Here is a 44,772-nt window from a genome sequence, read left to right on the forward strand (position 1 = left end):
TCCCATAATTCATCCGGCAAGCGCCATCCGTCGTCCTGCTTGACCATGCCCATGATGTCCTCCATCAAAAACACTGGCTTGGACAAGCATTACTTCAATTCTTATCCCTACTGGAATAGGCTCTAAGAGGCACTCCCAGTTTAGTGCTTCGATCAAATGAAAATACGTGCTCACGCGGGTTTTCCTCGCAGCGCCCGACAATCCTTCTTGGAAATTCTGGCTCCCCTTTGTCCAGTTTCACCATCCACCCACAGATTGGACACTTCGTGGAGTAGCGATTGACATGGATAGTGCCTGGCACATCCGGATTATTTGATCGATTTATTTCGATAGTCGCCCCAGTCTCTTTCCAGGCAATTGTCCAGTCCGGTGCAACAATAATTCGATCATCGAATAGTTTCCATACTGCTGCGCCGTGCCTGTAGGCCAGACCGGAAACAAAAAAGCCCATTATCAGCATCACTAGCTCTTGACCACCGAGCGGCCCTTTTTTGTTCCAAAGGACCAGCAATATTGCCGCGATATAAATTAACACCATCGTGAGATAAACCAGTTGCCACGTTATAAAGCTGTAACGTTTGGCTGCAGTCCACCTCATCCCCTCCTGGAAGAATAACCGTCCTGCAAAAGACAACTGGAGCGCGAGATCCTTTGTATAAGTGATCGCCTCCGGCGTCGAATCCATTTCCGATTCAAATGGCGTGATCGCGGACTCTTCCTTGGATATTTCCTCTGCCTCTATCCAATAGAAAGCTGGCTTCCCTTCCATTTTTCTTAATATAGGGTAGACGTTCAGCCCTGCATCCCTGCAACGTGCGATTACATTTTCTTTGATGGCCGGATACCACTTTTCCTCTATCTCTTTCCATAGCGGACTTACCCACGCTGATGCGTCGCGGTTGGGATTTGTACCAACATCCAAATGGATCTGCTTCGTGGGTATTTTGGGGCCAGCCCGATCCTCCGAGGCTCCCGCGATTGTCTTTTCTGCAAGGTAGGCCATCACCTTAAAGGCATTTTGCTGCTTCTTGTCGGGTGGTATGGAGTCAAGGAGGATGCGGGCAACCGCCGCCATCTCATCTGCTTTCTCATTACCGTTCACAGCTTCCCGATCCGCGGTTTGTACGTTTGACTCGACCATCATTTGACCCTCAACTGCTCCTCAACTGACTACTGAGACACCGGCCGCAAGCCTAACTTGGCGCCATCCCCCAACCGGAGCCAAGAAATGTCCCAAAAGAAACAACCTGAGCATGGTATTCGATTCGCATTGCATCTTCCAACGCAAAGGATGGTGAGCCCAGCCGAAGTTAAAAAAGGCCTGACCTGCGATTGTGTCTGTGTCGCCTGTGGGTCACGCCTAGTGGCGCGAAAGGGTGAAATACGCATCGCTCACTTCGCCCATCATCAAGATTCCAACTGTCCTCATGCAGTTGAAGCGGCGATTCACTGGATGGCAAAACAAATTATTGCTGAAAGAGGGAGCATTTTTGTCCCGCACCGCGTCCGAACAAAATTGGTTCACGGTAAGCGCAATGTATGGGAGGAAGCGATCTCCGTTGAGGTACAGCAGGAGGGCGTGGTCGAGGTCGAAGATTGCCGAGTCGAGAAAAACGTGGTCGGAAACTCACCTGCAGACCGCTTTCGTCGACCTGACTTGATCGCAAAACTGAACGGCATTCCGCTCGCCATAGAGATATGGAATACACATGCTGTTGATTTCGAAAAGGAGAAATGGCTTGAGCAGCATGGCTTTTCCGTTCTCGAGATCAATGTCAGCGATCTTGCAGATCTGTCCACTGACGCCTACAGGGCAGCGCTGGAACAACGCTTATTTTCCCAATCGGGGAAGGCTAAGTGGCTTGTGCACATGGGGGATAAAGAAGCCGGAGAGCGACTGAATGTCCGCGAACAGGAATTACGTATTGAGAAACAACCAGAGGAAGAGCGTTTGCTTGCCCTATTGGAAGCACGAGAGGCCTCCAGAAAACGCCAGGAGGAAGAATGGGCAAAGGAAGTAAAGGAACGCGAGGAAGCCCAAAAAAGAGAAGCGGAGCTGCGAGAACAGGAGCGCGACATCGAGGAATTCAATTTCCCTATAAGCAATTGTGTCGTTCGTATAGGGAGAAATGATTCGCGTGTGACGCTGAAAGCGCATGGCTACCCAACAAAAAACGTCTGCCTTCGCATTTCAGCGTTGGCAAAGAAACATGGCGGAAGATATCTACGGAATATATGCCGCTGGGATTTTTATGGATGCAAGGAGACTAAGACCTCATTCGACACGCTCCATATGCATGTACTTGGGCTGACTAAGCCGGATTTTTATGTCATCTTGAAGCTTGCCGCTTCACAGATAATTAAAGCCCCCATCCCCATTCGACCAGCGGCCTCGGTAATGTTGCCCGTTGCACCGGCTTTGCCACAATACTTTGACGATCCGGCATTACAGGAACTCTTTGACGAGCGGGCGGGCATGCTTGAGTTCGAGAGCGGAGTAACCCGAGAGGAAGCGGAGCGGCAGTCTCTCGAATATGTGCGGTCTATCGCACAATCAAGAACAGGCACATCGCGTGGAGAAGTGCTGCATGCCGTACAGCAGCAGATCGCGCCGCCGAGTGTTGCGAAATGCTGCGACATAGCCGTAGCGGAAACAAACGACGATGCGGTTATTCAAGAACCCGTTGTCTGCGACTTTGCGTTTGCGTGACTCGGCCAGTGTATTGCATTCTTGGCGATGCCGACTATATTATGGCTTCGATATAATTTTTATAACAGTATGGCGACGGCGCATTTCGTCCATGGCGCAGCCTCCACCTAAATCGGCAAAGACATGGACACTCTCGGATCTCACCCACGCCGCCCCTTTCTTCTCGGTGCTTACCTGATTTACGCGCCGCATATCTTTGCGGCGCGTAAGGCGCACGAAATCCTTACCGCCGCTCCACCGCACAGTCCCTCCGGTTCGTTAAGGCTCGATTCCGGCGAAACGGTGGAATGGGTCTATCTGAACAGTCCTCCTACAGCCTAAATCGTTCGCCATTCAAGCGTGCCGACACCGGCATTTGCCTTCAGTTTCCCTGTGCGCCATTTCCACTCATCCGGCGAACGTGACTTCTCACGATGGCCATCTTGTTCTCAAGGAGATGGAAATGACTCAAGCAGCACACAAGGCATCGATGCGGCACCTGTACCTGTACACCTACCTGCTTCTTGACGAGGTCAAGCGGGCGGGCAGACCGATCCGCATCGAGTGGGGCAACCTCACGACCGCTTCCATCGGTCCCGATCCGTTAAACGACAAGGGACTGGTGATGAAGCTCAGTAACATGGCAGCCACCGGCACGGAGGAGGATGCAATCCTGCTGCGCGCGCTGGTGGCCCATGAAATCCTCTGCCACGGTAACAACACGGACTTCGACGTGAAGCTGCCTGCGGGTCTTGCCGGAAGACTGGCGAACCCGCTGGAAGACGCACGCGGTGAACTGTTGGCCGCAAAGTCGTATGGCGGCTCGAAGAAGGTCATCCGGGAAGGCATCGAGATCCTCACGCAACGAGGCATCTTTACCGGCCCAGGCGACGATCCGTCGGCGCTGCATCCTGCGGAAATCCTCTTTAGCTGGCTGGTCACGGAGCTTCGTTCGGAGCTGCTTGGCCAGAACTGCCTGGAGGAGTTTTCAGTGGCGTACCGCGAGTTGGCGATCAAGACTTTCGGCACCAAGCTGACCGCGCGGGTGAAAGCCGAAGCGTTGAACGCCGCCTACGCGGCTGATACGCAAGGTGCCGCGGATGCGGCGCAGCGCATCGTCGAACTGCTGGAACTGACCGCCAAGGAGCCGCCCCCGCCGCCACCGCAACCCGGTGATGGACAGGACGACCCCGACGATCAGGACAGCAACCCGTCGCCAGACGAACCGGGCAACCAAGGAGATCACGATCAAGCCGATAGTCAGGGGAATCCCGACGATCAACGAGACGATGACCAACAAGGGGATACGGACGATCCAAGCGGTCAAGGCAACCAGGGAAATACGGACGACCAAGGCAGCCAGGACGATCAAGGAAGCGCAAGCAACCATGACGACCAGGATGACCGAGACGCGTCTGGCAGTTCAGGCGGCCAAGGTCATTCCGACGATGGGGATGCTGCAGGAGGGGACGCTACAGGCGGCAACGCAGGTGGACAAGGTACCGATGACTCCGCCGGCGCCACTGGCACCGATGGAGACACTGCGGGATCTGGCGCAGCAGGCTTCGAGCCGTCTTACGACGACTTGCAGCAGGCGATCGCTGATGTCCTCGCTTCTACCGATTCCGACGCCGGCAATTATGGCAAGGGGCTGGAAGAAGTTCTGTGCGAAGGCAACGAGGCCATGCAACATGCCTCGGGTGGCAGCCATACCAGTGAAATGCGGGAAGTCGAGCCGCCAAGCATCACCAGGCCTCCGGAGCATCGGGCCCAGTTGCGCAGCGGTGCACGATCGACCGCGGCCACGCTGGCGCTGAAGATGGAGGAGCTGCTCGAATCGCATTCCATGGTGGCGCGATCCACGTCTACCGAAGGGCGGCTGCGGCCGAACAAGGTGGCGCGAGTGGCAACCGGCGACTTGCGGGTATTCCAAAAGAAGACCCGCAGCGAGGAGCTCGATACGTGTCTGTACTTCCTCAACGACGAATCCGCAAGCATGGGAGAGACGTTCGGGGATATCACGCGACGGGAAGCCGCTGGCCGGGTGGCTGTCGCAGCCGGCGAGGTATGCGATAACGCCAACATCCCGTTCGGGCTGGCCAGCTATAGCACCTCGGTGCGGGAATGGCAGGAAATGGACGGCGACTGGGCGAAAACCCTGAACCAGTTCGTTCCTTCTTCCCGGGATTGCACCAATACCCACCTGGCAGTGGTCTGGGCGCTCAAGCGCCTCATGGAACGTAAGGAAAGCCGGAAAATCCTCTGTGTCACCACAGATGGCGATCCGGGCGACCTGCAAGTCCTCGAGGCGGCAATCCAGGAAGCGAAACGGTTCGGCGTGGAAGTGCGCTTTGTCTTGATCGACAGAGAGTACGAACGTCACTACCGAGGCCTATCCGCCGCTTTTGGCGTGGCAAGTAATCCGCGCCAGTTGGCCGAAGCAGTTTTCGGCGCACTGGAAGCGGCATTTGCTTAACTTGCAACTCACCCTCTCATCTTCAAGATGAGGGGGTTTTTCTTTGGAAGAAGGCAAAAAGTGATGAGTCGCGAACGCTACGCAGTTACCGGCAACTTCAATTTGCACCATTGAGAAGTTTCTGAGAAGAATGCAACAATGGCGAAATTAGCAACAGGAGAAGACGAATGACTTGGATGGGGCCGACTTACGGCATGTGGGCAGACAGCGTGGACTCGATGAAGGAGTTTGCCCAGGCAGCGCGGGAGAACAAAGAGTCTGCCGAGCAGTGGCGCGAGTACGCCAAGAACTTGGAAGCGGCACTAAATGAAGTAGGTAATAAGTTTTTGCGTACAAAGGACATGTATATCGAGGCGGCTGGAAGAGAAAAGGCACAGGCAGTCCTCAAGGAAGCCGCACTGAAAGAAATTGAACGGTTAGATCCGTCCAACAAGCTCCTTGACCCGACTTTCCGCAAGACGATCTTCGATAGGGAGAAAGAAGAACTCGTAAAAGAGCTGAAGCAAGAACGCTAATCGCACGCACTGGCGCCTACCTGTGCGCGGCAATGCACCGATCTGCATCAGGTCGCGGACCGGTGCCGAGGCGTGTAATATCAAGCAGCCCGAGGGACCGATTAGCACCATGCGTTGAAGTAGTGGCTGTTCCTACCCCATGTGGCCTACGAAAGCACATGGAAATGGGAAACGATGCGGCGACGCCTCCTTCTCTAAAAAAGCCTACGTACAAGAGATTAAAATGGACTACATACTTCTTTCCGTAGTGGCCGTTATAGGAATTGGTGGCGGGTTGATTCTGCTGTACCAAGTAAGAAAAGGCCGTCATAAAAATTAAACGCGGTTGTCCCTGACCCGCACGGAATCTCGAATCGTACAGACCCACCCGGAACTTTCGCCGGGTGGGTTTTTTTATCGTCGTTGCCCCTTTCCTCTCCACTCCTGCGCACGCAAGCAGTCAATTTCAGCCTTCCACGCCTTCTAGCCGCATGCGCCATGCAGTAGGGGATGCCTTACTTGCAACCTTTCCTTTCCAGTGAAGGGCTTTGCCCCTATCACCGCTTCGGCCGCATCCCAGTATTCCAGTCCCCTCCCTGTGTATTCGAACACACATGCCGCATCTTGCCTAAAAATATTTATACATACGCTTTGTATTACAGGTATATGTAAGGTATGATGCGAGCCATCCAATAATATTGCTCGGCAGAAATGAACTCCTTCTTCAGAAAGACCACCGCATCTCTCCTGGTAGCAGCCACTCTCGGCGGTTGTTCGACGTTTCCGCGGCAACCGATGGAGCCGTCCGTTCCCACCAAGGACACGGCAAAACTGAAGACCGTCGTGGACCAGGACGACACGAACACGATGGATCTGGAGGCGGGATTCAATTCTGAGGATGTGTTCATGCTGCGCCCGGTGGAAGAGGAGGGCGTGGTACCGAATCGTCAGGTCAAGTCGGTGCACGTCACCGAGTCGGGCGTCTACGATGCGCTGATGCTCATCGCCCGGGATGCCGGTCTGTCGCTGAATATCGAGGGCGGCCCGAAAACCGCTGAGCGCTTTGGCGCTGCCGCCGTTTACGACTTGAAGGGCTCGCTGAAGGATGTGCTGGAGTCGCTGTCCGAGTCGATGGGCATCTTCTACAGCGTGCGCAACAACACGTTGTTCCTGCAACAGGAGCAGCAATACATCGTTGAATTGCCGCCGGCACTGTCCGAAGACAATGCGGCCGGTCTGGCGAACACGCTGCAGCACCTCGGCGCGCGCGACCCCTATATCGACCGCCTGAATCGTTCGCTGGTCTTCCGCACGAACCGCAAGTCGCTGGCCCGCATCGAAAGCTATCTGCAAAAGGTCCGCGACAACCGTGCGCTGATCGTCTATTCCATCGACATTTTTCAGGTGGACCTGAAAGACAACAGCAACGTCGGCATTTCGTGGAACAAGCTGGCCTACAACAGCAAAGGCCTGCCGACGTATTCGACGTCCCAGAACGGCGGGAACGCTGCCACCACACTCGGCAGCACGAGCACTGGCACGGGCAATGGCACCGGAACCAGTTCCGCTGTGAGCACCGCATCGGCCGCGGTAGGCACCACGGTGGCGGCGACGGCGAACGCCTTGGGCATGAACCTGATCCTGTCCTCCAGCCGCCTGACCGTCGACAGCCTGATCGACTTCCTGCAGACCCAAGGCAACGTGAAGGCGATCTCCCGTCCGCGCCTCTCGGTCATTACCGGGACCAAGGGCTCGTTGCGCGTCGGCCAATCCACGACCATCGTCAGCAAGGTCGGCACGAACTATTCGACCAACGTTGCGCAGGCCACGACCGAAACCCGCGACATCCGTACGGGCCTCGATCTCGCCGTCCATGCCGACTACAGCGACAACACCGTCTATACCAACCTGAAGATGAGCCTGTCCGAGATCGTCCGGTACAACAAGTTCACGGCGCTTGGGATTGACCTGGTGCTGCCGGATGCGGCCGACCGGGACATCGAAAACGTCATCCGCTCGCGTCCCGGCGACCTGGTCCTGTTGGGCGGCATCACGACCGAACACGAAACCCGCGATGACGTGCGCGGCATCTCGCAGAACACCACCGGCAAGGAAGTGATCCGCTCCGAGCTCGTTCTCGCGCTGCGCACCAAAGTTGTGTTCTTCAAAGGGAAGAAGGACTCAGCAAGCCGCCCACTGGCGATGAACACCTCCGTCCAGCAACCCATCGCCGGCGGCCAGTGAGCAGGCGCTGCATTCGCTACCAGAAAGAAAAGAACATGAATTTCGCAACGAAACATCGCGTCTCAGCGGCGCTTTCGCTCCTGGCCGGTCTGACCGTGCTGGGCATGGCTGCCCCGAGCTACGCGCAAGTACAGATTCCGAATCCCCTGATGCGGCCGCAGCCGCCCAAGCTGACTCCGGTCAGCGATCCGCACAATCTCAACAGCCCCTTGCCGCAAGGGTCGGCTCCGGCGCCCGCGCCGACTGCCTCCTCCCCCGCGAACGTCCCGCCGCCGGTCAGCTCGTCCGACTTCCTGCGCACGGCGCCGGCGAGCAGCGGCGAGAGCAAGCCGGATGCGACGGTCACCGAACTGCGCCAGCGCTTTGATGGCTATTACGTTTCTGCGACGGTCGGCGATCAGGCCGTACTGCGCCGCGCCGCCACCGTCGCCGCTGCCGCGCCGCAAGCCAGCGCCGCTCCCAGCATCAGTGCGATGCCGCCACGCCCAAGCCAGTCAGCCCTCGGCACGGTCGGCAGGGCGGAAAGCATGGTCGTCCGGGACGGCGAACCCATCGAATTCCTCGGCTCTTCCGTCACGCTGGTGCCAAAGGTAAATGGCGGCCGCGTCTCGCTCTACTACTACAGCGACGCCGCGACGAATAAGAAAAAGCGCTCCCCGTCGGCCCAGGTGGTCTTCCTCGGCCAAGTGGAATCGCAAGCGCCCGCCACGACGGCGCAGATCGTCCTCGAAAAGCCCGATCCCGGCTTCAAGGCATCGATTTCTCCGGAAATCAAAGGCATGACAAACGGTAGCACCACGAACGGCTCCCTTAGCCCGGCGATGAACGGCGTGCCGGGCCCGATCGCAATGCCCGCTTACTAGGACACGGCCATGAACCATTCTGAACAGCTCATGTTGGCCCGGCGCGGGATCGGCGAAGCGTCGGTGCGCGGACAGGCCCTGATCGACGCCGGACTCATCTCGCCGTCGCAACTGGATATCTGCCTGCGCCAGCAAGCGTACTGGAGCGAGCAGGGGCGCACGCTCTTCATCGAAGAAATCCTGGTGCGCAACCGGTTCGTGTCCAAGAACGCGATCGTGAAAGTCAACGCCGACACCGATGGCGGCGCGACGAGCAGCCTGTTCCAGAAGATTCTTCCTGTTCAGGTATGCAAGCAGTATCAGATCTATCCGCTTCGGGTCACGAACGAGACGCTGGAAATGCGCTCGGCGACCCCGCTGACGGAGCGCCAGATCGCCTCCATCCTGCAAGCATGCGAAGTCAAGGTCAGCGGCGTCAAAATCATCCCGACCGACCGTTTCGACGTCTACGAGACGCTCAACCGGCTCTCGAGCGGCGAACACTCATTCCCGACGATGCTGGCTCGCCTGAAGGTCGAAGCGATCAACGGCGTACTGCTGCGCCAGGCCTACCAGTCCATGCTGATCGAAGCGATCGACATGCGCGCCTCCGACATCCATCTGGACCGCAAGCCCGATCCGGAAGCATGGATCAGCCACCGCATCGACGGCACGCTGGAGCAGACCCATCTGGTGCCGGCGTCGCTCATGTCGGCGCTGTTCATGCGCCTAAAGACCGAGGCGAACATGGACGCCTCCGACGACCGCCGCGCGCAGGATGGCCGGCTCAGCATTGAGGTGCGCGGACGCCTCATCGATTTCCGCGTCGCCACCCAGCCGGTTGTCGGCGGCGAGACCATGACGCTGCGCGTGCTGGACCCGGATGCGCTGATCACGCTGGACGAACTGTTCCCGAACCAGCCGGACATGGCGCAGCTCTTCCGCAACATCTCTCGTGTCGAAGGCAAGAGCGGCGGCCTGATCCTGTTCTCCGGCCCCACCGGCTCGGGAAAGACGACCTCGCTTTACGCGCTGGCGCAGGAATTCCCGCGTGACGAGGCCAATATCCTCACCGTCGAGCAGCCGGTTGAATATGTGCTGCCGTTCACGCGCCAGATCCAGCTCAATGCGCATCTGAAGGAACAGGCACTCGATGTGGAGCGTTCGATGCTCCGCCAGGACCCGGACGTGCTGATTCTGGGCGAGATCCGCGACAGCGACACGATGATGGCCGCGTTGCAGTTCGCCCAATCCGGCCACCTGGTGCTGGCCACCATCCACGCCAATAACCCGGCTGAGACGTTCGAGCGCGTCACCAATTTCGCCGAAGGCTCTTCCAAGGCCAGCGCGCTGTACATGCTGGCCAACAACCTGCGCGTCGTGGTGAGCCAGCATCTCGTGAAAACCCTGTGCACCTGCGCCAGCGCGGTGGACGCGGCCGACGACATCGCCGATATCGCGAGCAAAGCGGCATACCGGCAGGTTCACTTGCGCCAGACGAATCTGCTGCGCCGTGCAAAGGGTTGCCCGCGCTGCCGCCATACCGGCTATTACGGCCGCGTCGCGTCCCACGAAACTCTGATCATCGCGACCGATTCGCAGACCCGCGCCGACCTGACCGCGCTGGTTTTCGACTCCGGCAAGGCGTATTCCCGCCTCAAGGAAATCTCGGGCGTCACGATCAAGTCCCGCGAAGAGTCGCTCGCCCGCCTGCAGGAAACCGGCGTCATCGATCTGGCGACCACGCTCAAAGGCGCGGCCAAGGAGCTGCTCTGATGTTCAATTCGCTGCGCAGCTATCACGTCGACTATCTGCTGAAGTCGAAAGCGGATGCCAACGCGGTGGAGGACCGCATGGCGCCGGGCCATTTCCGTCATCGTGCGCTGATCGTCGGCGAGAGCGAGGAAGAAGTGGTTTCCGTGGTGCGCCGGCAGGGCGGGATTCCGGTCAATGTGGAAATGGTGCGCAACCGCTTCAAGTTCTTCAAGCGTGTCTCCGCAGAGTACAAGAAGCAGTTCCTGATGGCGATCCATTTCAACTGCGCGTCCATGTCGGCGGCGCGCGCACTGGAAGCCGTCATTGAATCGGATACGTCCAGCACCCGCGCCCAGTTGAACAGCGCGCTGGCGATCATCAAGCGCGGCGGCGGCTTCATCGAGGCACTGGTCAGCCTGAACTTCTTCAATGAATCGACCCTCGCGATCCTGGAAGCGGGAGAGCGGACCGGCACGCTCACCGAGGCGCTGCACACCGCAGTGGAACACCTTGACGCCCGCGCCGTGAACAACAAGCTGATGACCGGCATGGCGTCGATGGCTGGCCTCGAGATCTTCATGGCGATGAGCACCGTGGTCAGTAATCGGTACGTGATGCTGCCGATGATGCTGGACAACATGCCGGTGGACGCCACGCCGGCGAAGACCCAGGAAATTCTGGACGCCATCCACAGCGCGATGCTCTTCAGCGACGTGATGATGTGGGGAACGCTCGGCCTGTTCTTTGTCGTCATCATGGCCGTTTACGCCTATTTCGACCGGGATCAGGCGTTCCGCACATGGGTCGACGACAAGGTGATGAGCGTGCCGGTGCTGAGCCAGGCCATCCTGCATTCCGCCGTCGCCAATTCCTTCCGGGTCGCGGCCTCGCTGGTCAAGGGCGGCGTCCACCTGAATGCCGCGATCGCCATCGCCGAGAAGAGCACGCGGGTGCCGGGCGTCATGCGCTACTGGGCACAGGCGCGGGTGCGTTCGGAGAACGGCGACTCGGTGGCCGCGATGCTTTCGCAGTCGATGCTCGACAACTCCGACCGGCTGCTGGTCGGGGCGCATACCGACCGCGCGCAGCTGGCGACATCGTTCGCAACCATTGCGGAGCGCCGCAGCTACATGGCGAGCAAGGCCTCCAAGCGCTTCGGCATGGTGTCGTTCTTCGCCACCGCCGTCTATCTGACCGTGGCCGTTCTCGGCTCGATTTATGTGATCTGGATTCAGAACGAATCGCTTCTGTCTGGACTGAAAGGCTAACCATGATCAACCCGACTTCCCTGGCGCCGGTCTACTCGGCCATGATTGCCGGCCGCGTCGTGAACCATTCCGGCGATGTCGACAAGTCGATTTTCTTCATTGCCCGCGAGGTGCTCCATACTGACAAGATTCACACCCTTGTTTCGGTCGATGCGAAAGCCAATCAGGCTTACTACTTTGCGGTGCCTTCTACGGCGCTGTCGCAGACCGGTTCCTTCGAGACCCCGCTGGCGGCCGCGTTCCCGGCGCATCCCGAGCATGCGGGCGACGGTGCCTACTATCTGGAGCGGGAAACGTTCGCCTGCGCCGTCATCAAGGATGGCGAGTCGTTCCAGTGTCTCACCAACAAAAGTGATGTGCTGCTGAACCACCTGCGCGACCTGGACCTGTCCATTCACCGGGTCGATGGCGCCGCGCCGTGGCGACTGGAATCCGCGGTAGGGCGCTACCGTCGCTTCGCCGACGGCTTTTCGGAAAAGACGATCAAGCTGGCGGCCTCGGTGACTGCCGTCGCGGCGGTTGTCGGATTCGCAGCCATGCTGGCGCACAGCGTCATGTCCTCCCACCTGAAAAACACCAGCGCCAAGGCGACCGAGCAGCTCAACGCCATCGTCATGCGCATCGAGCACGCGTCCCCCCTGTCGCAGCAACTGGCGCAGTTCCAGAAGGTTTCCTCGACGGTCGTGCGCGCCGGCGGCTGGATCGATGCCTACCAGTTGAAGGGCAACGCCGAGACGTTTTCGGTCAGCCTGCCCGAATGGGTCACGCAGGACTACATCAAGGCGCTCGGCCAAGGCACCCGAGCCGACAAGGATGCGAAGAACAACGTCATACGGGTAGAAAAATGAACAACTCACTGCTGAAGTGGAAATCGCTCGCCACGAAGCTTTCCTCGTCCGCTCGCTACGTCAGCGTCGCGACCCCGAGCGTCGTTGCCGTCGCGCTGCTTTCCTCGTGGTTTGCGTTCCACCAGGTGCAGCAGGTGCTGGACGACACGTCGAAGACGGTTGCGGCCAGAAACGATATCGCTGCCACCCAGGCCGCGACGGTAAAGAAGATGCCGCTGACAGCAGCTGGCTATGAGGAGGCACGCCGCCTAGTGGGAGAAGGCAATCCGGGCGTCGTAGTCAGCCTGAACAAGGACAAGTCCGCGCTCACCGTCTCGGTGTCCGATCCCGCGCTGATGCCGGAGTGGCTTTACCTCATCTCCACCATGCAGGCGTACCAGCCCGGCCTGATGTGGCAAGCCGAAACCATTTGCCTGAAGAAGTGCGAGGGCGGGGAAGCCGCCTTCGCCGAGCTGAAGGCATACACCCAACAGGTCGTGATCCAGTAACCCAACAGCACCCATCATGAAACTCACGAGGAAAATCATTTTTGGCGTCGCGGCCGTCGCGATCGCCGGTACCGTCGGCGCGGCCTACAGCGTTTCGCTGGCCGGTTCGCCCGCCAACAGCGCCAGCGGCGCAGGCAACCCGCTTGCCACCGTCAACGGCCGCATCGTCAGCGAGTCGACACTGCTGCCGCTGCTGCAAAACGGTCTGGACCGCACCAATGCGCTGGACCGCCGCATCACCGTGGAGGTCGTGGCGCAGACAGCGGAGAAGAATTTCCCGAGCGAGGCGCGTGCCGCCCTGGACGCGGCGCGCGGCGACCTCCTGTTCCAGCTTTACGCCGCAAAGCGTACCGCTACATTGCGCGCCGCCGTCACCGAGCGCGATATCGCCGACGTGTACGAAACGAAGATCACGGCCGAGGATTCGCGCCAGCTCAAAGTGCGGACCTTCGTGGCCTCGGATGCGAAAGACGCCCAGACGGCTTATGAATCCGTGGCGAGCCGGCGCAACAGCCCCGAAGGCAAGGAAGCTATCGGCAAGTTCGCCTACCTGAAAAAGGATGGCGATCACTTCGTCGCCACCGCTGAGATTCCCTACAACCTCGGCCAGATGATGAAAAAGCTGAAGGCAGGCGACGTGCTGCCGCCGACAGTCATCCGCGAAGGCGTGCTGGTCGCCTACATCGAGGAGGTCAAGGACGTACCCAAGCCTTCTCTTGAAAAGGTTAAGGAAGACATCCGGACCTACCTGGTCAACGATCGGCTCTCCAAGGAGATCCAGGCATTGCGGAAGGAGGCCAAGATCGAATTGAGAGGGTGAATTTTTCAAGCAGCAGTTTCTTTGTAAGTCGGCAGTTCCACTAATAATCAATCGGGAGTTTTAAGAAATGAAGAAGGTTTTCAAACACAAGAAGAAGCAGAGCGGTTTCGTCGGTCCCCTGTTTGTGGCGATCCTGCTGATCGCGGTCGTGATGGGCGCAATGGCCAAGATGAGCCGCAACAGCACCACCGGCGTCACCGATCAGGGCGCGAAGACGAACGCTGCGGTGCTGATGAAGCAGTCGAGCGATTTCAAGGCCGGTTTCGACCGCCTGCTGACCACCGGCACGGTGACCGCCAACCAGATCACGTTCGACACCAACGCCACGACGGGCCTGTTCAACCCGACGCCTGGCGCACAGTACGCCGTGCTGCATACGCCGCCTGCCGGCGTGGCGCAGAGCGGCACCCCGGCCTACACCTATAACCCGAACATCAAGCTGCCGAGCATTGGCTCGAACAGTGCGGCAGACGGTGTGGTCGTGGTCGGCAACATCTCCCTCGCCGTGTGCAACCAGATCAATACCCAGCTCTACAACGATGCGGCGACCAACACCCCGGCCACCTCGACCGGTTCGTCCGCCTCCTGGATGGGTACGGCAGCAATCGACGATAGCGGCCTGACCACCAATGGCAACTTCTACAACGGCCGCCCGGAAGGCTGTGTGAAGACCAGCGACGGCCAGTACGTCTACTACAAGGCGCTGAACGAGGTTTAATCCGCTCCCTCAGTCAGGGCCGTCCGTGGGGATGGCCCTTTTCCTTCGCTCCTTTCATCGCGCATCATGAAAAACAGACAATCAGGAATCGTCGTCGCTTATCTGCTCGTCGCCATCAGCTTGCTGTCGGTAGTGACGCTGGCCTATTCGAAAATCGCCCGTTCCAGTTCCCTGAGCCAATGGAACCAGGACACGAAAACGGCGCTGCTCGATCAGGTTTCCCTGATTCGCGGCAGGATCATTGCGTGCGCGACGATGTACCCGAGCGGAGATTCGGTGAACCATGTCCGGTTTCCGACTACCCCAACGGTCGCCCTCGTATCCGACCTGACCTGTCCAGGCAGTCCGTCTACCAACACCAATCTGTGGTCAGGCACTGGTGGATTGCCGTTGCCCGCCATGCCGTCGCGTTTCCGCCCCTGGACTTACACATATGTCTCCGGCGGCACCATGAGCATCACCACCACCGCGGCCCTTGGGACTTCAGATAGCGCCGCCATGGGCGTGCTCGACGCCGTGGCCAGCCGTATCGGCAGCAGCGCCACCCGCTCCGCCGATCAGCTTGTCATCAAGCTGATGAACTGACATGCATCCTGAACATCGCAACATGGCTACTTCTCCTGCATTTTCCTTGACCCGCCGGGTCGTTCTCGCCGCGTTCACCATCGGCGCCACTGTGCTTGCACCCCTCGCATCCGCCGCTTCTGCCAACGAAGTGCTGGGCGTGGCCGATATGACGAGGTCCGCGACGCAGAAGATAGCCGTCCAGCAGGCGATCATCGCGCTGGCCTCGGAGAGCAGCGACAGCGACGCGGATGGTTTCATCGAGCCGCCCGCGATGGACACGACTGCTGGCGGCCCGGCTGGTGGCGGGTTCATCCCGTCCACCAGCGCAGCGCCGAAAACCGATTCCTATGGCATGAAGTTAGGCTATTGCGCATGGGACAACGGATCGACAAACACCAGTACCGGCAGGATCTCCGGCAGCACCAGTTCTCCAGGCGCACCCGTTCTCGCCATCATCTCCGCTGGCATCGACAACACGTTCAATACGACCTGCGCGTCCCTCGCGGCTGGTGGCGGTGCGGCCGGCGACGATTTTGTGATTGCCTATAACTCGATCCAGATCCAGCAAGGCAACTCGGGCACCCTGTTCTTTGGCGACCCGGTTGCCTCATTGTCGGTGCTGCAGGGACTGAGTGCGGCCACCCTGAAGGATGGCCAGCTGCGCCTGACCAAGGATACGAACGCGCTGTACCGCTGGAATGCCGGCACATCCGTCTGGACGCCGGTCGGTGGAACTGGCTCGAGCATGCCGTGGCTCACCGATAACAACAATAACTATTACTCGAACAACCAGATTTCGATTGGCACGAAGTCGCCCCTCGCCATGTTCCAGGTCCATGCCGGCGCGTTGGGCACTTCCGCGGGTAATACGCTGGACATTTCAATGGCCAGCCACACCAATGGCAACTACACGATGCTGCGCACGTTGGCCTACCGGTTTGCCAATGGCGGAGGATGGGATACAGCGTCCACCCGCCTGCAAATGAAGGTCGATAGCACCGACATGGGCTATATCGAATTCAATCCCGCTGGTGCACAGGGAGGCATTGTGTTCGGAACCGGCATGTCGACGAATGGACCAGGCGCAATTCCCGAGCGCATGCGCATCTCGCAGGACGGTCGCGTGGGCGTCAATCTGACCACTCCGTACGCCGGCGTTGCAGTCAATTATTCCGGCCTCATCGGCAATGCCAATCAGTATCCCTATGACGTTGGTGCCGGAACGATTGCGGCTGGTAAGTCGATCTACAGCTATGGCACGATGTGTATCGGGAACTCAAATGCCGACTGCTCGGGCACTTATGGCCTGTACATGTATTACGGCGGGATCAATATCAACCAGAATAATCAATATCCCACCAATCTGAGCCAAGGATACAACGGTGCGCTGAAGGTTACGACGCCAAGTGGATGGGTTGATATCGGGTCAGAGAACAGTGGCTGGGCGCACTTCGTCACCGATCGAAATCTCTTTTATTTCAATAGAGAATTACAGGCCGAAACTGCCTTAAGGGTTTACAACACCAACACCTATTTCACAAGGACGGACGGTATCATCAACGGCTATCGGGTCTGGACGGAACAGCCGTGGGCCGGCCGTACAGTGGCGTCCAACAGTTACGGCTATGATTTTTGGTCCGCGCCGCTGCAAATCAGAGAATACAACTATGAAGTCGGTAACGGCGGTGACATAAACCGCGCACCGCGCTTAGCCTTTCACTGGGGCCAGGTTGCAGCCGCTATGATCAGGTTGAACTACGATGCAGTTATTGAACTCGTAAATCAGTCCGGCACCGACTATGCAAGCATGCGCGGAGGGAATTTCTGGGGTTATGGTTTCTACCAGTATTCCGATGCGCGGCTGAAGCGTGATATCGCCCCGATTTCGAACGCGCTTGCCACGATCGCCAACCTGCATGGCTATCGATATTATTTCGATCATGAAAACCATCCGGACCGCAAGCTGCCTACTGGCCGCCAGATCGGATTCATTGCGCAGGAAATGGAGAAATGGGTCCCTGAACTGGTCACCACCGGAGGAGATGGATATAAGACGGTCAACTACGCGCAGATGACGGCTCTCCTCCTGGAAGGTATCAACGAGCAGCAGGCCGTGCTCCAGCACCTGACCAAGAAGAACCAGTCCACCTTGTCCTTTGCGATCCCGACCATCGAAGGTAATGACGCACACTTCAAGCGCATCGAGACGGAGAAGCTGACCGCGGCGCAGATCGAAGCCGAGCAGGCGCGGATCAAGAAACTGAAGGCAGAGGAAATCGAGGCCGAGCGCATCAGCCTCGTGAAGACGGGCGAAGCGGAAGTGTTCGTGAATGCGGGAAGCTTTCAGCCGATCTTCGCGCCGGCAACCGGCACGCAGTACATGGTCAATGCCTTTGCGGAGGACGGGAGTATTGCGATTGCATCGGTTACCGCGACCGGCAAGCGCCTCATCGTGACTCCTATCAGCGGCTCAGGGATCGATGTGCAGGCTTGGGGAAACCAGATCGGTGTGCTGGCTGAGAACAAGACGGTCAAGACCACCTGGATTCGTACACACTGAATTACATGGCTGGCCTTGTCAGATCCCTTCAGAGCGCCGCCGCACCCACTCCGTCGGAGGCGTGCCATTCCTCTCGATGAAGGCCCTTGTAAAAGAGCTTTGTGAGCCATAGCCCACCGCGCTGGCGACAGCTTTGGCCGGCTGATTCTGCATCAGCAGCCGCTCCGCCAACGCCAGACGCCAGTCGGCAACGTAGCTCGCTGGTGTCGTGCCGACGAGCTCACGAAATCGCAGCGCGAATTTGCTTCTCGACATCGAGGCCTGCCGGGCGAGGTTATCCAGATTCCAGTCAGCAGACGGATCTTCATGGAACGCGTTGAGTGCCTTCGCGATGCCGGGGTCACTGAACCCGGCCAGCAACCCCGAACACATGCGTGCGTTGTCGATTTCGTGCCGGATGATCTGGAATACCAGAATCTCGCACAGCCGGTCCAGGATGAAACGCTCGCCCGACCCGCCACGCGATTTCTCCGCATGGGCCAGGCTAAAGGTTATATCCATTCCCGGTACCTCTTTCAGCGGAATGGCCACGTAGGAAGGCAGCGCAAGCGCGATCGGATTCGATGCGGCTTCCTTAAACATCACGTTGGCGCAGACCAGTTCAGCGTTCGAACCGGGTGGCACGATCAGACGGTGATTGAAGGGGCGCGGGTAAAAGATCAGAGTGGGTTCCGTTGCCTGTACCGACGAACCGTCATCGTGCTGCATGGTGACCGGACCACGCCGCACGAGGTGCAGATGCCCGACATTTTGTTCGACCCCGAAATCATTCGCCCCGCAAAACTCACCGGCGAAAAACGTTTCGGCACGAAAGCTGAAGCGTGGAAGCAAGGATTCGATCAGATTCATCAAATTTTGGACGAAATGAAAAAGAGTATGGACGATTTGCGTAGGCTCTCGCTTAACCGGGCCGGTGTTCTTGTCGATAACACCATAGCGTTTATCCATCCTCAACATCGCAGCGCGGATCGTGACGGGAATTCCCGGCTCGCGTGAAGCCAGGACGGTGTGCATGCCCAACAACAGGAAAAAAATCATGAACACGCTGTCATCCCTCAAAATCGGGACCAAACTCGCGCTCGGCTTCGGAGTCGTCGTGGCGCTGATGCTCGCGCTGGCCGGCTTCTCGCTGTTTCACATTTACAGCATCGATGCGGTCATCGGGAACCAGAACAAGGTCCGCACGGAGAAGCTCGAGCAACTCTATCTGGCGCGCGAAGCCCTGGACCAGACCGGCATCGCCGCTCGCAACGCATTCATCTTCACGGATGAGGCCGATGCGAAGCGCGAACTCGATATCCTCGACCAGCAGAAGGCAACCTATTTGAAGGCGCTGGACGCGATGGCGCCGGTATTCAAAGGCGATGCCGCGTTCGACAAGGCGCAAAAAGGCTTGCTCGCCATGGCGCAGGAACTCACGCGCCCACGCAAATACCGCGACGCTGGACAGATGCGCGAATACGGTGAATTCCTGGTCAAGGAATGCAGCCCGTTGCGCCGCCAGATCGTCGCTGATATCGATGTGCTGCTCAAATCGGTACAGCGCGACGTGGATTCCGTTAGCAAAAACGCTGCGAATGAGGTTGGCAGGACCGCCACCATCATCCTGATCGTCTCCGCAGCTGCTGCGGTGCTCGGCATCGTCGTCGGCATTCTCATCACCCGCGGACTGCTCAAGCAGCTCGGTGGCGAGCCCGTTGAAGTTGCGACCATCGCCCGGCATGTCGCTGCAGGCGATCTGGCAATCGCTGTAACGGTCAAGCATGGCGACCGCTCCAGCATCATGCACGCAATGCAGGAGATGCGCGACAGCCTCGCACGCCTTGTCGGCCAGGTCCGCGCAGGGACAGACACCATCGCAACCGCGTCGGCCGAGATTGCCGCCGGCAATATGGACCTGTCCTCCCGCACCGAGCAACAGGCGTCTTCGCTGGAAGAAACCGCGTCGGCGATGGAAGAACTGACCTCGACCGTCCGGAACAATGCCGACAACGCCCGGCAAGGCAATACGCTCGCCTTGTCCGCGTCGACCATCGCGGTCAAGGGCGGCGAAGTCATGTCCGAGGTGGTCGGCACGATGGAATCGATCAATCAATCCGCGAAGAAGATCGCCGACATCATCAGCGTCATCGATGGCATTGCGTTCCAGACCAACATCCTCGCGCTGAATGCGGCAGTCGAAGCTGCGCGCGCCGGCGAGCAAGGGCGTGGTTTTGCCGTGGTGGCGTCCGAAGTGCGCAGCTTGGCGCAACGCAGCGCGGCCGCGGCGAAGGAGATCAAGGGCCTGATCGAGGATTCGGTCGACAAGATTGGCGCTGGAAGTGCCCTGGTGTCGAATGCGGGCGCGACCATGGACGAGATCGTCGACAGCGTCCAGCGTGTCACCGCCGTCATGGCGGACATCCTGAACGCATCGCAGGAACAAAGCGCGGGCATCGAGCAGGTCAATCAGGCGATCGGCCTGATGGATAGCGCCACCCAACAGAATGCCGCGCTCGTTGAGCAGGCCGCCGCGGCCGCCAGTTCACTTCAGGAGCAGGCCAGCCAGCTTAGCCACGCCGTCAGTGTCTTCAAGGTCCGGGATAACGTTGTTGCTGGCGCTGCCGGCGCTCCCCTACAATCCCGCGTCCTTCCATTGGAATATACGAAATGAATACCGCTGCTTCATCCATTACCTATCCCTGCGAATTCCTTACTTTCCGTCTCGGCGCGGAAGAATATGGCATCCATATTCTGAAGGTGCAGGAGCTGCGCGCCTATGAAAACGTGACGCGGATCGCCAATGCGCCAGACTTCATCAAGGGCGTTATGAACCTGCGCGGGATCATCGTGCCAATCGCCGACATGCGGGTGCGCTTCAACTCCGGCGCGGCTACTTACGACTCCAGCACCGTCGTCATTGTTTTGAATATCGGCAACCGGGTTGTCGGCATGGTCGTTGACAGCGTCTCGGACGTGGTCACGCTGACGGAGGAACAAGTGCGTCCGGCGCCCGAGCTGGGCACGGTCGTGGATACGGACCACCTCATCGGCCTCGGCGTAGTCGACGAGCGCATGCTCATCCTCATCGATATCGAACAGATGCTTTCCGCCTCGGACATGGGGCTGCTGGAGCGCATCGCCGCCTGACGGGTTGGTTTCGAACAGTTCGGTTCCTACGCGCTTCTATCGACAGTCGCTCATGATCAAGAGTATCGAGATAAGCCAGCTATGCGTTGGCATGTATGTGCATTCCCTGCCCGGTGGCTGGACCGCCCATCCCTTCCTCCGGAACCGCTTCCTGATCACAAACCGGGCTGAAATCGCCAAGATCGTTGATGCTGGCTTCACACACCTCGAAATCGATGTGGCGAAGGGCTGCGATATCGTGGCCGTGACACCGGCTCTGGTAGAGGAAACGGAAGCGGTTTCCGATGCTGCGCCGCCAGAAGTCGCGCTGACACCGGTTTCTTCCCGTGCCGGCACGGCCAGCTTGTCCGATGAACTCGGGCGGGCGAGGGCGCTGATCGCTCAGGCTTCGCGCCTAGTCCAGGATCTCGCTCAGGATGTCCGTCTCGGGAAAGTCATTCAGCTCGATCGCGTCGAGCCTGCCGTCGAAGGCATCGTCGATTCGATCACACGTAACCCCAATGCGTTGCTGGTGCTGCTGCAGCTGAAGAAAAAGGATGATTACACCTTCCTGCACTCGGTAAGCGTGTGCGCGCTACTGGTGGCATTTTGCCGTTTCATGGGGATGCCGGGCGAGGTGACGTATCAGGCGGGCCTTGGCGGCTTGCTGCACGATATCGGCAAGGCGGAGGTGCCGGATGCCATCCTGAACAAACCCGGCCGCCTGACACCGGAAGAATTCGAGGTCATCAAGGCGCATCCCAAGGATGGCCATGCGATTCTGGCGCGGGTGGCCGGGCTGAGTTCCATCGCGCTCGACATCACGTTGCGCCATCATGAGCGCTGCGACGGCAACGGCTATCCGGAGGGCTTGTCGGGGCCGGAAATCAGCGATCTGGCGAAAATGGCCGCGGTCGTTGACGTCTATGACGCGATCACCTCGGAGCGTTGCTACCATCAGGGCATGCCGCCCGCCCAAGCCCTGTCCCGCATGCTCGAATGGAGCAAGACGCAGCTAAGTGACGAGCATGTGCGCGCCTTTATCCGCTGCATTGGCATCTTCCCGTCCGGCTCGCTGGTCCGTTTGGCCTCGGGCCGCCTTGGCGTCGTGACCGCGCAAAACCCGAATAATCTGCTTGCGCCAGTGGTCAATGTGTTTTTCCACACCAGGTCGAATACCTATATTCCGCCCGAGCAGGTCGACCTTTCCGCTCCCGGCATCGCCGAGCGGGAGCGCATCGTCTGTGCCGAGTGTCCAGATACGTGGCGCGTCGACCCACACCGCTTTCTCGAAATCGGCTGATTCCTCCCTCGCGGTCGCGCTAGCGCCATATCGGCCGTCAGCGACCGCAAATTCTCACTCCTTGGTCACAGCTGGCCAAGGATATTCCGACGTTGTCGCAGTCTGTTTTCCGTTTCCGTGTGAGGCATCTCCTTGGGCCAGGTTTCGCAATTCCTGCGCAGCCTTACTTTCAACCCACTATGGAGCCACATCGGGACAACCGATATGGGAAACACATGCAAGCAGCAATCCAAGCAATCGAAAAAAAGCCCGTCAAGGATGTTTTTGGCCTGGACGACCCGGCGTTTGCAAAAACCCAGGTCAAGGTGTTCGCCTCTACCGTTGATACCCCGGCCATCGTCGATGGCTTCAAGTTCACGGTCGAGAATCTGCGCCGGATGATGGTTTGGGCGGCTGCTGCCTCCCTGCCGGACAACTTCTTCAAGGCCAACATGAAGAAGAACCTGATGATCTTCGGCCCGACCGGCTGCGGCAAGACCGAACTGGTCAAGCAGTTCGCCGCCCGCACCGGCCGTCCGCTGTTCCGCATGCAGTGCAGCGAGGACACCGATCAGGCGCAACTGTTCGGCTCGTGGAAGCTCTGCCGTCCGATCGCCAAGGAGGAACCGGGTGAAGACGCGGGGATTCTGGAGAAGGGTATCCAGGGCATTGCCAAGGCCATCGAAAAGCTGGCCATCAGCATCAAGCGCAATACCGGCGTCGGTCCCGAGATGACGTTTGTCGACGGACCTGTGCTGCGCTGGGCCCGTACCCCGAACGCCATCCTGGTGCTGGACGAGTCGGATCAGCTGTTGCCGACGGTGTCCATGAGCCTGAACTGCGTACTGGACGGTGACGATATCGTTGTCCCGGAAACGGGAGAGCGGATCAAAATCGCACCAGGCGCACTGGTAGCGGCCACGGCCAATACCAACGGGCGCGGCTCCGCCGGCGGCAATGGCGGCAGCGCTTCTCTCTACAAGGGCACCAAGCGGCAGAACATCGCCTCGATGGACCGGTATTTCGTGATCAACACGACCTACCTGCCTGAAGAAGAAGAAAAGCAGCTGCTGATTAACCAGATCGGCCTGCCGGATGTCGCGGCAACCGCCATGGCAAAGCTGGCTGGCAAGGTGCGCTCCCTGTTCCTCGGTCTCAATGAGGATGCAGGCGCGAATGGTGAACCGCTGGAGTTCACGATCACCACCCGCAACCTGCTGAACTGGGGCATGAGCTATCGCCTGTTCAATGTCACCGGCATGGACAGCAAGATAGCGTTCACCGAGGCGCTGAAGATGACGCTGCTGGACTTCGGTTCGGCCGCGGAACGCAAGGCGGTTCTCGACCTCTGGGAAACCATTGTTGCGGACTCCTGATGGTTCAGCTGTATGTGAACCCCAACGCTGGAAAGGGGCCGAGTGCGGTGCCGAAGGCCTGGGGATTCGATTCCTCGGGCACGGTGGACACCATTTTTTGGGGCTCGCTCAACAAGAAATGGACAGTCGACCAGAAGGCAGGCGGCTATGGACGGGAAACCGCTCAAAAGAAGCAGCGGGAAGGCTACTTCTATGTCGGCGACTTCGCCAGCAGGGAAGCAGCCTACCGTTTTGCCGAAGCCTGGACACAGGGAAGGGCGGGTACGCCGTACCAGTACGATCCCGCCAACATGGAGCAGTCAGCCATCGCGGAAGGATTACGGACGTTGGGCCAGAAGGCGAGGGCGGTTTCTTCGCCTGCATCCTCTGTTCCGCCACCGGCGCCACGCCAGCAAACGCGCAAACCTGAGTTTTTCGATCAGCTCAGCGCACAGGAGAGCAACGCGGCCGCCACCGGCTTCGTTCTCGACTTTTAATCCTCCAAGCCTCGACTTCCCAACGGAATCGAGGCTTTTTCTTTTCCCTTTTCTTCTTCCTCTGCCCGGTCTGTCCTGCAGATGCCCGCCTTACAAGTTCTTGTGCTGCATAACCAAGTACAAGTTTTGGCGACGAGGCCCTTCCTCAAGCCGCAATTCCATTCGATCCGTTCGGTCCCGTAGCGGGCCACCACTTGAGGAGATTTCCTATGTTGGCAGCACTCCCAAGCACAGCTTCCTTCTTCGATTCCCGCTTCCTGTTCCCCGCGCAGGCAGAGGAACCGCTCGATGAGTTCGACCCCGGCGCCGCGTCGGCGGATGGACTGGTGGCCATCGAACTAGAGGTCGAGGAGATTGTGCTTGATTGATTCCCCTACCCACCACCCGCCCCGGCCCGCTTTTTCAGCGGCCGGGGCTTTGTCTTTTCCTGTTCGCCATTTCACCAATGTCAGGGCCAACGCAAGTGCCTTCTTTTGTAGTTCCTACTCTTGAATGGGGAAATGTATGGATATCACGCAAGTACTGAGCAACATGGTTTTGGTCGACATCATCATCGGCGGCTCCACCGGCGAACGCACCCTGGAGGCGGACGATTTCATTCGTGAAGTCGGCAAGATGCTGCCGCCGGGGACGTTCTCGTGGGTGTCCAAGGCCCGCACCGACGCCAAGCGCATCATCCTGCGTGTCGGCGCGGCGCGGCGTGTCGATAACCGTGTGCGCGGCTACTTCGTTCCGCTGGACCGCGCGCAAGCGGTGTCCGACGAACTGAAGGTGCTGCGCGACACGTTCCAGGCGCAGAAGGCAGAGTTCCTGCAGGAGCTGCCGAACATCATCGACGAATGGGCCGCCAACCCGCAAAACGCAGTGGAGATCAAGCCGGGCCTGACCCGCGCCGATCTGATTCGCACCCACGCGCCGAAGGCATCCGACCTGGACAAGCTGCTGCGCTTTGCCATGTCCGCCACGCAGATCCAGTCTTCCCAGTTTTTCGGGGAAGACGATGCGCTGCATACCGAGGTCAACGGCCTGCCTGGTCAGGCAGCGCTGGAGATTGCGGAAGACGTGAAGAAGTCGTGGAAAGGCGCGACCGGTGGCAAAACCACCTCGCGCGTGCTGGGCCTGGTCCGCCGCATCCGCCAGAAGGCGGATTCGATGGGCATCCTGTCGCCGAAATTCGAGCATTTGCGCGAAGCGTGCGACCGGGTCCTGAGGCAAATGCCGCAGACCGGGGCAATCGAAGGGCTGGAGTTCATGCAGATCAGTGCGCTGCTGGAGTTCTGCTCGCGCCCGGAGAATATCTTGGCTGAGCAATCCATGCGCTTCGATCCGCTCGATGTCGAAATCGAGGTCGAAGAACCGGCGCAACAAGCGCTGCCCGAACTGGACGCCGACGTACCGGCACCTGTGGAGAACATCCCGCCGGCGCCAGCGGCCCCGCCGCTCGAACAGCACTTCACGTTCGAGTTCTAAGCAGAAGCAAAAACGCCACCATCCTTCTCGGATTGGTGGCGTTTCTTTTTGGCGAAGATGCGTCTTAGGCAGCTTTCGCCTTCTTGCTTCCCGTGTCCGTCGTCGTAGCCAGAGCAGGGTGCTCCATCTGCAGCTTGCGCATGAAGTTGCGGCCCGCCTCGCGCTCGTACAGCAACGCCAGAAGGATGCGCGTGTTGACCGGAAGCTGTTCCCATTCCTTGAAGGAGGGTACCAGCGACACCCAGTTCGGATCGGCCTGCATCGCTTCCCGCACGATGTTGAGCTCATCGTCCAGCGTGCGCTTCACATAGAAGTCGGTCGGCTCGAAGTATTCGGCCAGCACCAGGACCTGCACCGTCGGCATGCCGAGGAATTCAGCCACGCGCTCGAGTTTATCCTTGCCCACCGACTTGATCTTGCGATGGCCGTTGCACATCGAGGCCCAGTAGATCGTCGTCACGCCCATCAGGTCGGCAATATGCCGATCCGGCAGCCCCCGTTCGATCAGCGTCTTCTTGATGAGCGTGATCAGCTTGCGGCCTTCGATCTTCGGCTTACCGTCCTGCGGCTCCTCGTCATCCGCCTCAACCTCCGTGGCTTCCGGCAGTAGCGAGCCCTGCTCGTGGAGATCGGACACTTCTTCCGCCCGGACGGTCCGGCCTGACTTCTTTTCCGCGGCACGCGCGGGCGCCGCCGCCGGCGCTTTTGCAGATACTTTTCTCGGCATAAGTGTTCTTTCCAGTTTAAATACTGGCGCACGCGCCAGAATCGCAATACACCTAGTATTCTACTGTATGTTGTGCCTTATACGGCATTTTCCCGGTATTTCCCCCCCGCGTCCTCCCTCTGCTGTCGCGCTTTTCCGCGACACGCCCCCTGCACTTTTTCCAACATCGATATCAGTATTTTTTAACTTGTATTGGTATTGCATCCATGTGTTAAGTATAATTGTTGATGCAAGACAACTTTCCGCCTTCGATCGAGGCAATGCGGTGGGCGGCTTGTCTCGACTAATGCCCCGGTGGGGTGACATTGATTATTCTTCAGGAGATTCCATGCTTCCAATGGACGCCAAACGCAATGCCGATTCGTATTCCTACCCGAACGGCATGCTCAATTCCGGCTGGATCGTCGGCGTGCTGCGCCAACCCGGCGAAGGCAAGTGCTTCATCCAGCAAACCGCCAGCGAGAACCACATGCTGCCGGTCGAGTTCGACCCCCGTCAGGCGCCGCTGCCGCGCGACCTGAAGGAATGGGATCTGGTCATGGCGTACTGCCATTTCATCGGCGCACGCGAGAATGACGTGCGCATCGTGCGCGCCAAGAGCATCCGCTTCGAATCGCCGAACCTGATGCACATGGATAAGCGCTTCGCCGAAGACGTGATGCGCAAATGGTCCGTCAAGGTGCATGCCGCCGCCAAGGATTCCGGTGTGCCAGCGGCCATCGAAGCGGTTGGCAAGCTGGCCGGCGACGTGCCTGCCAAGGAAGAGCGCATCAACAGCGTCGACTGGCGCGTGCTGAAGCTCAACAAGAACGCCACCAATACCGTGCAGCTGGCCGGCTTCGTGCAAGCCAAGTCGCTGGAGCGCAACCGCGTCAATGCCGAGGGCAAGCCGATGAATGACCGGCTGGTCGTGCTGCTGCGCCAGACCGAAGATCCGGACAAGAGCATCCCGATCCGCTGGTATGGCCGCAACCTGGAGCCGCTGGCCAACACGCTGACCCGCGGCCTGCCGATCAAGGTGCAGGGCGAGTACCGCCTCGACGTCAAGGCGCTCGGCGCACCCGATCCGGAATCTGGCCTCGCGCCCGTGTCGAAGCTTCCCTATATTGAAGCGAAAGACTTCCCGGGCCCGGTCACCCCGGATTCGGGCCTGATCAAGATCGCGCCGTTCTGGGTTGCCGAGATGCTGGAAATGGGCTCACGCAGGGCGCCACGCCGCGAAGCTGCGCCAGCGCCGGCCGCACCGGAAGGCATCGATTCGGCTGCAATTCTCGCCCAAGCGCTCGGTACGCCAGCATCCGGAGCCTGATGCCATGGCTGACATTTGCGACGATTCAGACGCGATCAATGAAGCCTTCATCGAGCGCGGCGTGAAGGCAGCCCAGGCCAGCCTTTCGGTCAGGAGGCTCGCGCCGACAGGCATTTGTCACAACAGCCGCTGCGAGGCGGATGTCGAAGAAGGCAAGCTTTTCTGCGACAACCAGTGTGCCGAGGAACACCGGCGCACCGAAAAGCTCCGGGCCATCTCCGGCACCCGGCACTAGCGCGCGTGCCTGCCGCAACGAAGCCAAGCTCATGCGAATGACTTGGCTTGTTTTTTATACACACCAAATGATTCCTGCATGAGCAAGATGCTGATCGTGGCGGAAAAGCCGTCCGTAGCCAAAGATATCGCCGCCGCGCTGGGCGGGTTCAGTAAGGTCGAGAACTGGCTGGAGAGCGACACGGCCGTGGTGTCGTGCGCCGTCGGCCACCTGGTCGAGCTCTTCGCCCCGGAAGCCGCGACCACCGGCCGCGACCTGTCCTCGCTGCCCATCATCCCGGCGCGCTTCGCGATGAAGGTGCTCGAGCCGAGCAAGGCGCAATACCTCCTTCTTGAACGGTTGATGGCCCGGCGAGACATTTCCAGTGTCGTCAATGCCTGCGACGCGGGACGCGAGGGCGAACTGATCTTCCGGCTGATCTATGAAAAGGCACGGTGCACCAAGCCGATGAAGCGGATGTGGCTGCAATCGATGACCGCGGATGCGATCCGCGACGCCTACCGCACCATGAAGCCCGGCTCGGCGTTTGACAATCTGAGCGATGCGGCCAAGTGCCGCAGCGAAGCAGACTGGGTGGTCGGAATCAATGGTTCGCGCGGCATATCGGACTTGCGCGGCCGCCAGACGCACCGGCGCCAGATCATGGCGGCAGGGCGCGTACAGACGCCGACGCTGGCGATCCTGGTGCACCAGGAACAGAAGATCCGGAACTTCGTGCCGCAGGACTATTGGGAAGTGCATGGCACCTTCGGTGTGCAGGCCGGCACCTATGTCGCCAAGTGGTTCAATCCGAACGCCAAGGAAGAGGGCGAGGAAGGGCTGGTCAATCGCTTCACCGAGAAAGCCAAGGCCGAGCAGGTGGCCAACAAGTGCCGCGGCGTCGCGCCGAGTTCGGTGACGGACACCTCCAAGCCGGTCTCGAAGGCCGCGCCGCGCCTGTTCGACCTGACCTCGCTGCAGCGGGAAGCGAACAAGAAACTCAAGTTCTCGGCAAAGAAAACGCTCGATATCGCCCAGGCGCTCTATGAGAAGCACAAGGCGACCACGTATCCGCGTACCGATTCGACAGCGCTGCCGGAGGATTATGTGCCGACCGTGGCCAAGACATTGAACGCCTTGGCCGGTACCGCGTATGAAACACACGCAAAGCAGGTGCTGGCCAACGGTTGGATGAATGCCGGTAAGCGCATCTACGACAACGCCAAGATCAGCGATCACTTCGCCATCGTGCCGACCGGCGTGAAGCCCGCCAGCCTGACTGCCGAAGAGGCGAAGATCTACGACATGATCGTGCGGCGCTTTTTGGCCGCTTTCTTTCCCGCCGCGGAATACCTGCACACCACCCGCATCACCGTTGTCTCCGGCGAGTCGTTCAAGAGCACCGGCAAGGTGCTGACCGCGCAGGGCTGGCTGGCGGTGTATGGCGTGGATATCGATGATGACGGCAAAACGCCTTCCTTGTGCGTCTATCAGCCAGGCGAGCCGGTCAAGAATGTGGAAATCGTCATCAAGGACCTGAAGACCAAGCCGCCGACCCGTTTTACCGAGGCGACGCTGCTGTCCGCGATGGAAAACGCCGGCAAGCTGGTCGACGATGACGACTTGCGCGATGCGATGAAGGAGCGCGGCCTTGGCACGCCGGCTACCCGTGCGGCGACGATCGAGGGGCTGCTGAGCCGGGTCGACGGCCGCGGCGAACCGAAGGAGCCGTATGTCGACCGCAAGGACAACTGGCTGGTGCCGACCCCCAAGGGCATGGACCTGATCGGGTTTCTGGATATGAACGGCATCGACGCGCTCACTTCGCCGCGCATGACAGGGGAGTGGGAGCAGAAGCTGCGCCAGATGGAAGCTGGCCAGTACGCACGGGATGCCTTCATGGCGGAAATTGGCGAGCTGACACGCCACATCATCGACGCGATCCGGCAGAAAGCGCCGCCGTCCTCGATGCTAGCGGGCTGCGCCTGTCCGAAGTGCGGCGCGGGCGTAGTTTCGGGTGGTCCGACCTATGTCTGTGAAGCCAACTGCGGATTTGCGCTGTGGCGCGAGATCGCCGGCCGCATGTTCAACGACGAAGAGATTGCGCAGCTGCTGGCCGATCGGCAGACACCGACGCTGGACGGCTTCCTCTCCAAGAAGAAGACGCCATTCAGCGCTGCGCTGAAGATGAATGACGAGTTCAAGCTAGAGTTCGTCTTCCTCGACGACCCGCAGACCGCCCTACGCAATTCGCTCGATGCGTCGGGCAACTCGGTGACCTGTCCTGCCTGCCAGAGCCTGATGCGGCGGATCAAAGGCAAGAAAGGCTGGTTCTGGGCCTGCACCAACCGGGAAGCCGAGTGCAAGAAGACCATGAATGACGAGAACGGCCATGCGGTTGCCTCGAACGCCGGCACTACGCTGCCCAATGGCGCGACCGTCGCTTGTCCGCAATGCACCAAGCCGATGCGGCGCATCAAAGGCCAGAAATCCTATTTCTGGGGCTGTACCGGCTATGCCGACGGCTGCCGCAGCACCCTGGAAGACAAGAACGGCAAGCCTGTACCCAAGACATCGAAACCGGCCGCGTCCGCCCAGGATGCTGGAGCATTCCTATGAACCAGAAGAATCTGATCGTCAAAGCCACCTTCATCGTCTTTGCGTTCTGGTGGACCGTCTGCAACCTCTATACCCTAATCACGGACCGGAAATGGTTTTGGGAGAGCATCCCGCTCATGGCGCATAGTCTCTACCAGAACGTGGCAGGCTTCTTTGTCGGAATCGCGTTCACAGCGTCGCTGATTTTCCTTGTGCGCACGGTGGCGCTGAATCGCCTGCAGCCGGGATCCTTCAATGGCGTGACCTCGTCCATCGGACCGGTTCCCATTCTGGCGCCGCCGGCGAAACGGGTGAAAACGAAAGACTTTCTGTCCATCGAAAGCGAACGCGTCAAGCAATGCATCGAAGCGAACAAGGCAAATCAATCGAACGAAGAACATGCCATCCCGAAGACGTCTGAGCCGCAGTCTGAAGCGCATGGCGCAGCAGCTCCTACACCTGCGAACCGGGCCGATGTAAAGGATGAGGTGCAAGGCCGCATTTACGGGGCAGACCTCGACGAAGACGGCAATTACCCAGAAGACCCCGATGAGGACAGCATTGAATGGGCTGACCTCAGTGAAGAAGTGATGCAAAACGCCTTCAAAACTACGGACTTAAATGAGCTTGGGGAGCTCGGGCTGGCGGCCAGCGGGGAGGCGCTGGTACATGCCACTGAGGCGCCCATTGATGGTGTGGACCCGGATCTACTTGCCTCACCGGAGAAATGCAGTCTTGGCGCGGACGGCCTGGAGCTTGTGGCAGACGGAATTCCCGTCATCTCGAATAGTGGCGAATCCGACTTGGTCGCTACATCTGAAAGGTGCCGTGAAAGTGATCCTGCTGACCAGGCTGTGCCCGCCGACAGTACTGGTAAGCCGAAGGAATCAAGCATTGAACCGTCAGGAATTCCCCTGAGCCACGATTGTGGCGTCGCCATACAGGATGTTCCCAAAGATCCGGTTTCCAACTACAAAAAAACGAGTGCAAGAAGATCATGAATGACGAGAACGGCCATGCGGTTGCCTCGAACGCTGGCACCACGCTGCCCAATGGCGCGACCGCCGCTTGTCCGCAATGCACCAAGCCGATGCGGCGCATCGAAGGCCAGAAATCTTACTTCTGCAGCTGTACCGGCTATGCCGATGGCTGCCGCAGCACCCTGGAAGACAAGAATGGCAAGCCTGTACCTAAATCCTCTAAACCGGCGGCATCCAGCCAATCCGCGGGAGCGTTTCTGTGAACCATAAAAATCCGATTATCAAAGCCACGTTCATCGTCTTCGCCTTTTGGTGGACTGTCTGCAATGCGTACACGCTGTTCACTGACCCGGTCTGGTTCTGGGAGAGCTTGCCGGCGATGCGCTATGGACTCTTCATCACGGTCGTTGGACTTCTTTGCGGCCTTGTAATCAGCGCCGCGCTAATCGTGCTGGAGCGCAGCCTCGCCCTGGATCGCCTGAAAGGAGGAAGCTTCCTCGGGATTACCTCCACCATCGGTCCGGTGCCGATCCTCGCGCCGCCAGCGAAGCGGGTAAAGGCCAAGGAATGTCTTCCGATCGAAAGTGAGCGCGTCAAGCAATGGATTGCAGCGAACAAGGAAACCAACCCGGCCTACGTTGCGCTGTTCATGGCCGTGTGGGAGACGCTGTCAGCTCACAAGACTCATCCCGCAAGCCACCGCAAAGGCGGTCACGGCGGAAGAACATTGGCCGAGCATTGCATGGCGGTGGCCGACACGGCGCTCGAGCTTGCACCGGGCTGGTCGTACGACGGTGTGTACATCAAGCGCGCCGGCAAGACACCGAAGCTGATCATCGCCAAGCGGAATGCCGAGTATAGGTTTGACCCTGCCGATCCCCTGATCCCGATTCTTGGGCTGGCACACGATATTGGAAAGATTGAGGCCTATAAGCTTCAGCCTGACGGCACGGTGCTGACCAGCGAGAGCAGCTCCGAGCAGGACGACGCAGGCGTGAAGCACGATGCGCTCGGCGCACGCATCCTTGCCCGGATAGCGGAGTTCTGGGAGATCCCCCCTGAAGACAATCGCATCCTTTCTCGTGTCGTTGCGCACTACCACCATCCCAGTGACTTCCCCGTGGACAAAGATGGGCTGGCGCTGGACGACCGCATGATGGCCTTGCTGGAATTCCTGATCTTGGCCGATCAGACCACCGGACAGCGGGAAAGCGGCATCAGCGCCGCGTCAGCCAACGCGGACGCGATCACCGAGACGGAAGGTGAGGAGATCTATGCGGCGTTCGTTGCATGCGTCACTGAGCAGGGCCGAATCAATGGTACCGGCAACATCGAAGCCGACAAGACCTTCAAGATTGGGCAGAAACATGGAAACGTAGTGTATTTGCGAGACGAGGCGCTGCTTAGGGCCATGTGCAAGCAACTTGGCGTTTCAATCGAGGTAGGAAGAGGCCGCTACATCTTGCTGAACCGAATTCTCACTGTTCTGGAAGAGAAAGGCATACTTGTTACCTCCCATAATAGTGTTGATTTCAAAGGGTATCAGCCGCTGTATTTGGTACGTTTCTACCATAGCGAGACGGCGACTGCTTTGGCTGATTGGCACCAGACCATCGTCATTCGACCCACATCGCAACATGGCGATCTGCATGCTCTGCTGAATCTATCGCCTCTAGCAACCACCGCGAAAATCGAAGGGATCTACTTTGCGCATCTGAACAAGATTGCTGACCCTGCCAAATTGTTTGACCTCGTTGGCAAGGCCTTTGACGATGATGTCCTTCAATCGGTACGCAAAGGGATAATGGCCGCTGGCATGCCAGTTGAAGCAGTCCGCACTACAACGCCAGCCGTCGAACCCCGTCCAGCACCGGAGAAACCGGAAACGGCCCCGATCAAGGTCTCACCGCCGAACGCTGGTGTCCTGAAAATACACGCCACGGTAACGAACACAACTCCAGAATCAGTTTCCCCGACTCCAGATCTGACTTCCGACGAGACTCCATTTGATTGGGACAATCTGGATGCTCAAGTGAAGATAAATGGCTTCGATGCAGGCGATATCGATGGCATGCCGTCGAATTCACCTGATGCCGAGATAACTCACGAACAACCCATCATTTCGGACGTTACCCCGGCCGGCGCAGAAAGCGACGACATGGATTTGCTGGCGCCGCATGTGATGGTTGGATCCGACGCGACTGATTTCGATGCCGCCATGGAAAGCGATGTTCTGGCAACAAGCCATATTGAACCTTCGGCCCCCACGGACGAAGTGGGTGTAATCGAGCCACCAGCGGCTGCTGATGCTAACGGACTAGATAAATCAGTCGATGAACCAGGTCATCATACGCTCGGCATTCCGATGGATCACGATCGAGGCACGGCGGTGCAAGATGTTCCGCGCGATCCTGTCTCCAAATATAAGAAGCAAAAGCAGGCAGAGCGTAATGACGCAAATTTGGAACAGCTACGGCAGGCATCCAATCCGTCCGACTTCTTGCAAGGTCTGTCAGCATCCCAAACGAAGAAGCGGGCTGAAAATGGACTTGTAGCATATCTCGGCTCAGGCAATAACCGTAAAGCCCCTGGCAGGATTAAGGCAGCGGAGACGGGCGCTTCTTCCTCTGACGGTCTGAGCGAGTTCAAGTTAGAACACTCGTATGAAGTTTTTCAAAAATTGGTTCAACGCGCGGTAGAAAGTGGAGAGCTACATTGCCTGGCAACGCTCGATGGCAAACACTTCGTTTTGCAATCCATGATCGAAAAGGCTTTTCCAGGGCAAAATATCGATGAGCGGTTGCCTCCGGCATTGGTCGAACGACGCTCCACAAGCGCCGGTGACGTCCTTCTCATTCCTGTGGCACCGTTAGCAAATGGCTGATCGTGCTTCGCCTTGCCAAGGAAAGGCAGCTGGGCATCTTCGCGAGAAAATGCCTGGAGTCGCCGCATGGATCGACTCCCTGCGCGAGGCCTTCGGAAAGGAGATGGTGGACGAGATGATCCGTACCGGCCTGAAGAAGGGCACGTTTTGGGCGGTTGAAAATGGCAATGTCGTTGGCCAGCCGCCTGCCGATGTGCTTGAAAAGCATTTCGCGGAACTCGCCAATCCCGAACCTTCGGTACCGCCGACTGAGGCGGTGACAGCCCAGCCCGAACCTTGGATTGACCGCCGCTGGCCGTCTTGAAGCTGCAACAGCTTCTTTTTCGTCAGGTCACAACTGCCAGGCACTGCAGGTCTTCCCATCGCTGCGGAGAGGGCGTACGGCTCACTGAGATTGTTGCGCCGACGGCGACGCATTGTCGTGCACAGCCTGCTCCGCAAATTATGTCTATGCCTAGTTCATTCCCGTAGGCCCGTAAACGGTTGAGAGCCAGCACTGCCATTGCCAGAGCCTAAACTTTCGCTAAAGGGATTTTGCGAAACCATTTCTACAGGAATATGATTTGAGCATGGCTATTCAATTCGACACTCTCCGCTACGTTGAGAAACTGAGGTCCGCCGGCATGCCTGACGCGCACGCCAAGGCGAGTGCTGAAGCATTGTCAGCCGCATTGAAGGAATCGCTCTCCACTTCGTCGGTGGCCACCAAAGATGACATTTCTGCAGTCCGAAACGATTTAAGTACACTCAGGAATGATGTAAATCTGTTCCGGGCAGAAATGAAGGCGGAGTTGCGCACTGAAATCGGCTCGGTACGAGCCGACATGAAGTTAATGCAGTGGATGCTCGGCACGATCGTTGTCGGTGTCGTGTCGCTCATCGCGAAAAGCTTTTTCTGATCTGAACTCGTCCGATCCCCCGCGTGCCGCCTTGGTGCCCGGGGGATTTTCTTCGCCTATCGGATTCGAGGCATGGGCCTGGCGGTAGGTAGATCTCTACTAAGCATAGCAACCGGAACCGAGGCGCAGCTCGAGCGTACTGGTCAACGTGGATTTGTTTCCCATGCTGTACCGCGCACACGTTCCGGCCCGTAGAAAAATTTCCCCTGCGCACAGATTCTCAAATGATATGATGATAACCATTATTATCGCCAGACCATTTTAGGTTTTCAGAAAACGGAATTACCTAAAGGGCAGGTCAATTCATACATTCAAAGCCTGCTTTATAGAAAACATTTCTGAACGCTGAAACGAAACCTCTAACGTCCACTTTCCTCATCGTTCTTTGAAAAAGGCTGTTTGGTTGATGAAGACTGATAGCGGACACCCGCTAAAAATCCAACGAAGGCAGTAGACGCTTGGCATCTGCCGCTGCAGCAACGACTCTTCCACAAACGCGCTAAGCACTGCAGCTAAACTTTATAGATTGCATGAAACATCTGTCAATAAGATGGACGACCATTTTTGAACATGAGTCTAAAAGGAATTATACACTTAGCATAATTAGGATATCAAAAACAGTCAAAAAGCCAAGTTTGTCCCACGCCTACAGTCCGACCTACGTGACGCTTCGGAAAATCATGCAAAAAACGAACTCGAGATTTTTCTTTCTCGGGCAGATATTGGTAGAAGAGTGTAGCGCCTAACGTCATTGGGCTCGTACCTAATAATATTATATCAATTGCAGAAGAATCCTTTATCAACTGTTGAAGCAAAAGGATTGTATCGGAAGGAGACGCCGCAGAAATCGTTCGCCGATTGAATTCACTAACCGGCAATTCTTTCAGAAAAGACTCATTCGCTAGTCGGCATTTTAATTGGCCATCTAATATGTAAGGCGGATCACCAACCACTGATATGCAATCTTCACGTATCCAATTATAGTGCTGCACAAACTTCTGGGCACGGTCAGAGTCAAAACCAAGAAAAAAAACATGCCGCTTTGGATGGTTGTCCTTTGCGATAGAGGGAAAGTCCAAACCAGTAATCCAGCCCGGGGGCTGGCGAATGCCATAAGTTTCAATCGGGGGCAACTCCTCCTTGATCGGCTGTGGATAATTATCTGGTGCTGTGAAGCCACATACAACTAGAATATCCGGGCGCGCAAGTAAGCAAGGCAGCACAAAAAAACAATACTCCCAATCTTTGTCTGTCAGATCAATCAGCACGGTGGTAATTCCACCCTTCTTCACTGGGATTTCCTGCCCAATCATCTTAGAGAGATGCGGCCAACCCACTTCAACTCGCGAACTACTCACCGAAAAGGAAAAGTTTAGATTACGCGTATCGGTACACTCTATAGCAATTTTCTTTGAAGTGACTGGGCTAAGTTGAAGAACCCGCTTTGCTCGATCTTCGCTATGATCCCCAACGGGGGAACTGATGACAATATCCACGTCCACGAGCCATTCACGCAACTCTTCCTCATTACGAGTCGACCTTGTCTTTAGCTTCACAAAAGCCTTTCTTGCGATGAGGAGTCAAATCCTGAATTTACGGCATTCAAGTATTGCCGTTGCAGTGCTGCATACTCAGCTTGAGATCCCATGAATAAAATACGTAGTTCCTCACCAGAAAGCGTACCAAGTTTTTTCTTGCGACGAGGAGAAAAACCATAGTGCGGGGCAAAGCACGGATTTAGCTGCCAGTCGTCGAGCTGAAGATCAGCGTCTGATTTCTGTTTATTACCGGGCAGACGGAGCAAAATCGATTCAGCATAGGCGGCCTGGAATAAGTCGGTCCAAACTTCGTTTATTTCAGTGTCTTTTGTAACGCTAAAATGATTAATTTCAGGCTCACTTTGCGTGGGAGTCCGGTTCATAACAGCAAGCAATTGTCCCAATCTGTCAGTGAAATCCAAAAGCTCTCTAGAATACTTGGGTAGAGACCGAATGACGCCACGATAACCATCCGCAGCCTTACGAAGCGCATCAGTTTGTATGGAAACAGAAATTGGAGGTGCAGCGGTCTCCCCCTTTCGTGGACTCGCAAACCATTCTTCAACGATTGACCGGCAAAGTTCTAGAAAGGTTCGGACATTGCGACCTGACAGCAAAGATACTGTCTCAGTTCCTGCATACATCACTGCTTGTGGTCGGCTATACAGGCGCGCGAGCCAAAAAAGTGTACCGCGCTCGTAGTTGTGGCGCCAGTCCTTTGCTTTAGATGTATTATTTTCAATTTCATAAATCACGCTGTCTGGATCTTTACCACTTCCTTCTCGCTTCCTTAGGCGGCCTTGATTCATTATTACAACCCCCAAGGCTTTAGTTAGAATATTTGGCTCCCGATCGAACCACGCAAAGATCCCGGCCATATCAGCGGGGAAAAATTTAGATATCCAATCTCGTAATGGCTTGTCTTGCTTGGTGTGGGCAATACGCCTTGCTTGATCCGAAGCGGTTTCGGTCGCAAGTAGCTCGTCGAGTGTAGTGACACCAAGCAAAGAAAAGAAATCGTTATTTTCCAGATATTTTTGCGCAATATTCTGCAAATGGCCCGTAAACTGGATAGTGTCAATACTCTCATCTAAATTAACGAGATTGAAATCGTGTATGGGCTGAATCTGTTGACCGTCCGCAAGTGTAGCTGTTGTTCTAAGACCAGCTTTCCCATGCTTGCAAAGCAATCGGTACGTAACGTGGTCGCTTTCTTTTATTTGCTTAATACGGCTGTTAACGACTTTTTGTTGGTCCTCTGTGTAGTGCTCATACTCATCGAGTATCACAGCAAAATAATGTTTTCCAAATTTGCTGTCTGGAGATTCAGTTAGCTGCTCGACCAAAAGTTTAAGCAATATGTTGCTTTGCAACCTGGCAGGCTCAGGAGTGTTTTCTGGATTGTTGACGTAATATCGCATCGAAGCTAATCGGTCTTCAATTGCAATAAGCAGTGCGTCCATCGTGGGATCAATATTGCGATATTCTGGCCCGAACTCTCTGATTAAAACTTGATATAGCTTTTTCTCCCTATCCGCGCTTTCACACCAAACGGCCAACCCACCAAACTCATCAAATGCGTGTAAAGCTTTCCTTAGAACTAGAAGGTCAAAGAACTGAGAGAACAACATATTGTAGTGGCCTTGTTTGTCCCGCGTTGCCGGGACAAACACTTGTAACAGATCAATATCGATGCGAAGATAAAGCCCCAAGTAGGTGGGCGCTAAGTCGGGACTTGGCACGACTCCTTTCTGTCTAATGGCACCTGCAATACGTTCGACGCTGAAATACCTGCCCAACATGGTCTTACCGCTTCCGCGCGCACCTTGGAATATGACAGGCATGAACGTACTCATTGCCCGAACAAGCTCTTTACCTGGGTCAATAAAATACTGACCTATTTGTTCATGATTGGCATAGTCCGCTCTGAGTAAAACAAATGGATTAGTTGGTGTAGCGGTCTTAACTGAAGGAGAATCTATCGGCGTTATATATTTTTCTAACAGCTTCTCTGCTAATTGGCCTATGTTTTGCGCATAGTCCTTCTCGCGCGCAGGCGAAGTGGGGCCTATTGAGTCGACGATCGTCTCTTCACCAAGCGCCAGACGCGGGATGTAAGGTAAGCGTATTTGGAAACCTTTAAAGTCCGGCCACGAGCAAATGGTCTGGACTTCGGTAAGCCATTTTCTTCTTTCGCTGTCAGCAAGCTCGGGTTCTGGCGAGCCAACTAAAATACATCTCTTGCGTCCATATTGCTCAATAAATCCGTCGCTTTTTAATCTACCGACAAGTTCTTTAGTGCCCTTAATGTTTTGGCGATTAAAGCCACTTACAATAACAATTGTCTTCGCCAATGTCATCGCAACATAAAATGGATCACTGAATCCAGTACGCGAGTCTATCAATATGAAATCAAAACCGTAACCATTAGGTTCATCTTTTGAGGTAAGTCTAGCTAGTATATCTGCCCAAGCGGCATCACCTGCAGAAGAGTAGAAATTCTCCCAGCTAAAATGATTCAACGCGTCGAGATAGGTCTTTCTTTTCTTCTCGTGATTAAGGTCTCCGGGCCCTTCACCGTTGCCCCATAATGAATTGCTTGCTGGGATTATCCATAGATTACCGACGCCAGAACTGTCTTCTTTTTTTGCGTGCCTTATAGTCACTGGAGTCGCATATTCTTCGAGAATCCATTTAGGAAAGCTTGTCCTATTTTTCTCATCGTCTGAGGTCGCAGTGTAGAGAGAAAGAAGCTCAATCAAGCCATAAGGCGCTGGAGCAACGACCTCGCGGAAAGGAGAAATTTCATGCAAACCAGGAGCTTCCAGGTCAAAGTCCAGCATGAGCACTTTTTTCCCTTTTTTGGCCAGCGCAATAGCAGTATTGGCAAGCGAAAGTGATCTGCCCACGCCTCCCTTATGGGAATAGAAGGCAATGATTTGTGGGTCTTGCGTCATGATATGTTCCATTGAGCTGTTGTCCATCACTCAGATGCATGAATAGTTGGGCGTGGTATTCGGGATCGAGGTTTACCCGCAACAATACTGGGGCGCATGCCTGTAATTAACGCCTCTATATCCTTTACGGTCAATGAAACCGACTCTGGCGCGCCTGCTTTCGTTAGAAGCTTAACCATGCGATTGAAGTAACCTTGAAAACGTTCAGCCGTAATTGGTTTATGGGAAATCCATTCTGGAATTATCAGCCGGCTGTTAATATCACGACTGCCGGAGGAGATCCAAGCTCGCGCGAGCATAGTTAGAGCTCGAAGAATGATTGTTGAATCGAGGACACTGAGCTCTCGTGTCTGACTTCTGGATGCGGTCACTAACATAGCCTGCAATGCTTCAATATGAGGTGCAAGGCTCACCTCTAAGGTATTATCTTCATCTGCAGACTTGATTAATATAGCCAAATTCGTGACATCTATTTGTCGAGATAAAAGCGAAAATATCAGATCCTTATTAGGGACAAGCTTTTTTTGTGCATCGTGCATCCGGCCAACAACTTCGCGAAAAGCGCCGCTATATATCTTCTCCGAACCTATGTTGATATAAATTGATTCAATAAGGTTTACTGTTCGCTTAAGGACCTCAGCGCTATCATTTGACATTGGAGGCAGGCAGTTTTCTAAAACCTCTGCTACTCCTACCCAGAAAGAAATACGTTGATTTTCATTATCAGCATAAGCGCTATAGAAGGCATCATATAGCCACTGCTGAGGAGGTTCAGAATCGAACGTCGGTGGGCCTGCATCGGCGGAAAGCAATGTCCCATCTTTCTCTGTCAGGCGAAGCTGAACAGCCCGGACTATCTCATCGTGGTTGGTAAAGAATGCCATCTGGCTTATCTTCCTATAAGTGCCCGAGCTTTTTTATACGAGATTCGACTGCTCGAAAATAGCCGTCGCCAACCTCCCGAAAATCGATCCAGTCTGTAACGTCGGTATCACTCCGATGAGAAACCCTTACATCATCTAACTTGAAATTATCTCTTTTTAAAGAGTCTTTATGCACCCACCACTCTTTGCGTTTTAATTCGCCCGTTTGTAGTACGCGTGCTCTTCCGTATGGAATTCTTTCGCTTTCTGTTTCCGGCGATGGATCGAAGTACCAATTATAAAAAGCATGAACCCATGTGGGTTTGAAAACTGGTATCGGTTTCGCGAGAGAGAAATTGAAAACTATTATCGGACTTTCTTGAGTCATACGGCCGAAGCTGAAGAGGCCTAGTTCGTCAGCCAGTTCACAGATTTGAGCATAATTGGAATCGATGTTTGCTCTTTCGGTGAACCATAAACCCCGCTTTCCCTCTACGTAATCCGAGAAATGAGCAGCCAACTCTAAATCGTCATCGGAATTGATATCACCTATGCCAAGCCAATGCGCTCGAGTTAGATGGGTACACTTGGTTCCCGCCGGCATTTCGAACATAACTCCTTGTTTCCATACGCTTGGGTCGGCATGTAGTAATTTTGCGCACTCTACTGCGTCTACAGCATTCTTCATCCTATCGCTCGTCGACGCTTGGATTTCTTTATCTGTATATAAAGCATTAAAATGTAATAGCGCCGCCTCACGCAAATCAGAAGGTAGCGTGTTCCAGTCGACTGTGGCTAGTGCCTGCTCGTATGCAGCCTCGTTTTTACTCCAGTAGCTCATTGCCGTGCCAATTTTGTAATTACAATAAATAGTCGAATAACAAATACAATATGCAAATCAAAGCACCTAGTAGTTGCTAAGTGCTATGTCAACTGGCAAAGTCGCACACATTAATGCGCGTTTTGGGATGAATTTGGCGCAGCTCCCGCCTGCCAATGATCGTCGCCACATTATTCCTTTCTCCGAGGAAATGAATTGCCATAGTCGAGATCTTAAATGGTCAGGGGATGCAATCTTGAAAACACAGTCGGTTATAGGACGTACGCCTTCGACTACGATAGCCGCGTTGTCGAGACATCTCCCGACCCGGGGAATTAGGATATCCCCGGGTTCAGCCATGACCAGTGAGGCGTCGTTCTTGAACATTCCGCTTGGAAAGCAAACTTCTTGCGAAGAATGTTTTCTAAAAGACGTCGTATGAAAGAAACTTTCCGAGATCTTTTCGAGCTCATTCGCAGAATGCCTTCCCCGTCGTGCTGATGTACCAAGGGCAGTCAAAGTAACTGCGTTTTCATCTGCACCTGACTTTGAAGAACACAATAATGATGACAAATCTGCAGCATCGAACCACCCGTTATAAGTTACGGTCAGTCCCTCTTCTACTGTGTAATATCTTGCTTTCCGACGAGGTCGCGCCTTGTCGAAAATGAATGCCGCAGCCTCTACCTCAGCACTTCGGAAAGCTTTTGCCGGGAGACGTAGCACCTCGTGCAAACCGAATGAGTTGAGGAAAACTTTTAATACCGCATTGTCTTTGCCATACTTAAGTGCTTTCAAAGGCATGAAAATTGCCGCTTGACCTTGACTGCTAAGGCATGAGATGGCTTGAATAGCAAATGCGAGCTCCGCTCTATAGCTTTTGGCTTGTATATTACCGAAGTGGTCTTCAATATATGATAAAGATGGCCCCGAGAATGAAATGAAAGGCGGATTAGAGATCGCGTAGCTAAATTCTCCGTACTCCTTTCGCATACGATCTGCGAAATTTTTCTTTAAAACGGAGCGTTGAACAAAATTACAGCGAGCATCTAGTTGTGCAAACTTCGCTCCTATTGAATCTATATCAACGAGTGTTGCGGACGTTTCTGAATGCTGTTCCAAAAATGCGCTTGCTAAAGCGCCTGGGCCACATCCTAGGTCAATAACTTTCCCGTTCCCGTTTCCACTAACCTTCCTGAACCTTGAAATAATGAGTCTTGCGAGTAGTGGAGGAGTCGCAAATTGGCCAAGACGAGGGTCGCCTGCAGTGCCTGCTCTCCGCCATGCAGATGATTTTTTCATTACAGTTCTTGAATTTTTGCAATGTTGTTCTTGGCAGAAAGGCTAGTTCGCAGGTTGTAGCTATACATGGAGGTTCTTGGCAAAGTGACTTGATGGCAACTGTTTTGATGGAAGTTTACACAGAAATCTTACTCGGTGCTGATCATTCGGCGATGTCGACAAGGCAAGCGACCAAGCCGGGGACGTAGTCCGGATGGACTCGAGGCGCTTCCAGTCTTCAAGCCGAGTGAGCAGCGCCCATAGAGGTTGTTGAACACGTGGATGCCTCGACAACCGGTAAGGTGTCGACTAGAGATCCGCCTCTTCCCTTTGGCTCGGGAATAGGAGTCGACAGCGTGTGAAGTTGCCTCTCTCGTGCACGCGAATGAACGCGTATCTAAATGGTGATGCGCTAGGACTTACATCCTCTCTACATGCGACCCACTGATGGGATAGCGCACAATAGTGTGCGACACTACCGCAATTTCATTTTAGTGTCAGAATCGTTTGAGCTAAACTTAGCTAAGTAAAATTACACATTACGCTGAACGAAAATTATATTGATCTATTGCAATACGACGGATCTCCGAGCCGCATAAATCTTGATAAGTTATTTCCCTCTTGCCCAAAATTTCGATTCGGTACGGTGCCAAAGCTGATGATGCATTCAATATTCGAAGGAAGGTCGAGGCTTGATAACACGGCGTAGCATCATATGAAAGGGAGTGCTTTCATACAACCGAAATGGAAGCACACTCGCGATACGCAAAACCATAAACATACGCCGTCGCAATTTTGTAAATTCTCAGAGAGCGACTGGTTCGGTGACTATCATTATGCAAACATAAATAAGTAAAAATTTTATCGTCAAGTGATAAACCGCACTCGTCCACCGTGATTTTTATGGAAAATTTTTTCCATATGGCATGACATTGTATAAAATTCGACCTTCCTATTTGAAGGTCTGATCGTCCGCTTTCGCTGCTTTCCGGTCGCACCCACAGCCACTCTGTGCTGCCGATGCGGTTGAATGACACCCGTTCGAGCCGAAGGCGCACGATCCAATATTGGCCTTTTCGCTCTATTATTTAGAACGTTATTCGCAAGTGGCAAAAGTCGTTACAAGAATTCACATCAAGATTAGTGAAAACATTGTAATTCGCGTAGACCTATTCCTACAAATGTCTTACACTCCTGCACGGTTTTGCTCGAATACATATTGACCAAGTATGAAACGCGCAAGGCAATTGCGAGTCAAAATGATGAGAGCTATTGCTGAGACGCTGCATTTTTCTAGTAGAGGAGTATAGAATGGCTACGTATAAAGAGATTCAAAATCAAATCGCTGAACTGCAACGCGCAGCCGAAGAAGCGCGCAACCAGGAGGTGCAAGGCGCCATCGATCGGATCCGTACACTAATGGCGGATTACGGTTTGTCCGTTGACGATATTGCCGGTAGCAAAAAACGCGGCGGCAAAGTTAAGGGTGGGGGCAAAGTTCAGTTTCGTGACAATGATGGAAATACCTGGTCGGGACGTGGCCGCATGCCCGGCTGGCTGCACGGTAAGGACAAAGAGCAGTTCCGCGTGGCGTAAGCTCCGGCGAATCACATGCCACCAAGCTTCTTCTTGGTGGCGAAATCTTAAACGCTCTATGTACTTTGAAGTATTTCTGTCTTCCGTCTTCTTTTCTTCAGCTCTGTGTTCCGATAAAACGCCAAGAGACCATCGGGGTATTGCGCTCTGAAAACCTTAGCCAAGCCAAGACGTTCTTTCGCGAGGAGTAGCTCGAGTTAGCCCATGTGCGTGTGTGACCTCAGTGCCCCGCACCCCGACGAAATAGACAAGCTGAAGAAAGCCATCTATGTGGAAGTGGTCGGTGGAATTACGGCGAGGAAAACGGAAAACCTGGTGGCCGAGAAAAGCCGGAACATCCAGCAGCTGAGTCAGATTTCACTGAAATTCCTTCACGCCCCCTTCGGGCAGTCATGGAGCGTACCGTCGCCGAGCTGTAGAGCGTCTCCCGGATCGACGGAAAAGACGTTCCTCTCCCAGAAAAATAATTTCGAGTAAAAGCTTTGGCGTCATGGTCGGCTCGAAAAATCTATGGTCACCCTCCTTTTTGCAAGGGTAGATTTTGGGTTTTGTGATTGGCTTGCCTAAATCTATACGGCGTCTGATTGGAGAGCACTTCCCCGCGCCACGATGAAAGTCGCGCCTG

The 44,772-nt window shown here is 56.1% G+C and carries 37 protein-coding genes; 29 read left to right on the plus strand and 8 right to left on the minus strand.

Annotation, left to right across the window (positions count from 1 at the left end; genetic code table 11):
• Positions 1–94: 94 nt before the first annotated feature.
• Positions 95–1,144, minus strand: coding sequence for a hypothetical protein (locus tag JJB74_RS30150; RefSeq protein WP_200598267.1), 1,050 nt, complete (start codon positions 1,142–1,144; stop codon positions 95–97).
• A gap of 84 nt (positions 1,145–1,228) precedes the next feature.
• Between JJB74_RS30150 and JJB74_RS30155 the strand changes: the two genes are divergently transcribed.
• The 13 genes from JJB74_RS30155 to JJB74_RS30215 all read left to right on the plus strand — a co-directional run bounded on the left by JJB74_RS30155 (position 1,229) and on the right by JJB74_RS30215 (position 17,769).
• On the plus strand, positions 1,229–2,710 hold the full coding sequence (locus JJB74_RS30155; RefSeq protein ID WP_200598268.1) for a competence protein CoiA family protein: 1,482 nt from the start codon (positions 1,229–1,231) through the stop codon (positions 2,708–2,710).
• A 442-nt stretch (positions 2,711–3,152) separates the two neighbouring features.
• Positions 3,153–5,165 (plus strand): VWA domain-containing protein, encoded by a 2,013-nt coding sequence (locus JJB74_RS30160; protein ID WP_200598269.1) that lies wholly within the window; start codon positions 3,153–3,155, stop codon positions 5,163–5,165.
• Positions 5,166–5,332: 167 nt separating this feature from the next.
• Positions 5,333–5,680, plus strand: coding sequence for a hypothetical protein (locus tag JJB74_RS30165; RefSeq protein WP_200598270.1), 348 nt, complete (start codon positions 5,333–5,335; stop codon positions 5,678–5,680).
• A gap of 774 nt (positions 5,681–6,454) precedes the next feature.
• The gene (locus JJB74_RS30170; RefSeq protein ID WP_200598271.1) at positions 6,455–7,903 is read left to right on the plus strand and encodes a type II secretion system protein GspD; all 1,449 of its coding nucleotides are present in this window, start codon (positions 6,455–6,457) and stop codon (positions 7,901–7,903) included.
• Positions 7,904–7,938: 35 nt separating this feature from the next.
• Positions 7,939–8,766: a hypothetical protein gene (locus tag JJB74_RS30175; RefSeq protein WP_200598272.1), complete on the plus strand. Its 828-nt coding sequence runs from the start codon at positions 7,939–7,941 to the stop codon at positions 8,764–8,766.
• A gap of 9 nt (positions 8,767–8,775) precedes the next feature.
• Entirely contained in the window at positions 8,776–10,521 is a 1,746-nt protein-coding gene (locus JJB74_RS30180; protein WP_200598273.1) for a GspE/PulE family protein, read from the plus strand.
• Positions 10,521–11,768, plus strand: coding sequence for a type II secretion system F family protein (locus tag JJB74_RS30185; protein ID WP_200598274.1), 1,248 nt, complete (start codon positions 10,521–10,523; stop codon positions 11,766–11,768). Before JJB74_RS30180 ends, JJB74_RS30185 begins: the two co-directional genes overlap by 1 nt.
• Positions 11,769–11,770: 2 nt before the next feature.
• Positions 11,771–12,616: a hypothetical protein gene (locus JJB74_RS30190; RefSeq protein ID WP_200598275.1), complete on the plus strand. Its 846-nt coding sequence runs from the start codon at positions 11,771–11,773 to the stop codon at positions 12,614–12,616.
• Entirely contained in the window at positions 12,613–13,104 is a 492-nt protein-coding gene (locus tag JJB74_RS30195; protein WP_200598276.1) for a hypothetical protein, read from the plus strand. Before JJB74_RS30190 ends, JJB74_RS30195 begins: the two co-directional genes overlap by 4 nt.
• Positions 13,105–13,120: 16 nt before the next feature.
• A complete protein-coding gene (locus tag JJB74_RS30200) occupies positions 13,121–13,924 on the plus strand; it encodes a peptidylprolyl isomerase (RefSeq protein WP_200598277.1) in 804 nt (267 codons plus the stop codon).
• A 67-nt stretch (positions 13,925–13,991) separates the two neighbouring features.
• Positions 13,992–14,642 (plus strand): hypothetical protein, encoded by a 651-nt coding sequence (locus JJB74_RS30205; RefSeq protein ID WP_200598278.1) that lies wholly within the window; start codon positions 13,992–13,994, stop codon positions 14,640–14,642.
• 66 nt (positions 14,643–14,708) lie between these two features.
• Complete coding sequence (locus tag JJB74_RS30210) at positions 14,709–15,227, plus strand: hypothetical protein (RefSeq protein ID WP_200598279.1); 519 nt, start codon at positions 14,709–14,711, stop codon at positions 15,225–15,227.
• Between the two features lies 1 nt (position 15,228).
• On the plus strand, positions 15,229–17,769 hold the full coding sequence (locus JJB74_RS30215; protein ID WP_200598280.1) for a tail fiber domain-containing protein: 2,541 nt from the start codon (positions 15,229–15,231) through the stop codon (positions 17,767–17,769).
• Positions 17,770–17,787: 18 nt separating this feature from the next.
• On the opposite strand, the gene JJB74_RS30220 is transcribed toward JJB74_RS30215, so the two are convergent.
• Entirely contained in the window at positions 17,788–18,807 is a 1,020-nt protein-coding gene (locus tag JJB74_RS30220) for an AraC family transcriptional regulator (protein ID WP_200598281.1), read from the minus strand.
• Here JJB74_RS30220 and JJB74_RS30225 point away from each other — a divergent pair.
• The 7 genes from JJB74_RS30225 to JJB74_RS30255 all read left to right on the plus strand — a co-directional run bounded on the left by JJB74_RS30225 (position 18,806) and on the right by JJB74_RS30255 (position 25,481).
• Positions 18,806–20,422 (plus strand): methyl-accepting chemotaxis protein, encoded by a 1,617-nt coding sequence (locus JJB74_RS30225; protein WP_200598282.1) that lies wholly within the window; start codon positions 18,806–18,808, stop codon positions 20,420–20,422. The two genes, JJB74_RS30220 and JJB74_RS30225, sit on opposite strands and share 2 nt — an antisense overlap.
• Positions 20,419–20,898, plus strand: coding sequence for a chemotaxis protein CheW (locus JJB74_RS30230; RefSeq protein ID WP_200598283.1), 480 nt, complete (start codon positions 20,419–20,421; stop codon positions 20,896–20,898). Before JJB74_RS30225 ends, JJB74_RS30230 begins: the two co-directional genes overlap by 4 nt.
• A gap of 52 nt (positions 20,899–20,950) precedes the next feature.
• On the plus strand, positions 20,951–22,180 hold the full coding sequence (locus tag JJB74_RS30235; protein ID WP_200598284.1) for an HD-GYP domain-containing protein: 1,230 nt from the start codon (positions 20,951–20,953) through the stop codon (positions 22,178–22,180).
• A gap of 215 nt (positions 22,181–22,395) precedes the next feature.
• The gene (locus tag JJB74_RS30240) at positions 22,396–23,535 is read left to right on the plus strand and encodes an AAA family ATPase (protein WP_234484986.1); all 1,140 of its coding nucleotides are present in this window, start codon (positions 22,396–22,398) and stop codon (positions 23,533–23,535) included.
• Complete coding sequence (locus tag JJB74_RS30245) at positions 23,535–24,011, plus strand: hypothetical protein (RefSeq protein ID WP_200598285.1); 477 nt, start codon at positions 23,535–23,537, stop codon at positions 24,009–24,011. Before JJB74_RS30240 ends, JJB74_RS30245 begins: the two co-directional genes overlap by 1 nt.
• A gap of 209 nt (positions 24,012–24,220) precedes the next feature.
• A complete protein-coding gene (locus JJB74_RS30250) occupies positions 24,221–24,379 on the plus strand; it encodes a hypothetical protein (protein ID WP_200598286.1) in 159 nt (52 codons plus the stop codon).
• A gap of 136 nt (positions 24,380–24,515) precedes the next feature.
• The gene (locus JJB74_RS30255) at positions 24,516–25,481 is read left to right on the plus strand and encodes a DUF3150 domain-containing protein (RefSeq protein ID WP_267913222.1); all 966 of its coding nucleotides are present in this window, start codon (positions 24,516–24,518) and stop codon (positions 25,479–25,481) included.
• A 64-nt stretch (positions 25,482–25,545) separates the two neighbouring features.
• Here the strand turns inward: JJB74_RS30255 and JJB74_RS30260 are convergent, their stop codons facing one another.
• Positions 25,546–26,118 (minus strand): XRE family transcriptional regulator, encoded by a 573-nt coding sequence (locus JJB74_RS30260; RefSeq protein ID WP_200598288.1) that lies wholly within the window; start codon positions 26,116–26,118, stop codon positions 25,546–25,548.
• A 418-nt stretch (positions 26,119–26,536) separates the two neighbouring features.
• Between JJB74_RS30260 and JJB74_RS30265 the strand changes: the two genes are divergently transcribed.
• The 8 genes from JJB74_RS30265 (at position 26,537) to JJB74_RS30300 (ending at position 35,092) form a co-directional block, all read left to right on the plus strand.
• On the plus strand, positions 26,537–27,517 hold the full coding sequence (locus JJB74_RS30265) for a hypothetical protein (RefSeq protein ID WP_200598289.1): 981 nt from the start codon (positions 26,537–26,539) through the stop codon (positions 27,515–27,517).
• Between the two features lie 4 nt (positions 27,518–27,521).
• Positions 27,522–27,752, plus strand: coding sequence for a hypothetical protein (locus JJB74_RS30270; protein WP_200598290.1), 231 nt, complete (start codon positions 27,522–27,524; stop codon positions 27,750–27,752).
• A 78-nt stretch (positions 27,753–27,830) separates the two neighbouring features.
• Positions 27,831–30,350, plus strand: a complete 2,520-nt coding sequence (locus tag JJB74_RS30275; RefSeq protein WP_200598291.1) for a DNA topoisomerase 3 — start codon at positions 27,831–27,833, stop codon at positions 30,348–30,350.
• Positions 30,347–31,330, plus strand: a complete 984-nt coding sequence (locus JJB74_RS30280) for a hypothetical protein (protein WP_200598292.1) — start codon at positions 30,347–30,349, stop codon at positions 31,328–31,330. The genes JJB74_RS30275 and JJB74_RS30280 overlap by 4 nt, the downstream gene beginning before the upstream one ends.
• Entirely contained in the window at positions 31,327–31,572 is a 246-nt protein-coding gene (locus JJB74_RS30285) for a hypothetical protein (RefSeq protein ID WP_200598293.1), read from the plus strand. Before JJB74_RS30280 ends, JJB74_RS30285 begins: the two co-directional genes overlap by 4 nt.
• Positions 31,569–34,193, plus strand: a complete 2,625-nt coding sequence (locus JJB74_RS30290; protein WP_200598294.1) for a CRISPR-associated endonuclease Cas3'' — start codon at positions 31,569–31,571, stop codon at positions 34,191–34,193. Before JJB74_RS30285 ends, JJB74_RS30290 begins: the two co-directional genes overlap by 4 nt.
• A gap of 49 nt (positions 34,194–34,242) precedes the next feature.
• Positions 34,243–34,497 carry a hypothetical protein gene (locus tag JJB74_RS30295; protein WP_200598295.1) on the plus strand — a complete coding sequence of 85 codons (255 nt, stop codon included), beginning with the start codon at positions 34,243–34,245 and terminating at the stop codon, positions 34,495–34,497.
• A gap of 265 nt (positions 34,498–34,762) precedes the next feature.
• A complete protein-coding gene (locus JJB74_RS30300) occupies positions 34,763–35,092 on the plus strand; it encodes a coiled-coil domain-containing protein (protein ID WP_200598296.1) in 330 nt (109 codons plus the stop codon).
• A 611-nt stretch (positions 35,093–35,703) separates the two neighbouring features.
• Here the strand turns inward: JJB74_RS30300 and JJB74_RS30305 are convergent.
• The 5 genes from JJB74_RS30305 to JJB74_RS30325 all read right to left on the minus strand — a co-directional run bounded on the left by JJB74_RS30305 (position 35,704) and on the right by JJB74_RS30325 (position 42,572).
• Positions 35,704–36,588, minus strand: coding sequence for a hypothetical protein (locus JJB74_RS30305; RefSeq protein WP_200598297.1), 885 nt, complete (start codon positions 36,586–36,588; stop codon positions 35,704–35,706).
• 56 nt (positions 36,589–36,644) lie between these two features.
• Positions 36,645–39,587 carry a MinD/ParA family ATP-binding protein gene (locus JJB74_RS30310; RefSeq protein WP_200598298.1) on the minus strand — a complete coding sequence of 981 codons (2,943 nt, stop codon included), beginning with the start codon at positions 39,585–39,587 and terminating at the stop codon, positions 36,645–36,647.
• 26 nt (positions 39,588–39,613) lie between these two features.
• Positions 39,614–40,471, minus strand: a complete 858-nt coding sequence (locus JJB74_RS30315; RefSeq protein ID WP_200598299.1) for a hypothetical protein — start codon at positions 40,469–40,471, stop codon at positions 39,614–39,616.
• A 13-nt stretch (positions 40,472–40,484) separates the two neighbouring features.
• Positions 40,485–41,291, minus strand: a complete 807-nt coding sequence (locus JJB74_RS30320) for a hypothetical protein (protein ID WP_200598300.1) — start codon at positions 41,289–41,291, stop codon at positions 40,485–40,487.
• Between the two features lie 66 nt (positions 41,292–41,357).
• Positions 41,358–42,572: an N-6 DNA methylase gene (locus JJB74_RS30325; RefSeq protein ID WP_200598301.1), complete on the minus strand. Its 1,215-nt coding sequence runs from the start codon at positions 42,570–42,572 to the stop codon at positions 41,358–41,360.
• 1,290 nt (positions 42,573–43,862) lie between these two features.
• Between JJB74_RS30325 and JJB74_RS30330 the strand changes: the two genes are divergently transcribed.
• The gene (locus JJB74_RS30330; RefSeq protein WP_200598302.1) at positions 43,863–44,147 is read left to right on the plus strand and encodes an H-NS histone family protein; all 285 of its coding nucleotides are present in this window, start codon (positions 43,863–43,865) and stop codon (positions 44,145–44,147) included.
• Positions 44,148–44,772 lie beyond the last annotated feature (625 nt).

The organism is Noviherbaspirillum pedocola, from assembly GCF_016632335.1.
Lineage (GTDB): Bacteria > Pseudomonadota > Gammaproteobacteria > Burkholderiales > Burkholderiaceae_D > Noviherbaspirillum_A > Noviherbaspirillum_A pedocola.

What these genes read in the sequence shown, in the direction of transcription:
- JJB74_RS30275 (WP_200598291.1), top strand. Translation starts at nt 27,831, where the DNA reads ATGAGCAAGATGCTGATCGTGGCGGAAAAGCCGTCCGTAGCCAAAGAT.
- JJB74_RS30255 (WP_267913222.1), top strand. Translation starts at nt 24,516, where the DNA reads ATGGATATCACGCAAGTACTGAGCAACATGGTTTTGGTCGACATCATC.
- JJB74_RS30180 (WP_200598273.1), top strand. Translation starts at nt 8,776, where the DNA reads ATGAACCATTCTGAACAGCTCATGTTGGCCCGGCGCGGGATCGGCGAA.
- JJB74_RS30175 (WP_200598272.1), top strand. Translation starts at nt 7,939, where the DNA reads ATGAATTTCGCAACGAAACATCGCGTCTCAGCGGCGCTTTCGCTCCTG.
- JJB74_RS30170 (WP_200598271.1), top strand. Translation starts at nt 6,455, where the DNA reads ATGGAGCCGTCCGTTCCCACCAAGGACACGGCAAAACTGAAGACCGTC.
- JJB74_RS30150 (WP_200598267.1), bottom strand. Translation starts at nt 1,144, where the DNA reads ATGATGGTCGAGTCAAACGTACAAACCGCGGATCGGGAAGCTGTGAAC.
- JJB74_RS30165 (WP_200598270.1), top strand. Translation starts at nt 5,333, where the DNA reads ATGACTTGGATGGGGCCGACTTACGGCATGTGGGCAGACAGCGTGGAC.
- JJB74_RS30195 (WP_200598276.1), top strand. Translation starts at nt 12,613, where the DNA reads ATGAACAACTCACTGCTGAAGTGGAAATCGCTCGCCACGAAGCTTTCC.
- JJB74_RS30300 (WP_200598296.1), top strand. Translation starts at nt 34,763, where the DNA reads ATGGCTATTCAATTCGACACTCTCCGCTACGTTGAGAAACTGAGGTCC.
- JJB74_RS30330 (WP_200598302.1), top strand. Translation starts at nt 43,863, where the DNA reads ATGGCTACGTATAAAGAGATTCAAAATCAAATCGCTGAACTGCAACGC.
- JJB74_RS30295 (WP_200598295.1), top strand. Translation starts at nt 34,243, where the DNA reads ATGCCTGGAGTCGCCGCATGGATCGACTCCCTGCGCGAGGCCTTCGGA.
- JJB74_RS30200 (WP_200598277.1), top strand. Translation starts at nt 13,121, where the DNA reads ATGAAACTCACGAGGAAAATCATTTTTGGCGTCGCGGCCGTCGCGATC.
- JJB74_RS30325 (WP_200598301.1), bottom strand. Translation starts at nt 42,572, where the DNA reads ATGAAAAAATCATCTGCATGGCGGAGAGCAGGCACTGCAGGCGACCCT.
- JJB74_RS30230 (WP_200598283.1), top strand. Translation starts at nt 20,419, where the DNA reads ATGAATACCGCTGCTTCATCCATTACCTATCCCTGCGAATTCCTTACT.
- JJB74_RS30265 (WP_200598289.1), top strand. Translation starts at nt 26,537, where the DNA reads ATGCTTCCAATGGACGCCAAACGCAATGCCGATTCGTATTCCTACCCG.
- JJB74_RS30155 (WP_200598268.1), top strand. Translation starts at nt 1,229, where the DNA reads ATGTCCCAAAAGAAACAACCTGAGCATGGTATTCGATTCGCATTGCAT.
- JJB74_RS30285 (WP_200598293.1), top strand. Translation starts at nt 31,327, where the DNA reads ATGAATGACGAGAACGGCCATGCGGTTGCCTCGAACGCTGGCACCACG.
- JJB74_RS30190 (WP_200598275.1), top strand. Translation starts at nt 11,771, where the DNA reads ATGATCAACCCGACTTCCCTGGCGCCGGTCTACTCGGCCATGATTGCC.
- JJB74_RS30280 (WP_200598292.1), top strand. Translation starts at nt 30,347, where the DNA reads ATGAACCAGAAGAATCTGATCGTCAAAGCCACCTTCATCGTCTTTGCG.
- JJB74_RS30245 (WP_200598285.1), top strand. Translation starts at nt 23,535, where the DNA reads ATGGTTCAGCTGTATGTGAACCCCAACGCTGGAAAGGGGCCGAGTGCG.
- JJB74_RS30220 (WP_200598281.1), bottom strand. Translation starts at nt 18,807, where the DNA reads ATGATTTTTTTCCTGTTGTTGGGCATGCACACCGTCCTGGCTTCACGC.
- JJB74_RS30160 (WP_200598269.1), top strand. Translation starts at nt 3,153, where the DNA reads ATGACTCAAGCAGCACACAAGGCATCGATGCGGCACCTGTACCTGTAC.
- JJB74_RS30205 (WP_200598278.1), top strand. Translation starts at nt 13,992, where the DNA reads ATGAAGAAGGTTTTCAAACACAAGAAGAAGCAGAGCGGTTTCGTCGGT.
- JJB74_RS30310 (WP_200598298.1), bottom strand. Translation starts at nt 39,587, where the DNA reads ATGACGCAAGACCCACAAATCATTGCCTTCTATTCCCATAAGGGAGGC.
- JJB74_RS30235 (WP_200598284.1), top strand. Translation starts at nt 20,951, where the DNA reads ATGATCAAGAGTATCGAGATAAGCCAGCTATGCGTTGGCATGTATGTG.
- JJB74_RS30210 (WP_200598279.1), top strand. Translation starts at nt 14,709, where the DNA reads ATGAAAAACAGACAATCAGGAATCGTCGTCGCTTATCTGCTCGTCGCC.
- JJB74_RS30250 (WP_200598286.1), top strand. Translation starts at nt 24,221, where the DNA reads ATGTTGGCAGCACTCCCAAGCACAGCTTCCTTCTTCGATTCCCGCTTC.
- JJB74_RS30225 (WP_200598282.1), top strand. Translation starts at nt 18,806, where the DNA reads ATGAACACGCTGTCATCCCTCAAAATCGGGACCAAACTCGCGCTCGGC.
- JJB74_RS30320 (WP_200598300.1), bottom strand. Translation starts at nt 41,291, where the DNA reads ATGAGCTACTGGAGTAAAAACGAGGCTGCATACGAGCAGGCACTAGCC.
- JJB74_RS30315 (WP_200598299.1), bottom strand. Translation starts at nt 40,471, where the DNA reads ATGGCATTCTTTACCAACCACGATGAGATAGTCCGGGCTGTTCAGCTT.
- JJB74_RS30185 (WP_200598274.1), top strand. Translation starts at nt 10,521, where the DNA reads ATGTTCAATTCGCTGCGCAGCTATCACGTCGACTATCTGCTGAAGTCG.
- JJB74_RS30270 (WP_200598290.1), top strand. Translation starts at nt 27,522, where the DNA reads ATGGCTGACATTTGCGACGATTCAGACGCGATCAATGAAGCCTTCATC.
- JJB74_RS30240 (WP_234484986.1), top strand. Translation starts at nt 22,396, where the DNA reads ATGCAAGCAGCAATCCAAGCAATCGAAAAAAAGCCCGTCAAGGATGTT.
- JJB74_RS30215 (WP_200598280.1), top strand. Translation starts at nt 15,229, where the DNA reads ATGCATCCTGAACATCGCAACATGGCTACTTCTCCTGCATTTTCCTTG.